At 32.9% G+C, this 57671-nt stretch carries 61 protein-coding genes and 1 other RNA gene (1 of these 62 only partly in view); 12 read left to right on the forward strand and 50 right to left on the reverse strand.

Features of this window, described 5'->3' with window-relative positions; translation table 11 throughout:
• From FS935_RS03280 to FS935_RS03295, 4 genes are all read right to left on the reverse strand, one after another.
• Positions 1–2005 carry the 5' portion of a dynamin family protein gene (locus FS935_RS03280; protein ID WP_146946086.1) on the reverse strand. Its footprint begins 1589 nt before the window's first position, so only the first 2005 of its 3594 coding nucleotides appear in the window; the start codon lies at positions 2003–2005; the stop codon falls past the left edge of the window.
• 416 nt (positions 2006–2421) lie between these two features.
• Positions 2422–2970 (reverse strand): isoprenylcysteine carboxyl methyltransferase family protein, encoded by a 549-nt coding sequence (locus tag FS935_RS03285; RefSeq protein WP_146946087.1) that lies wholly within the window; start codon positions 2968–2970, stop codon positions 2422–2424.
• A 7-nt stretch (positions 2971–2977) separates the two neighbouring features.
• Positions 2978–4072 (reverse strand): type III polyketide synthase, encoded by a 1095-nt coding sequence (locus FS935_RS03290; protein ID WP_146946088.1) that lies wholly within the window; start codon positions 4070–4072, stop codon positions 2978–2980.
• A gap of 285 nt (positions 4073–4357) precedes the next feature.
• Positions 4358–4903: a GNAT family N-acetyltransferase gene (locus FS935_RS03295; protein WP_439116617.1), complete on the reverse strand. Its 546-nt coding sequence runs from the start codon at positions 4901–4903 to the stop codon at positions 4358–4360.
• A 254-nt stretch (positions 4904–5157) separates the two neighbouring features.
• Between FS935_RS03295 and FS935_RS03300 the strand changes: the two genes are divergently transcribed.
• Entirely contained in the window at positions 5158–5598 is a 441-nt protein-coding gene (locus FS935_RS03300; RefSeq protein ID WP_146946089.1) for a chemotaxis protein CheX, read from the forward strand.
• A gap of 136 nt (positions 5599–5734) precedes the next feature.
• On the opposite strand, the gene FS935_RS03305 is transcribed toward FS935_RS03300, so the two are convergent.
• The gene (locus FS935_RS03305; RefSeq protein WP_146946090.1) at positions 5735–6142 is read right to left on the reverse strand and encodes a VWA-like domain-containing protein; all 408 of its coding nucleotides are present in this window, start codon (positions 6140–6142) and stop codon (positions 5735–5737) included.
• A 508-nt stretch (positions 6143–6650) separates the two neighbouring features.
• Between FS935_RS03305 and FS935_RS03310 the strand changes: the two genes are divergently transcribed.
• Positions 6651–7097, forward strand: coding sequence for an SHOCT domain-containing protein (locus FS935_RS03310; RefSeq protein WP_146946091.1), 447 nt, complete (start codon positions 6651–6653; stop codon positions 7095–7097).
• A gap of 102 nt (positions 7098–7199) precedes the next feature.
• On the opposite strand, the gene FS935_RS03315 is transcribed toward FS935_RS03310, so the two are convergent.
• The 12 genes from FS935_RS03315 to FS935_RS03370 form a co-directional block, all read right to left on the reverse strand.
• Entirely contained in the window at positions 7200–7409 is a 210-nt protein-coding gene (locus FS935_RS03315) for a hypothetical protein (RefSeq protein WP_146946092.1), read from the reverse strand.
• Positions 7410–7555: 146 nt separating this feature from the next.
• Positions 7556–9052, reverse strand: coding sequence for a carboxypeptidase M32 (locus tag FS935_RS03320; RefSeq protein ID WP_146946331.1), 1497 nt, complete (start codon positions 9050–9052; stop codon positions 7556–7558).
• A 163-nt stretch (positions 9053–9215) separates the two neighbouring features.
• Positions 9216–11138: an ATP-dependent DNA helicase gene (locus tag FS935_RS03325; RefSeq protein ID WP_146946093.1), complete on the reverse strand. Its 1923-nt coding sequence runs from the start codon at positions 11136–11138 to the stop codon at positions 9216–9218.
• 233 nt (positions 11139–11371) lie between these two features.
• Positions 11372–11566 (reverse strand): hypothetical protein, encoded by a 195-nt coding sequence (locus FS935_RS03330; protein ID WP_146946094.1) that lies wholly within the window; start codon positions 11564–11566, stop codon positions 11372–11374.
• A 151-nt stretch (positions 11567–11717) separates the two neighbouring features.
• Positions 11718–11903, reverse strand: a complete 186-nt coding sequence (locus FS935_RS03335; RefSeq protein ID WP_146946095.1) for a LolA-like protein — start codon at positions 11901–11903, stop codon at positions 11718–11720.
• 73 nt (positions 11904–11976) lie between these two features.
• The gene (locus FS935_RS03340; RefSeq protein WP_146946096.1) at positions 11977–13116 is read right to left on the reverse strand and encodes a THUMP domain-containing class I SAM-dependent RNA methyltransferase; all 1140 of its coding nucleotides are present in this window, start codon (positions 13114–13116) and stop codon (positions 11977–11979) included.
• 341 nt (positions 13117–13457) lie between these two features.
• An RNA gene (gene rnpB / locus FS935_RS03345) (RNase P RNA component class B) lies at positions 13458–13850 on the reverse strand.
• A 66-nt stretch (positions 13851–13916) separates the two neighbouring features.
• Entirely contained in the window at positions 13917–14216 is a 300-nt protein-coding gene (gene gpsB, locus FS935_RS03350) for a cell division regulator GpsB (RefSeq protein WP_146946097.1), read from the reverse strand.
• 171 nt (positions 14217–14387) lie between these two features.
• A complete protein-coding gene (locus FS935_RS03355; protein WP_146946098.1) occupies positions 14388–14948 on the reverse strand; it encodes an SLOG family protein in 561 nt (186 codons plus the stop codon).
• A gap of 115 nt (positions 14949–15063) precedes the next feature.
• Complete coding sequence (locus tag FS935_RS03360) at positions 15064–15342, reverse strand: spore coat protein (protein WP_146946099.1); 279 nt, start codon at positions 15340–15342, stop codon at positions 15064–15066.
• Positions 15343–15647: 305 nt separating this feature from the next.
• Positions 15648–16913, reverse strand: coding sequence for a ribonuclease H-like domain-containing protein (locus FS935_RS03365; RefSeq protein ID WP_146946332.1), 1266 nt, complete (start codon positions 16911–16913; stop codon positions 15648–15650).
• Positions 16897–19191, reverse strand: a complete 2295-nt coding sequence (locus FS935_RS03370) for a DEAD/DEAH box helicase (protein WP_146946100.1) — start codon at positions 19189–19191, stop codon at positions 16897–16899. The genes FS935_RS03365 and FS935_RS03370 overlap by 17 nt, the downstream gene beginning before the upstream one ends.
• A gap of 408 nt (positions 19192–19599) precedes the next feature.
• Here FS935_RS03370 and FS935_RS03375 point away from each other — a divergent pair, with 408 nt between their 5' ends.
• From FS935_RS03375 to FS935_RS23340, 5 genes are all read left to right on the forward strand, one after another.
• Positions 19600–20082 carry an Hsp20/alpha crystallin family protein gene (locus FS935_RS03375; RefSeq protein ID WP_146946101.1) on the forward strand — a complete coding sequence of 161 codons (483 nt, stop codon included), beginning with the start codon at positions 19600–19602 and terminating at the stop codon, positions 20080–20082.
• Between the two features lie 500 nt (positions 20083–20582).
• A complete protein-coding gene (locus tag FS935_RS03380) occupies positions 20583–20774 on the forward strand; it encodes a hypothetical protein (RefSeq protein WP_146946102.1) in 192 nt (63 codons plus the stop codon).
• A gap of 5 nt (positions 20775–20779) precedes the next feature.
• Entirely contained in the window at positions 20780–21028 is a 249-nt protein-coding gene (locus FS935_RS03385) for a sporulation protein (protein WP_146946103.1), read from the forward strand.
• 24 nt (positions 21029–21052) lie between these two features.
• Positions 21053–21316 (forward strand): Acb2/Tad1 domain-containing protein, encoded by a 264-nt coding sequence (locus tag FS935_RS03390; protein ID WP_146946104.1) that lies wholly within the window; start codon positions 21053–21055, stop codon positions 21314–21316.
• Positions 21297–21434, forward strand: a complete 138-nt coding sequence (locus tag FS935_RS23340) for a hypothetical protein (protein ID WP_158638520.1) — start codon at positions 21297–21299, stop codon at positions 21432–21434. The genes FS935_RS03390 and FS935_RS23340 overlap by 20 nt, the downstream gene beginning before the upstream one ends.
• A gap of 71 nt (positions 21435–21505) precedes the next feature.
• Here FS935_RS23340 and FS935_RS03395 read toward each other — a convergent pair whose 3' ends face one another.
• Positions 21506–21829 (reverse strand): YppG family protein, encoded by a 324-nt coding sequence (locus FS935_RS03395; protein ID WP_146946333.1) that lies wholly within the window; start codon positions 21827–21829, stop codon positions 21506–21508.
• 294 nt (positions 21830–22123) lie between these two features.
• Here FS935_RS03395 and FS935_RS23345 point away from each other — a divergent pair, with 294 nt between their 5' ends.
• A complete protein-coding gene (locus tag FS935_RS23345; protein WP_158638521.1) occupies positions 22124–22288 on the forward strand; it encodes a hypothetical protein in 165 nt (54 codons plus the stop codon).
• Positions 22289–22393: 105 nt separating this feature from the next.
• Here FS935_RS23345 and FS935_RS03400 read toward each other — a convergent pair whose 3' ends face one another.
• Together FS935_RS03400 and FS935_RS03405 are read right to left on the reverse strand one after the other, a co-directional pair.
• The gene (locus FS935_RS03400) at positions 22394–22756 is read right to left on the reverse strand and encodes a DUF1798 family protein (RefSeq protein WP_158638522.1); all 363 of its coding nucleotides are present in this window, start codon (positions 22754–22756) and stop codon (positions 22394–22396) included.
• Between the two features lie 57 nt (positions 22757–22813).
• Positions 22814–23074, reverse strand: a complete 261-nt coding sequence (locus tag FS935_RS03405; protein WP_146946106.1) for a hypothetical protein — start codon at positions 23072–23074, stop codon at positions 22814–22816.
• A 174-nt stretch (positions 23075–23248) separates the two neighbouring features.
• On the opposite strand from FS935_RS03405, the gene FS935_RS23730 reads away from it, so the two are divergent.
• On the forward strand, positions 23249–23347 hold the full coding sequence (locus tag FS935_RS23730) for a spore protein (protein WP_193559341.1): 99 nt from the start codon (positions 23249–23251) through the stop codon (positions 23345–23347).
• 70 nt (positions 23348–23417) lie between these two features.
• On the opposite strand, the gene FS935_RS03410 is transcribed toward FS935_RS23730, so the two are convergent.
• A complete protein-coding gene (locus FS935_RS03410; protein ID WP_146946107.1) occupies positions 23418–24395 on the reverse strand; it encodes a DUF2515 family protein in 978 nt (325 codons plus the stop codon).
• Positions 24396–24527: 132 nt separating this feature from the next.
• On the opposite strand from FS935_RS03410, the gene recU reads away from it, so the two are divergent.
• Positions 24528–25118: a Holliday junction resolvase RecU gene (gene recU / locus FS935_RS03415; RefSeq protein WP_275669565.1), complete on the forward strand. Its 591-nt coding sequence runs from the start codon at positions 24528–24530 to the stop codon at positions 25116–25118.
• Between the two features lie 205 nt (positions 25119–25323).
• Positions 25324–27966, forward strand: a complete 2643-nt coding sequence (locus FS935_RS03420; RefSeq protein ID WP_146946109.1) for a PBP1A family penicillin-binding protein — start codon at positions 25324–25326, stop codon at positions 27964–27966.
• Positions 27967–28016: 50 nt separating this feature from the next.
• Here FS935_RS03420 and FS935_RS03425 read toward each other — a convergent pair whose 3' ends face one another.
• The 17 genes from FS935_RS03425 to FS935_RS03505 all read right to left on the reverse strand — a co-directional run bounded on the left by FS935_RS03425 (position 28017) and on the right by FS935_RS03505 (position 44535).
• On the reverse strand, positions 28017–28541 hold the full coding sequence (locus tag FS935_RS03425; RefSeq protein ID WP_146946110.1) for a YpoC family protein: 525 nt from the start codon (positions 28539–28541) through the stop codon (positions 28017–28019).
• Positions 28531–29196, reverse strand: coding sequence for an endonuclease III (gene nth, locus FS935_RS03430; protein WP_146946111.1), 666 nt, complete (start codon positions 29194–29196; stop codon positions 28531–28533). Before nth ends, FS935_RS03425 begins: the two co-directional genes overlap by 11 nt.
• Positions 29197–29305: 109 nt before the next feature.
• Positions 29306–30013 (reverse strand): DnaD domain-containing protein, encoded by a 708-nt coding sequence (locus tag FS935_RS03435; protein ID WP_146946112.1) that lies wholly within the window; start codon positions 30011–30013, stop codon positions 29306–29308.
• Positions 30014–30287: 274 nt separating this feature from the next.
• Complete coding sequence (gene asnS / locus FS935_RS03440; RefSeq protein ID WP_146946113.1) at positions 30288–31580, reverse strand: asparagine--tRNA ligase; 1293 nt, start codon at positions 31578–31580, stop codon at positions 30288–30290.
• Positions 31581–31733: 153 nt separating this feature from the next.
• Positions 31734–32261, reverse strand: coding sequence for a cell wall elongation regulator TseB-like domain-containing protein (locus FS935_RS03445; protein WP_146946114.1), 528 nt, complete (start codon positions 32259–32261; stop codon positions 31734–31736).
• A gap of 13 nt (positions 32262–32274) precedes the next feature.
• The gene (locus FS935_RS03450; protein WP_146946115.1) at positions 32275–32445 is read right to left on the reverse strand and encodes a YpmA family protein; all 171 of its coding nucleotides are present in this window, start codon (positions 32443–32445) and stop codon (positions 32275–32277) included.
• Positions 32446–32637: 192 nt separating this feature from the next.
• A complete protein-coding gene (dinG, locus tag FS935_RS03455) occupies positions 32638–35454 on the reverse strand; it encodes an ATP-dependent DNA helicase DinG (protein WP_158638523.1) in 2817 nt (938 codons plus the stop codon).
• 462 nt (positions 35455–35916) lie between these two features.
• Complete coding sequence (gene panD, locus FS935_RS03460) at positions 35917–36300, reverse strand: aspartate 1-decarboxylase (RefSeq protein ID WP_146946117.1); 384 nt, start codon at positions 36298–36300, stop codon at positions 35917–35919.
• 159 nt (positions 36301–36459) lie between these two features.
• Complete coding sequence (panC, locus tag FS935_RS03465) at positions 36460–37305, reverse strand: pantoate--beta-alanine ligase (RefSeq protein WP_146946118.1); 846 nt, start codon at positions 37303–37305, stop codon at positions 36460–36462.
• Positions 37302–38141, reverse strand: coding sequence for a 3-methyl-2-oxobutanoate hydroxymethyltransferase (panB, locus tag FS935_RS03470; RefSeq protein WP_146946119.1), 840 nt, complete (start codon positions 38139–38141; stop codon positions 37302–37304). Before panB ends, panC begins: the two co-directional genes overlap by 4 nt.
• 555 nt (positions 38142–38696) lie before the next feature.
• Positions 38697–39677 carry a biotin--[acetyl-CoA-carboxylase] ligase gene (locus FS935_RS03475; protein ID WP_146946334.1) on the reverse strand — a complete coding sequence of 327 codons (981 nt, stop codon included), beginning with the start codon at positions 39675–39677 and terminating at the stop codon, positions 38697–38699.
• Positions 39647–40864, reverse strand: a complete 1218-nt coding sequence (locus FS935_RS03480; protein WP_146946120.1) for a CCA tRNA nucleotidyltransferase — start codon at positions 40862–40864, stop codon at positions 39647–39649. Before FS935_RS03480 ends, FS935_RS03475 begins: the two co-directional genes overlap by 31 nt.
• Before the next feature lie 12 nt (positions 40865–40876).
• Positions 40877–42004 (reverse strand): N-acetyl-alpha-D-glucosaminyl L-malate synthase BshA, encoded by a 1128-nt coding sequence (gene bshA / locus FS935_RS03485; RefSeq protein ID WP_146946121.1) that lies wholly within the window; start codon positions 42002–42004, stop codon positions 40877–40879.
• Positions 42001–42714 (reverse strand): bacillithiol biosynthesis deacetylase BshB1, encoded by a 714-nt coding sequence (bshB1, locus tag FS935_RS03490; RefSeq protein ID WP_146946122.1) that lies wholly within the window; start codon positions 42712–42714, stop codon positions 42001–42003. Before bshB1 ends, bshA begins: the two co-directional genes overlap by 4 nt.
• A gap of 97 nt (positions 42715–42811) precedes the next feature.
• Positions 42812–43222, reverse strand: coding sequence for a methylglyoxal synthase (gene mgsA / locus FS935_RS03495; protein ID WP_146946123.1), 411 nt, complete (start codon positions 43220–43222; stop codon positions 42812–42814).
• A 15-nt stretch (positions 43223–43237) separates the two neighbouring features.
• Positions 43238–44035: a 4-hydroxy-tetrahydrodipicolinate reductase gene (gene dapB / locus FS935_RS03500; protein ID WP_146946124.1), complete on the reverse strand. Its 798-nt coding sequence runs from the start codon at positions 44033–44035 to the stop codon at positions 43238–43240.
• Positions 44036–44220: 185 nt separating this feature from the next.
• Entirely contained in the window at positions 44221–44535 is a 315-nt protein-coding gene (locus FS935_RS03505) for a nucleotide pyrophosphohydrolase (protein ID WP_168714464.1), read from the reverse strand.
• A 164-nt stretch (positions 44536–44699) separates the two neighbouring features.
• Here FS935_RS03505 and FS935_RS03510 point away from each other — a divergent pair, with 164 nt between their 5' ends.
• On the forward strand, positions 44700–45572 hold the full coding sequence (locus FS935_RS03510; RefSeq protein ID WP_146946126.1) for a YitT family protein: 873 nt from the start codon (positions 44700–44702) through the stop codon (positions 45570–45572).
• 93 nt (positions 45573–45665) lie between these two features.
• Here FS935_RS03510 and ypjB read toward each other — a convergent pair whose 3' ends face one another.
• The 12 genes from ypjB to hisC all read right to left on the reverse strand — a co-directional run bounded on the left by ypjB (position 45666) and on the right by hisC (position 57607).
• On the reverse strand, positions 45666–46463 hold the full coding sequence (gene ypjB / locus FS935_RS03515) for a sporulation protein YpjB (protein ID WP_158638524.1): 798 nt from the start codon (positions 46461–46463) through the stop codon (positions 45666–45668).
• Between the two features lie 252 nt (positions 46464–46715).
• Positions 46716–47309 carry a lipoprotein heptaprenylglyceryl N-acetyltransferase LhaT gene (gene lhaT / locus FS935_RS03520; RefSeq protein WP_146946128.1) on the reverse strand — a complete coding sequence of 198 codons (594 nt, stop codon included), beginning with the start codon at positions 47307–47309 and terminating at the stop codon, positions 46716–46718.
• Between the two features lie 167 nt (positions 47310–47476).
• Positions 47477–48244, reverse strand: coding sequence for a menaquinol-cytochrome c reductase cytochrome b/c subunit (locus FS935_RS03525; RefSeq protein WP_146946129.1), 768 nt, complete (start codon positions 48242–48244; stop codon positions 47477–47479).
• Positions 48245–48316: 72 nt separating this feature from the next.
• The gene (gene qcrB / locus FS935_RS03530; RefSeq protein ID WP_146946130.1) at positions 48317–48991 is read right to left on the reverse strand and encodes a menaquinol-cytochrome c reductase cytochrome b subunit; all 675 of its coding nucleotides are present in this window, start codon (positions 48989–48991) and stop codon (positions 48317–48319) included.
• Positions 48992–48995: 4 nt separating this feature from the next.
• A complete protein-coding gene (locus tag FS935_RS03535) occupies positions 48996–49502 on the reverse strand; it encodes a Rieske (2Fe-2S) protein (RefSeq protein WP_146946131.1) in 507 nt (168 codons plus the stop codon).
• 144 nt (positions 49503–49646) lie between these two features.
• A complete protein-coding gene (locus tag FS935_RS03540; protein ID WP_146946132.1) occupies positions 49647–50099 on the reverse strand; it encodes a YpiF family protein in 453 nt (150 codons plus the stop codon).
• A 277-nt stretch (positions 50100–50376) separates the two neighbouring features.
• Positions 50377–50922 carry a ReoY family proteolytic degradation factor gene (locus FS935_RS03545; RefSeq protein ID WP_146946133.1) on the reverse strand — a complete coding sequence of 182 codons (546 nt, stop codon included), beginning with the start codon at positions 50920–50922 and terminating at the stop codon, positions 50377–50379.
• Positions 50923–51000: 78 nt separating this feature from the next.
• Complete coding sequence (locus FS935_RS03550) at positions 51001–52269, reverse strand: tetratricopeptide repeat protein (RefSeq protein WP_146946134.1); 1269 nt, start codon at positions 52267–52269, stop codon at positions 51001–51003.
• 222 nt (positions 52270–52491) lie between these two features.
• Entirely contained in the window at positions 52492–53409 is a 918-nt protein-coding gene (locus tag FS935_RS03555) for a hypothetical protein (protein WP_146946135.1), read from the reverse strand.
• A 327-nt stretch (positions 53410–53736) separates the two neighbouring features.
• On the reverse strand, positions 53737–55032 hold the full coding sequence (gene aroA / locus FS935_RS03560; protein ID WP_146946136.1) for a 3-phosphoshikimate 1-carboxyvinyltransferase: 1296 nt from the start codon (positions 55030–55032) through the stop codon (positions 53737–53739).
• A gap of 94 nt (positions 55033–55126) precedes the next feature.
• Positions 55127–56233 (reverse strand): prephenate dehydrogenase, encoded by a 1107-nt coding sequence (locus FS935_RS03565; RefSeq protein ID WP_146946137.1) that lies wholly within the window; start codon positions 56231–56233, stop codon positions 55127–55129.
• Between the two features lie 291 nt (positions 56234–56524).
• On the reverse strand, positions 56525–57607 hold the full coding sequence (gene hisC / locus FS935_RS03570) for a histidinol-phosphate transaminase (RefSeq protein WP_146946138.1): 1083 nt from the start codon (positions 57605–57607) through the stop codon (positions 56525–56527).
• Between the last annotated feature and the right edge of the window lie 64 nt (positions 57608–57671).

Below are 57671 nucleotides of genomic sequence, written 5' to 3' on the forward strand. Positions count from 1 at the left end.
TTTTTTGATTTGTTGTTGGTGAAATTTTATTTATAGTCGCTGTTGTAGGGTTTGGAGATGATGGTAAAAGTCGGCTACCAATTAAAGCGTTAGCAAATGATGATTTTCCTGCACTAAATGCTCCAAATAAGGCAACTGTAAATGTACGATCATTATAGCTCTTTACTTTATCTTCTATTGCATTTATAAATTGCTTAAATCCTTTGATATTTTCTAAATTCTTAAGAATTTTCTCTGTTTCAACTATAAATACATCTCTATTCTCAATGTGATCAGCTGATACCTTCGCTACTGAATTTCTCGTTTTCTCCTCTGTTATCATTTCCTTATTTTTTTGAAGTGTAATACTACTTCGAGTTGTTTTAGTAAATAGTTGATTATTTGTTAACCAATTTTCACTATCATTGGCTTCACCTTCTAATTTATTAACTAAAAGATGATTTAAATTTTTTTTGTAATTTTCTAATTGAATAAACTTCGCTAATATTTCTTCGTTCTGCTTTATTTCTTTTAAACAGATGTTAAGACGTTGATTAAAGTCGTCAAAAATGCTTTGTTTATCTTCTCTTATTTGATTAATAATCTTTTTGAAAATCATCATCACCTGAGACTTACTATGTTTTTTTATAAGCTCACTTACATCAGATGAATAAGTTAAAACATATTGATCATTAAACGATGCTCCTGACTTTAATGCTTCAAAAATTACATTATCTGTAATCGTAATTGAAAATGTTTGTGAATGATTAACAATCTCACTATTATGGATATCATATTTTTTAATAACTTCCTTAAGCAAAGGGGTAAAATGCCAGGTAATCTGCGTTTCAAGATTTTTCGATAAGCTAGCAAATAGTTCTTGCTTTCTATTATCACGTTCTTGTTCTGTTTTAGCTTTTGCAAAAAGAAAACCAACTTTAAATAAAGGATCAACCGCTTCAATATAAGCTACTGCTTTTTCCCTCGTCTCATAAGGAACTAAATTTGCACTTTTTAAAATCGATTCAACTTTTTCAGTTATTTCATTGTTAATTTCTTTTAGTTTATCTTCTTCAGATTGAATCGAGTCCTCTAATGCTTTCTTTTTATTAAGTTCATTACTCAATGAATTTTGTAGTTTTTCTTTATTTTCATTATTTATCTCTAGTTGTTCTTGATATTGTTCAATATGGTCTTCAATTATTTGTTCAACGGAGTTTTGAATATTTCTTTCGATATATTCCATCCTTTTATTAACAACTGTCTTTATAAGCTCTTTAATGTGGTCTAGTTCATTATATGGATGTTTATCGTTCTTTAAAGTTGTAAAAAAGACATCGTTTTCATGTAAACCTACCTCGGAAAATGATTCAGTAATTTGACTTTTAAAGTCCTTAAACGAAACTTCAGTTTCCTCATGCTTATCAATCTGATTAACAATCAAGAAAATCATTTTGTTACGTTCAATCATTTCTCCAACAAACGAGAGGTTCTCCTCGGATTGAACATGATTATAATCTGTCACATAAAAAACAACATCAGCAAGATGAACCATTGATTCTGTTGATAGCTTATGCGCAGCGTCTGTTGAATCAATACCAGGAGTATCCATGATCACTACGTTTTCTGCAAGGTTTTGATAAGGTTTTTTAATTGATATTCTCTCAATTTCATCACCTTGCTTACAATACTCTTTAATTTGATTAATTGAGTATTGACCAGTTAGCTCTATCTCTTCGTTTCTATTTGAAAATAATGATACATGTTCTTCACCTTTTTCCAGTAACACTAAATTAGCACTTGTGGGAATAGGGCTTGTTGGTAGTATTTGTTCATCTAACAATTTATTAATCATAGTCGATTTCCCAGCAGAAAAATGACCTGCAAAAGCTATGTATAACTTCTCATTGTATAGCTTATCAGCTACTTCCAATAGTTTTCGTGCATTTTCAGTATCCTTTGTATTTACATTGTCATAAATCTGTTTTATTTTTTGGATGAACTCATTTGTTAAAGCCGCTGTCATAATAATCCCCTTTGTTTATCTAATATAAATTAATTATATCTTATCGAATTAAATTAAATATTTCTATTTTAACTTATATTAAAGAAAAAACAAATGAATTATCTTCTTTTTTCCAGTTTTTGAGAGTGATTAGCTTAATTTGATATAATATCTTTGAATATTACATCAATCAATTTCGGATGAAAAATAAAAAAAAGCCCACATTCTATGTGGACTCAAATTATGCTTTTTGAGCATCAATATTTTTTAATATGTAACCAATCAAGAGACTGTACGTAATTACGGTACCACCCACAAATAACATTATCATATTCGTAGAAGACCTCCATTTTTAATGAGAAGTATTTTCAATGTAAATTCATTCTATCATCAATGATAATCATTTTCAATAGATATTTGAAAAGTCTGGCTATTCATTATCTTCTTGGCACAAATCTGGACTTTGAGTTAAAAGCTTCTTGATAATTAGTGTATTTTTTCAGTGCTTTTTCCTCTGTAGGAATTCTAACTGTCATCATGACAATATTTAATATTGTAAATATAAGAGCTGTTACATAAGCCTGAAATAATAGTGGAATGATTAAAATTTCCACTGCTACTATAATATAGTTCGGATGTTTTAAATACTGATATGGACCTTTGGAGACAACAATATCATTTGGAACAATAATAATCTTAGTATTCCAATAAGACCCTAAAGACATAAGTGCCCAATACCGAATCATTTGTGTGATGATTAGAATTGGGATCAGTAAATACCATAGAACAGAAATCTCCCGCTCAAACACCATAACTTCAAATAAAAGGGATAATAGAAATAATGTATGGAGAGCGACTATGAACCTGTAATGTTCACTTCCATGCTCAACCCCTCCTCTATCGATCATCCATTTTTCGTTTCTTCTGGCTATTGCTAACTCCGTAATTCTTTGTAATATAAGTAAAGAAAAAAATACATAAAACATTTACTATCTACCCCTTCCAAGAAACTAATAATAATTCAGAGCTGAATCCCGGTCCTAATGCACCAATTATCCCAAAATCTGAATTTTGACCTAGTTCTTGTATTAAGTATTCCTCCAGAACGTACATAACAGTTACTGATGACATATTGCCATGATTTTTAAGTACTTCCTTAGAAATATTTAGTTGTTCCTCAGTAAAACCTAACCCATCTATGTATGCATCAATAACTTTTTTTCCACCTGGATGTGCGATAAAGTGATTGATTTTGTTCAAAGTTAAATGATGCTCATTAAGAAACTCAATAATTTGTGGTTTTAACCATTTCTTAATAATTGCAGGAATATCCCTGGAAAAGATAACATACAATCCATTGTTCTTGATATCCCATCCCATAACATCCTCAGAATCTTTCATTAAAGTCGATCTAGTTCCAATAATTTCAGGTAAAGCTGCTAATTTAGATCTCTCTTTCCAGTTGAATGATTTTCCGGCAATACATGTGCATGCAACACCATCGGCAAATAAAGAAGTACCGATTAAATTGCTTTTACTATGATCATCATGTTGAAAAGTTAAACTGCAAAGCTCAACAGCAATCACTAATACAACTGAATCAGGATATGCCCTACAATACTCATAAGCTCTTGATAAACCACTGGCACCACCTGCACAACCTAAACCCCAAATCGGTATTCTTTTTGTTGTTTTCTTAAAGGGAAGCTGGTTCATAATTTTTGCATCAATACTAGGTGTAGAAAAACCAGTACTACTTATAAAAAAAATGGCATCTATTTCTTCAAAAGAAACAGGTCTACTTAATATTTGTTGATTGGAGAGGCAATTTTTAACTGCTTCTACGCTATAATTTACAGCTTTCTCAATATACAAATCATTTTTTTCTTCAAAGGAATGCTCCTTTTGATACCAAGTAAGTTCTTCTGCAAAATGTCTCTTTTCAATTTGACCGTTACTAAATACGGTTAATAAACGATCAATATCCTTAAAGGAATCACTAAAGATTTCCCTACAAAGTTCAACAGCTGTAGTTTGACTTATTTCATTTTCTGGTATTGCTTTACCAACTGATAAGATTGTCGCCATTTAGTTCACCTCAAATTCAATAAGGTTACTATTTCCAATGATATACAATATTATCCTGTAAAAAACAAAAAAAGCCTTCCCAAATTTTAGGGAAGACGTTTTAAAGGAGTTGTTGTTGTTGTTGTGCTCTCTTATTATATAATAAAAGATATTGTTTCTCATTGAGAATATATGGTATAAATGGTTTTTTTACTTATAGAGATTAAAACGAACAAATTCATTCCAAATCTTTGCCTAAAGCATTCAATACTAAACTTAAGAAATACTGTGTTCACTATAATGATTTTAAGAATTTAAAAAATAAGCCATGAAAATTTCGTCATCATATTTATTACCTATTTTCACTTGCTCTTTTTGTATACCTTCTGTAACAAAACCATATCTTTCATAAAGTTTTTGTGCTAATCCATTTGATGAAAACACAGTTAAACATAATTTGTGTAAGCCATTTACTCGACACCAGTTCAATGTATAGGTCATGATTTCGCTACCAATCCCTTTACCTTGTACGCGATCTATCAACCATGTTCTAAATAGCCCAGTATGACTCTTCATTTCTAGTTCGCCTCTTATAATTCTTGCAATACCTACAATTTCCTTTTCCTTTTCAACAACAATATACATGTTGTTAGCACGATGCATTTCTTTAATGAAATGCTGTTCTTCTTCAATGCTTCTTGGTTTTTCTTTTTGAATATATGTACCAGAATCGATAATTTTTTTTGCAGCAACTATAATTTGAGGTGCATCCTTCTCCATTGCTTTTCTAAGACAAAATTCCTCTCCATTTTTAGATGAAATGATTTTATATTCAGTTCTCTCGTTTATCAAAACATACACCTCTTTAGTAATATAGTCCTAATTAGTTCGAAAATAAGTACAGTGGTTGTAACTTTTATGTTAGTAACATCGTCTTCTTAATATAAGGTTATATAATCTAAAAAGATAATAAGCAAAATTAACTAGCTTTGATAATCTTACAAATTTCAACACAAATTTATTATTTTTGTGTAAAACGTACTTCTATTAATATGTTTTATGCTAATATAAAGTAACAACTATAGGCTGGAGGAACTAGGAAGAAGATGAATAAAGATGTGATAGATCAATTATTAGATGGAACAATGGCATCAATTAAAATGCTACTTACAATCCCCTATTCAATCGAAGATACAACAAATGTAATACCTAATGATCAGACTCTTCACTCTGTTCAAATTGACCTTAATGGTGAATTATCAGGTGCTATCCTCATCCAAGGACAAACAGGTGTATATAGTATGATCGGAGAAGGAATGTTTGGTATGCCTGTTACTGGTGAGTTATTAGAATCATTTATTGGTGAATTTGCTAATATGTTAACAGGAAATTTAGCTACACTTCTTTCAAACCAAGGTTTTACTACAGATATTTCCACTCCGAAGTTTCTTCCTGATATACAGAACGTTAAATACGGAACATTTGTTACAATACCTATAGAAATTACAGAGCATGGAAACCTTTCTATTTCTTTGTGTATAAATTAGCAAAAACGGCTGACTTTTTGTCAGCCTTTTATATTTTCCGTTATACTCGTCTATTTAGATGTACTATCTGTTATATGCTAAGCACCATATGAATTAGTTACCTTTAATAAGCGCTTCTCTTTAAAGAAGCCAACTTTTACGCCACACGAATCGTTTTACCAAAAGGTACTTTTGGAACAAATTCATCCGGCACTAACCAAAAGACTTCATTTGTTACATCTAGATCTTCATAAAAATATCCAGTAACATCCGTTATATAAAATAATGTATCAATTTCTTCCTTTTCTACCCATTCTAATACCTCTGTGTATGAGGACTTACCGTGGTTATAATATGTCATTTTATTTTCTTTGAGTGGTGAAATACTTCTTATCTTAAAATCAGCTTGTATCAAAAATGCATTTGGGGTTACTTCACTAAACAATTTTATAATGTTCTCAATTAACATCTTGTTTATTTCGTTTGTTGACGTATCAATTGCAAGAGCCACTTTTTTGTCCTTTCTTTCTATTAGCTTGGAAAGTAAAAGTTTTTGCCACTTCATTGTGCACAACTCCCCATTATATTTTAAAAGCATATCTATTTTGTGCAAATGCTACTTAAATATGACATTAAATATAATTAGGGTTTTGTTCAAATCACGATTCAGAATAAGCACCAGTTCCATTACAACTATGACAGTCAAGAATGGACTCATATGTAGGTATGTACACGCTGGATATAATTGTATTGTAGCCCCGTCCTCTACAGTCAGGACATTTACCTAATGATTCCATGTTTGTTCTAAATTGTTCTCTTTTTGATTTATTCCAGTCACTTAATGCTTGTAAGAAATTCAATACTTTCACACCTTTTTTTCTTACTATAAACAAATAAGGGGTTTTTAAACCTATTTTTTAGTAATTGAGTAATTACCAAATTCCAAGTATTATTAGTAGTAGGATTGTGAGATTTTTTTCCGACAAATTCTTTTGATATCCATTAACATCTAATTAATTTTTTTGTAAAATGAAGTAGTTTAATCTATTTGTTCACTAGAAGAGGGGATTATAATGGCAGAGTTAGCATTTAAAGAATATATCTTCAAAAAAGGTAATAAAGTTACAGTTTATCTCTATCAAAGTAGTATTGAACTAGTACAACAAGGCCTCTTAGGAAAGTTCAATAAAATAAATTTAATTCCATATAAAAACATCGTAACGATAACCTTAAAAAAACCTGGTTTTGCATCTAATGGAGAATTAGTAATCGATTGTGGATTAAATAATAATAAAAAGGAAAAACAAAAAAATACAATCGATTTCACAAAGCATGAACTTGACCAAATCATTGAGCTAAAAAAAACGATTGAAAATAAGATAAGCGATATTAAAGGTCAAAGAGTAGATTCAGCAATCGACAATTTCGAGAAACTAAAAAAACTTAAAGAATTATATGACTTAGATATACTGTCAGAAGAGGAATATGAGGATCAAAAAGAGATGTTATTAGAAAGATAAATTATACACATTTCAATGTGTTACTTTTCACAAAAAAAACTTAATAAACACAAAAAAAGGGTTTGGAATGAATGCATTCCAAACCCCTTTGTTCATTTATTTCTAATCTTCATTGTTCCCTTTTTCCCAATCAATATAACTACCAGTACTATTACAAGCATGGCATTCTAAAGAACTAGTTATATACATGCTAGATGGAATAATAAAGCCATGCCCACGGCATTCAGGACATTTGTTTTGTGTTTTCATTTTTTCTCTAAAGTTATTCTTCCTTTTATTTATCATATTACTAATTAACGATTTAAAATTCATATTTTAAATCACTCCTGAGAATTCTTTTTACATTATATTCAACTCTCAGGACAAGGTGCATAATAAATGAACAAATAAAGTGGCTAATGTATAAAACTAACTGATATAAAAAATATTTTTTTATCTGGAATCCTTATCTCTCGTCATTAGATATGATAAATATTTCGGTATTTCTCCTCAAGGTATTGAATTAAATAGTTAGCATTCAAGCTTTCACCTGTAACATCATTAAGGATTTCTAGAGGCTCTTTTGTTTTTCCAAACTTATGAATATTTTCTGTTAGCCATTCCTTAATTTTATTAAATTGACCGTTTCTTACTATTTCATCAAAATTAGGTAAATCCTTTAGCATTGCATGTTTAAACTGTGCTGCATACATATAGCCTAAAGCATATGATGGGAAGTAGCCGAAACTACCACCAGCCCAATGAACATCTTGTAATACACCTTGAGCGTCATTAGGAGGTGTTATGCCTAAATACTCTTTATATTTTTGATTCCATATTTGTGGCAACTCATCAACAGTTATTTCATCATTAAACAAAGCCTTCTCAATTTCATATCTAATCATTATATGTAGTGGATAAGTCAGTTCATCTGCTTCAATTCTAATTAGTGAAGGTTTTGACTCATTAATGGCATGATAAAAATCCTCTAAATTTACATTTGAAAACTGTTCTGTTGAGTGGGATTGTAATTGTTTATAATAAACTGCCCAAAATTCTTTATTTCGACCAACAAAGTTTTCATAAAATAAAGATTGTGACTCATGAATTCCCATAGATGTGCCACTACATAAAGGCGTGCCCTCGAGCTCCTCAGAAATATTCTGTTCATAAATAGCATGTCCACACTCGTGGATTGTTCCAAATATGGCGGTACGAAAATCTGATTCATCATACTTTGTTGTAACTCTGACATCTCCACGGTTTAATGTTATTTCAAAAGGATGAACAGTTTCGTCAAGTCTTCCTGCCTCAAAATCATAGCCGATTTCCTTGAGAATATATTCACTAAACTCCTTTTGACTTTGTTTAGAAAAATGTTTATTCAAAAACTCCGTTTTTGGTTGTTTAGGTGAATTTGCAAGTTCTCTTACCAATGGAACGATTTTTTCACGAACCTGTGCAAAAACTTCATCTAATATTTCTACAGTTATACCTGGTTCATACTCATTAAGGAGAGTATTATATTTATTTCCATTATGTCCCCAATAATCTATAAGCTTTTTATTATAATCTACTAGTTTCTGAAGATAAGGAGCAAATAGCTGATAATCTGATTTTGCCTTAGCTTCCTCCCATACTGCTTCTGCCTTTGAGCAAAGAATTACATATTCCTGATACTCTTTTGCTGGTATGACTTTATTTTTTTTGTATTCTTTTTTCAAAAAGCCGATTGCCTTTTGAGTGACAAAACTTAGTTCTTCATATACACCTTCTTGAGTAAGCGCTGTTAAATAATCATTCATTTGATCTGAAACCAGCATTTCAAAAGCTTCTGTAGATAACATCCCGATCACTTCAGAACGCTGCTCAATCCCTTTTTTCGGTGCACCTGTTCTCATATCCCAGTACATGACGTTAATGGCCTCATCATAAGCTTGCATTTTTTTTATGTATTCTAAAAAATCTTTCTCCATTTGCTTCAATCGTACCACTCCCTTTTGTTTATCACTCTTAAGATTATAGAGCCATATTCTTCGTGTCAAGAACAAACAACACACACAAGCCCCTTAACTCAAAGCATATGAAAATTTATAATGCTCATACGATAAAAAAATAGACAAGAAGCTATGCTCCTGTCTATCTAATAACTGATTTTACTGGTAATACAGATTGAATTTGTTCGATGTTAGCTTCATCATTTTGTGAAGTGAAAATAGTTATAAATCCGCGATCTTCACTTGTTCTAATTAAACGTCCAACACCTTGTCTTAAACGCAACAACATGTAAGGTAAATCAACATCATGAAACGGATCTATTTTATCAGAACGTTTCGCTTCAAAGACAGGATCCTCTGGAGGATATGGTAAAGACCAAATAATTACATTAGATAATGAAGAACCTGGTATATCTAAGCCTTCCCATAAATGAACTGCACAAAGAACCGAATTTTCATTTTGTTGAAACTCTTTTACTAATGAACTAATTTCTTTGTCACCTTCAAATAGCACAGGAAATTCAATAGTTATTGATTCCATTTTTGTTTTAAACCAACTTAATTCAGCCTTTGAATTAAAGAGAACAAGCCCTTTACCTTCTGTCTGAATAAGCTCTTCTATTGTTTTTGTAAATTTCACTGAGCTATCTTCTTCTTTTATAACCTGAAGTTGCATTTGTTCCTCATAGTCAAAAGGTGATTCAACAGATAATGATAGATAATCACCAATTCCTAAACTACTTGCTATGAAATCAAATGATTTATTTTCAGAAAGAGTAGCAGAAGAAAAGATAAACGGAATTTTAGCAGAAAACACTTTTTCTTTAAGAACTTCTTCTACCTTTCTAGGCATAATAACTAATGTATAATCAGAATCTTTTTCTTCGACCCAACTTACAGCGCTTTTGCTTTTTGTATATAAGGAGAGAGAAAATTCCATTTGATCAATATACTCTTCTACTATTTTTAATTCATAATCACCAATGGTATATAATTCACCTTCAAAAACAAGTGCTTCACTGATTTCCGCTAGCTTTCTTTGAAGAACGCTAGCATTTTTCTGTAATTTTTCTTTATTCGTAATAGCTAAACGATCAGATCCTTCAACATGACTTGTATATGTTTGAAGATCGTCAAAAAATTCATCATTAATTGCTAATGCATCCTCGACTAAATACGCAAGCTCTTCACGTATCTCATTTTGCAATAATCTTTCTAGAAAGTTTTGCAATGAACTCTGTTTTACTCGATATGTTAAAGCTTTTTGAGCAGCAAACTCCAATAAATGTCCTTCATCAAACACAACACTACTATATTCGGGTAGTAGTGGAATTTGACCTTCACGCTTACGGGAGTCAAACGTCCATACATGTTCCATAAAATAATCATGAGAACACACAATGATGTCAGTTGCTTTACGATAATGATCACGAGACAATGTTAAACCACAACGGTGTCTTTGATTGCAAGTGAAACAGTCTTGAAAGCTATCCCAACCAACACGTTCCCACTCTTCATCTGAAAAATGGCCAAATTCTTTTCGATCTCCATAAGGAGTAAAATGCTGCATTCCTGCTTTTTCATGAACAAAATCAGGTAATGATTCATAGAGATCTAAATATTTTTCTTCACCAGTTTTTTGAATTGTATCATCTAGTTTGTTTAAACATAAATATTGACTATGTGTTTTACTTAATCTTACATCCATATTCAAATCTAGAAATTTAGTTAATTTGGCGATATCGCCTTCCTGTTTTACTAATTGTTCAATTAATGTTTCATCTGCACATGCAATTATTGCAGGTTTACCAGTATATCTCGCATAAGATAATGCATAAAGCAAATAGACAATGGTTTTACCAGTACCTACTCCAGCTTCTGCAAACATAACCTTCTTTTCTTGATATGCTCTCTCTAATTGAAAAGCCATGAAGATTTGTTCATCTCTTAACTCAAAGCCTTGGTCTGGAAGGATATCATAAAAAACATCTCCAATCCAGTTATTTAAAGCTTGGTAAAAGCTCTCATCCTTTGATATAGCAAAAGGCAAACGTGATGTAACCATAGACGTTACCTCCATATTTTTCATTTTTACCGTAAATTTTAATTATCTTCTTTATATTAAAAAAAGTCAATTCATTTACACTTATAGATTTACGACATATTATTTATCTAATGCTTTGAAGGTCAGTTCTTATTTTGCTTCATTTAATTTTTAAACTCAACCTTATTAACCTATACCACTGATTCACCAAGGCAAAAAAAAAGAGCCTACTCTTAGTGAGTTACTCTAACTACCTAGTGATTAAACATTGTTTCTATGATTAACTGATGATCAATGGATGTTGCATGAGCCAACGACTCAATCATTTCTGCTTTTGCTTTATCAACCTGCAGTATGGCAGGATCATCAAAGTTAACTTGTGTTTCCAAAGACTTTTTAGTTGAATCTAAAGCTTTTGCAATCATTTCAAATTGGTCATTGTAATACAATTCCTTATTTCACACCTTTCACTATGTGTGATAATCATAATTTAAGTATGACCAAATTCTTTAACATATATTCAAGAAATGAAATGTGATCTCAGTTTTTTGCCACTTTTATAGCTATATATTCGACACTATAAAAAAACGAAGAGTAAAATCACCCTTCGTTTTCAACCGTCTTATATCCCATCCCGAGCAATTCATCTGTTAATGTTTCGGGTGTTACTATATAATAGGTTTTTCCCTCATCATTAGTAATAATAAACTCTGTTGGACTAGCATCAACTTTTGCTGCGTCCAGGGAGAAATATTTTGGTCCAAGCTGATCTGTTATTGATGACATAAACACACACTCCTTTTTTTGATTATATCAATTTTCTTATCCTTATAACAGAAAATATAATCATGAATTCTTCTTAATTTCTAGGAGGACGAACATTTGACCAGTATTGATAAAAATCTGTTTTAATAAAACCATTAAACAACTTCCGCTTCTTTGTAGCTGGTTTACCATATAACTCTTCAAAGCCTTCGTGAGATGTTAGCATATAAATACTCCATGTATCTAATGTAGAGAAAGCCTGTCCCATTTCTCTATACAATTGTTCTACTTCTCTTTTTTCTCCTAAACGCTCACCATAAGGAGGATTACCAACGATTACACCAAATTCCTTGGTTGTCGTGAAATCCTTTACTTGCATTTGCTTAAATTGAATAGATTCTGAAAGGCCTGCTTCTTCCGCATTTTCCTTTGCAATGTTTACCATTCGGTGATCTATATCTGAAGCTTGAATATCTAAAGGTTGATCATATTTAGCTTTATCTTCTACTTCCTGCCTAGCTAAATCCCACTTGTCTTTCCCAATCCAATCCCATGCTTCAGATGCAAAATCTCGATTAAAGCCAGGTGCAATATTTTGTCCGATCATAGCTGCCTCAAGTGGAATTGTTCCAGATCCACAAAATGGATCAACAAATGGACGATCAGGATTCCATTTTGTTAATAGAACAAGCGCTGCTGCAAGTGTTTCCTTAATAGGTGCTCCACCTTGATCCATTCTAAAGCCTCGTTTATGTAATCCAGCTCCACTTGCATCGATAGTAATCGTGGCAATGTCCTTTAGGAGAGCTACTTCAATTCGATAAAATGGGCCAGTTTCACTTAGCCAACCTTCAGTTTTATAATGTGACTTAATTTTTTCGACTACAGCCTTCTTCACTATAGCTTGGCAATCTGGCACACTATGTAATGTAGATTTTACTGATTTACCTATAACAGGAAATTCAGCATTAACAGGTAGATAATCACCCCAGTTTAGTGCCTTTGTTTTCTCAAATAATTCATCAAAGGTTTTTGCCTGAAACTCTCCAACTTTAATTTTTATACGATCAGCTGTTCTAAGCCATAAATTCGAGCGACAAATTGCCAATTCATCTGCTTCAAACATAACCTTGCCATTTTCAACCTGACAATCATATCCTAAGTCTTTTACCTCTTTACCTACTATTGCCTCTAACCCCATTGCCGATGTTGCAATCAAAGATAATTTTTTCATTATTCACCCTGCCTTACTATTTTTAATTCACAATGCTTATGTACGTATTTACCTCATTATATAAGATGCTATTCTGAAGATAATTTGCTATTATTTGCTGGTAGCAACTGTGATGATGCTGCGACTAAAATTAACAAAGTCCACGAAGGTTACCTATATAAATTATATCCAATAATTTTATATGTATAAAAGAAAAACATAGCTTATGATTATGAACAATTTATTATGTGGTAATATAACGTTTATTCTAACATCTAAAAGCAATTATTTCTAATCCTACAAAAAAAGGACTGATATAATCAGCCCTTTGTTAGTAATTATTTATTAACTAATTAATAACGTTCGATAAGCCATGTTTTGTTCCATCGTACTACAAGCGGCATAGCCTCGTACTCAGGTGGTAATCATCTATCTACAAAAGCTAAAAGCTCTTGTCCTTCTCTTCGTTCAATTCCTCCAAGAAGGTGCCCCTACCATAATTTGGGTTTCTCACTCGTGGGGTTTACCTCGTTCCACTCTTACGATTTCTCGCAAGACTCCGTCACTGTGGCACTTTCAAGGTATTCAAGCCATATCCAAAGGACTTAGGCTTTTTCCCTGCCGTCAGCCAAGCATTAAGCTTTAGCTGCCCTAGCTTATGAATTCGCTAGGCACGAACACTACGGGCATCTCAGCACCGTGCGAGCATGGACTTTCCTCTACAATCCTAAAGATTGCAGCGATCACCTGAACGTTATTAACAACAAGACTTAGTATACCTAAAAATTACTCATAAAACAAGAGGAAGATTTTAGGTTTAATTAATCATACAGTTTACTACCAAATACATGTTTCTCTAAATTAGATAACCTTTTTAAGATATCAAAATTTGTTGTATTTGTTTGAACTGGTGTTTGTTTTTTGTATGTATCATCCAGTTGTTTCTTCAAGCGCAAGTTTTCTTGTTGAAGATCTTCAATTTCTTGATGAAATGTTTCATAATCTTTAATAACAAGATCAAGAAATTTATCTACTTCTTCTTGTTTATAGCCTCTAACACCTGATTTAAACTCTTTTTCTAAAATCTCTTTAGCTGTTAATTTTACTTTATCTGAAAGCATATTATTCACCTCATTTAGCGAAGTCATCAACTTTTATTTTTTCAGAAAAATTACAAAATGTCAATTTTTCTTTTTTAGTTGTCTTCACATACTTTTTTCATTTTCAAATGTGCACACCATTTTGCTCATATTCTAGACAGCATATTACGGAGAAGCAGGTTTTGGTCATGATTACCATAAATCATTATTTTTCATATTTTCCTCTTCTACAACTACCTGTAAATCAGAAAAATTAATTGTTTCTATATAATAGTTGTTAACTTCTTGCTTTTTCTTTGCTACATCCATTAAAAATTTAGGAGAACCTTGTTTTTCATCATCATATACTAGTAATAATCCATCACTTTTATTAATAAGAAATTCGTTTTTTTGACGAAATTGTAAAGGACTTTCATACTCTCTCTTTGTTATACTTTCTACAAAATCAGCTTGAGATACGATAAACTCATAATATTCTCTGTTTATTTCGTTCCATTTGCTTTCTTGGTTTAGAAAAGGTGTTAAGATTGCCAGCTTTAGATCCGGACATTCGAGTTGTAAATCAAACACAACTTCTGCAGCCCATAATTCAACACCCATTTGACCACTAATGATAACCCATTCTAACCCTTCCTCAATTAAAGAATTTAGAGATTTTTGAATTGCTTTTTTTATATATGTTACAGCTTGATCATCATTTTTAAATATCCCTAACTCAAATGATTTATATCCTGATACCGTTACTACTTTCAAGTAAACCACCTTACCATTATACGAGCTATATTAATACATTATAACAAAAGAAGTAATGAAATTAAAAAAATAAGAAAGGAGCTGAAATATCAGCTCCTGCTCCCTACAATATGAATTATCCGAAAAATGGACCAGGGCTAAATCCTGGACGAGGAACTGGTGCTCCTTGACCAAAACCTGGAGTAGGACCATACACATTAAAATGTTGATGTGATACTTGATTCTCTACAGATTGTGTTTGCGGGAAATAGTGTTGGTGCTTAAAGAATTCATTATTTACAGTTGTTGTGTGTTGTGGATGAATGTGTGGTACGATCGTCTCAGAATAATTATGGTTAACACAGCATTTTGTAGGGTGTACTATTGGTGCCATTACATTAGGTCTGCAATGCATGTTACATTCTCCTTTCAATCTTTTATCTTATCTTACACTCATAGCCTATGATGAAAGGTACATACATGTACTAATGCAAAAACCTAATTTTTATAAAAAAGCATAAAAACTTTCCTTGAAGTTTGTAAAAATAAAGATTGTTAAAACAATTACAATGAAAAACAAGTATAAAATACCTTTGTACACAAAAACCTTCTCCTTCTTTAACATATTACAATCATTTATTTTACATGGTTCAACAAAAAGCTACAATTACTATTTAATAAATTCATACAATCTTAAGATTTAAACAAATATTGACGAAATCACTCACTTCCTGCGCTTGCCCGGGGAATATTTTTAGCGTATTTTATTTTTAACCTGTTTAGCCTTTTAGAAATTTCAGTATCATTCGTCTTTTTTGAGTCACCACATTCATTTATTAGCTTATATACCATTTCAGAATATAAAATCGCTTTTTTATAATTCTTCACTTTATGTTCATAATATTTCGCTAACTCAATTGCAGCTTTTTCTTGTGTTCCTGATCTATTCATAGAAATGATTTCTTCCCATACCATAACCGCAACATCCCAATTTTGCTGTCTCTTATAATGCATTGATAAAGCGAGTAAAGCTTGATCTTCCTTATTTGATTTCTTATTCAAAAGACTTTTATAAGCAGAGATAGCTGATTTGTTATCCCCTACATAATCTAGCCACCTCGCAATCTCATAATGCTCTTCACCGCTAGCTTTTTGATCTGTTTCTAAGATTATTAAAGATAAATGGATATAAAGTGTAATTAGTGATAATACATCAATCTCATTATGCTTTAACACTCCTGATATGATTTCAGGCTGCTGCTGCTTTACAAATTGAAAATAAATCATAGGAGCTAAATATCCTGGAACGTCATTTTCACGTTTAATGCCTAATATATCTGTTTCAACCTTTGATAAACGAACTGATTCTAATTCATTTTTCCACAGTCTCCTAGCTGCATGAAATAAATCAAAATGCCCAAATGCAGGTAAACTCGGAACAGAGTTTCGTATTAACGTATGACGTGTTTTTACCTGGGGCCAATCGAATGCTTTGCCATTATATGTGACTAGTGTTTTACTATTAATATCTTTTAAGAAACAATTATAAAGTGCTATTTCATTACCAGGCTGTGGTAATAAATACTGCCTGATCACAACACGATCATGAAACACCTGTGCTTGGCCAAGTAAAAAGATTGTATTACCTACTCCCCCACCTAACCCTGTAGTTTCAGTATCAAAGAAAAAAAGTTCACTAGACTTGTGACCTTTTGATGATAATGGATGAACAGAATCACTTTTATTCCAAAGTCCGACAATTTCATGAAAATCTCCGAGCTGGTAATGTCCGTGCTTAAAATTAAGAGGATAGATAACTTCTCTTATAAAACATGTTTGTCCTTCAAAATGACAAATCTCTATGTTATGTTCCTTCCATTTAAGATCATTCTGGCTAGAAGAATCTTTATTTTCTTGCTGTACAGGTAAATCATTCTCTCTGACAATGTTCTGCTTTAGCCTATTTAATTTATTTTTCAACGACATTTTTTGTTCCATCCTTTATATTGCTAAGTAGAAAATGGGTATCATTTTTTGCAGATTTGGAAACAATATCTGCTCCAATGCATGAGGGACAGCCTTCTGTACAAGGACAAAACTCTATTAACTGTAAAGCTTCATTAATTACATCATTAATTGTTTCATATATTCTTTTTGACAACCCTACTCCACCTGGATATCTATCGTATAAAAATATAGTTGGTTTTCCATTATGAACTGCTTTGATTTGCGCAATAACATGTAAATCAGATGGATCACACATTACCTTTAATGGTGCTACATGCTGTAAAACATGAGCAGCACCTATTATGGATTCCTCTACTCTTTTTATTGAAAGTCTTTCTACAACATTCTCATTAACACTAATCCATGCTGAGTTTGTATGAAGCTCTTCCTCAGGTAAATGAATTGGCCCTGAGCCTATATTTTCATGTGTATCAAATTTGATTTTCTTAAAAATCGTTGCCATTGCTTGTACAGTTACATCTCCATATCCAAACATAGCATTATGATCTTCTTTTAGCATATCTTCCTCTAGTACTTTTAGCTGTACGGCCAAATTCGCATCAGTAAAATAATCCACATCAACTTCTCGAACAAAAGCTTTTTTCTCTTCCCAATCAAGCTTTTCTACTTGATATTGTACCCCTTGATGTAAATATACCGCCTCATCGTGAAGTAAAGTCATGGCACTAAAACGATCCATTTCCCCTATCACTTTTACATTTGCTATGTCAGATTGATCAATGATCACGACATTTTCTTGTGATGCTGAACGAAGGCTAATATTATGAGCAGGGAAAGAATCGTTCATCCAATGATATGTTTCATTATTAAAATATAACACTCTCTCTTCAGCTAAAAACTGGAGGATATCTTCCAATTCTAATCCATCAAAAGTATCACCAACTTTAAAAGGAAGTTCAAATGCAGCACATTTCAAGTGATCAACCAAAACAACAAGGTTATCAGGATTGATAATGGCTGTTTCAGGATTTTGTTCAAAGAAATAACGGGGGTTTTGAATAATATATTGATCTAGTGGACTTGAGCTTGCTACCATTAAAATCACAGCTTCCCCTTGCCTTCTCCCGGCCCTACCAGCCTGTTGCCAAGCACTAGCGATTGTACCAGGATAACCTGTCATTATACATACCTGTAGGCTCCCAATATCTACACCAAGTTCAAGAGCATTCGTGCTGACAACACCTAAAACCTCTCCATTACGCAAGCCTTTTTCAATTTCTCTTCTTTGCTTTGGTAAATAGCCACCTCTATATCCTTGAATAGATTTTTTCACCAACTCATTTTTCACCAAGTCATGTAAATAGGTCAAAATAATCTCTACTCTCACTCGGCTTCTAGCAAATACGATTGTCTGTATTTTATTTTTTAAGAACTTACCTGCTAATTTTCTAACCTCTAATGTCGCACTTCTTCTAATGTTTAATGGTTTATTAACAATAGGAGGATTATAAAATATAAAATGCTTTTTGCTTGATGGCGCACCATTTTCATTAATCAATTTAACCTGTCTTCCGGTTAAGGTTTCGGCCAATTCCTTTGGATTTGCAATTGTTGCAGAAGTACAAATGAATTGTGGATCACTGCCATAAAACTCACAAATGCGTTTAAGTCTTCTTATAACATTAGAAACATGACTTCCAAAAATTCCTCTATAAATATGAAGCTCATCAATCACTATATATTTTAAGTTCTCAAACAAAGAAACCCATTTTGTATGATGAGGTAGTATTGCTGAATGGAGCATATCAGGATTTGTTATAACAATATGACCCGCTTTTCTTACCTTTTGACGGATGGCAGGTGATGTGTCACCGTCATACGTGTAAGAGTTTAAGGAGACTCCCATTTCAGAGATTATTTCATTCAATTCTGATTTCTGATCTTGTGCTAATGCTTTTGTAGGAAAAAGGTATAATGCACGACTCGTTTCATCTTGTAAGATCTTTTGTAAAACCGGTAAGTTATAACATAAAGTTTTGCCAGAAGCTGTAGGAGTAACTGCAACAAAATCGGAACCTGAATTTGCATATAAAAATGCTTCATTTTGATGTGAATATAGCTTTGATATCCCCCTATTTTCTAGTGCAATTTTCAATCTTGTGTCTAAATCTTTAGGCATTTCAACAGATTTCGCCTCTTTTGCTGGTATGGTATGCCAATGTACAATCTGATCGTTAAACTCCTTATCTTCCTTCAAAGATTCTAAAAGACTTGTTAATGTTTTTCTAAATTCCATGCTTTCACCTCATTATTTAAGGAACGTTACTGGAAAAATGTAGCTTTCTATCTTATATCCGGAGAAAAAAGTGTTTATCTCCTTAAAGGAATTATTTTATGAAATATTTACAATAAGAGATTTTATCTTCTCTATTTTACCGAATAAACGTTCGTAAATAAAGCATTTTGTTATTTGGCACTTTTTATAATAAACAATGTTCCTTTAATAGTATTGTTGTTAAAAAAACTGGTGATGGATACAGTCTTTTTGTTGCTAAAGGGATTCGACCTATGAAAAGAAAAGCTGGATTTAATTCATGTTTAAAGCTGTTGATTAATGTTTGTGAAATAACCTTTAACAATAACCATTTTTTAACTTCTCCATATAATAATTTGACTTTTATTACTAAAATAAGGAGGAGAAAGAATGAAGGAGAAAGACATATTTAAAAATAAAAATGAGGAACAAAAAATAGAGAGCTTAGACTTTTTTCAAATTGTTGATCAATTTTTTCGCTCAGAGCCTATAAAACAATTTATGAGTGAATTTGATTCCATAATGCAACAATCTTTACCTTTAAACTCGATAGCAGTTAACACTTTTGAAACAGATAAAACATGTGTAATCGAATTACAAATCCCACCAGTTAAGAAAGAGCAAATAAATTTAGAGCTATATGACCAATACCTAACGATTCAAATTACAAATCGTGAGGAAATTAAGGAATATAATGAAAATTCCTCAACATTCCGAAATTATACTTCGTTAGATAGCTTATCAAAAACAATCCTATTACCTTATCCTGTTAAAGAACATGAAATTAAAACAACATATAAAAAGGGATCACTTCTTGTTACTATCCCTAAAAAATCAAAAACAATTTTAATCCAAGATGATTCTAAATCATAATTCCCACCCAGATTGAACAAGAACATAAGAGGGACACATAATCCATGGGGAGGAAGCTGAGCCTCCTCAACTACGCCTGCTTAGGTCTCATAGTCTGCAAAATAAATCCAAAGCAAATAAAAACCCGAACTATTAGGCGAATGATTAATTGAAATATCACCTAATAATTCGGGTTTATCATTAGATTAAATACTTATGTCCCAGCCTCTTGGTTAACTATTTTTATGTGATTTACTACCGTACTTTGGATTTTCTTCTGGCGTTGGATCTTTAGCTAGATCTTTAGCTGAGTTTGTTATGTCACTTTTTTTTATATCATGTTTTTTTCGCACAGTTGTCCCTCCTTCTTTCTTCTATCTTTACATAAAAAATTTATATTTAATCTGTAAATGAATATGTAATTAATCTCTGTTTACACAAATTAATGAAATAAAAAAACCATAAATTGTTCTGCAAGAAATAACATCCTATTCAAACACTAAGAAATGGAGGTGTTTATAATGAAAAGTAACAACCAAAAAGAAAAGCTGCCAGATTTTAAGGAACTAACCGATCGATTAATTGCAGATCCATCACCATCACCAGGTCTTGTTATTAAAACAAACCTTGATAAAGATGATGTTACAGAAGACAACCCTTACATTACTAATCATGATGCTTCTAACGATTTAAAAAATTATTTTAAGGAATGATGATTATGGATTTCACTTTAGGATATCTAAAAGAAGCATTATCAAATTATGATAGAAGTTCTGTATGTCATCGAATTATGGAAAGATTAGAGAAAAAATCATATTCAAATGAACGTGATTTTGTTTTTACATTAGAAGACGATGAGGTTCAGTTTTTAAACAATGTATTACCTGATGAAATTAAATACGCATTTAATGAGCAGGATTTTATTAGAGGTAATCAATTAAATGAAGTTTACGAGTTGCTAATTTAATTAAAAACTCAAGTGGAGGTATTAATGAATAGGAATAGTAACCATTACATTAACATTAAATTTCAAACAGGAGCTATTGATCACGAAGGAGTAAATGGATGTCAAGTAGAAGACGTCATTAGCGTCCTTGTTGATAAGCTTAAATCACATCAAAATGGTGAGTTTGCATGTCCTGAAAACTCTATTGCCATTACAAATCTTCAAAGTGCTAATTATGCACTAAGAATTCGAAAAGAAAGACTAGAAAATAAAGAAAGAGAGCCTAGTCATGAAAGCTATGAGCACTAAACAATACTCAAACACAAATATAGAAGAAGTGAAACGTCTAAACGCAAATTCCGGGTTATCATATAATGAAGTGAAGCAGCAACTGGCAAAAGAATATATACGAAAGCAAAATAACTAGTATATGAATTATATCGTCTATGGGGGGAGAATATTTTCTCCCCGTTTGTTATTTAGAGCCACACTTTAGGTTTAAGGTTTAAATATAGATGTTACCCCTTTAAATAATCCTCCCATTTGGTTAACAGCATTCATCATTTGACCAGCAGTATCCATCATTTTATTAAAATCAAATTGACCGTCATTTTTTTTGAATTGTGAAAGAACATTTTGAAACCCTGACGACTGTTGTTTGAAATATGGCATTGGCTTTGGATAAGGTGTTGGAAAAGGAGTATTCATATTATGATATCCATTATAATTACCGGCAAATTGTTGTTGCTGATTTTGTTGATATGACTGCTGATACGGCTGCTGATATGAGTATGGCATTTGGTGAGTATTATAACCGTTCATATTAGGTGCTGAATTGAAAGGATATGGCTGTTGTTCAATTTCATTATAATTTGGGAATCCTTGATAATAATCTTCCCTTCTTCTTTGTGATCTTCTCACAAAATAAGGATAGTGTTGATTCAAAATTATTCCTCCTCTCAGCGTTGAACCTTCTTTTTAATATATTATGATGTATCCGCCCACTAGGTGAAGGAAATTCCCTATAACTTTTTTATTTGTAAAAATTTGAATTACATGATTGCTCTTAAGATTGCTCATATTAGGAGAGAATCAATAAAAAGGAGGTTTTTTCTTATGGCACGAGGAAAGCATTTTAATCATAAAGAAAAAGGTCATGCACCTACTATCTCTGAACAAGGTCAACCTGTACAAGGAAAAGAAACAGAACATCTTGGATACGCAATCGAACCCGTTGCGTCTGAGGGTGATCGTCCTGTTACGATTAAAGTTGAGGAGTAAATAAAGTCTAATTCAAAGAAGCTCTGTTTTCAATGAGAAAACAGAGCCTTCCAACCCATAACAATTAAACATAGCCAAAAATAAAAGACTAACTATTATAGCTAGTCATTGTGAGCATTCTATTTCACTAAGTATGCTACTCAATACATATTCAACTGAATTATAAAGATTATGAAATCTTTGTTTGTTTATATCTTTATAAAAAGATTGCAATACAATTTGTTCAATATTATCAATTGTTGAATCAATTTGTGCTGAATGAATATATTTAGGTTTATTCATTTTTACCCATTCTTCAGCTAAAGGTTTCCACATTTGCACTTTATCCAATGCTAATTCAAACATCGGTTTTACATCTTGATAAAATAACTCTTCCGTTTTTTCTGGTTTTTGATTAATAGATTCAAACCGTTTTTTACAATCGTCTAGAATTAGGAAAAGCTCTCTAGATGACATGATCAGGTTCATATTACTCACCTCTACCCTAATCATATCAAATTCCTTACCTACACGCACATATAGAGTTTAGGCATTTGTTGCCATTAACGAAAAGCTAGAAGATCGAATATTATTTCGATCATTCTTTTTATGTGATTGTTCCGTTTGGAGGCATAACATTATATCTGTTAGATGGTGATCAACTTGCTTCATGTCATCAATAAGCTTAGATTCTATATCATTATCTTTAGAGAGTTTTACATTTAGACTATCCTCAAGCTTCATCAATTCTTTTTCCAATTCTGCTAATTTCACTTCAATTTCATTTCTAGATATAATAGTATTCATAAATCTCCCTCCCCTTGATGCTAGTATTCGTCAACTATTCTTCACAACCTTCTTGATTGACAAAACTAGTTTCTATTCGTCAAAGAAAGTGAATTAACTTAATGTTCGACATCTAAAATCGACTGCATGGAATTTCGTATGATAGGTCAAAATAAGATTTAGGAGGTGCTTACAATGGCAAAAAAACCAAACGATAAACAACAAACATCTGAGGATAAAGCTCGTCTTCCAGGAGATAAAAAATTAGATGGACCAAACCGTCCATCTACTTAAGCAGAAATTGATTAACTGGTTCTGATAACATGAAAGGAAGCAAGGATAATTTTTTATCCTTGCTTTTTTTCTACCCATTTCGGTTATATTCTTTTAGAATCGTTAATAAATGCAGTTGGTCTTGCTTATGAGTAAACCAATCTGTTAATTCATATTTATTAGGAATCGTAATGTCCTTAAACCATTTTTTAGTATGTTGATGTTGAAACCAATCTTTTTTATTTTCGTCTAAAGAATGTGAAACCATTGGATATGCTGTACGTAATAAAGGTGTTTCTCTTTTTCTATTTCCAGACATAAAAATTTCATAATCATATCTAGTACCAGTATGTACAACTGTTTTCGCAAAATTGATAAATTCATCATACAAACCTGAATGGAACAAAAGCCATGAAAGGCGTTTGCCTAATTCAATACGTTTCGTTAATTGAGTAAATTGATTCACTGAAAAACCAAATAATTTGCCATTTAAGGTCGGAAAAACAACTGTACTGAAATGAAGTAATTCCTGTAAACGAAAATTCAATGATTTAAATACATGTTTTTTATAAAGCTTATGTTCTATAACTGGTTTATGTATAACATTTTGTTCATTTATAATTAATGCGTTCATCAAACGGTCTTTTCTACCTTTTTTCCAAAATAGCTCCCATTCCTTTACCATAAAGGTGGATACATTAAAGTGCTTTAATAAATGGAATAAAGGTTTATCTAATTTTTTTGAGAACTCATAAACTAATAATTGAGGAAATGCATCCTGAAAAATCATCCAGTTGGCTCGTTCAAATGTCATAAACAGCAGGCTCCTAATTTCTTCATTGAGAGCTTTTCGAAACCAAATGCCTTTTAAATCAGTCATACTCCAACCAGCGTTTCGTGATACCATACCAGCTAACAGGGCCCATTGTATTTCTTCTAAACGAAAATAATAATTTTCATAAGCTTTAGTTCTTGAGATATTGTCATAATTCATATTTCTTGTCTTATTTTCTATATATGTAATAATCTCTTTGTCTGGATATAAGTTCTTATTATCAAAAATATTCATCATTCCACCTCTATCAATATGGTTACCTAAGGACATGGAATGTACACATTAACAAAATTGAAACTTTTATATCATTACTTTTCGTTTATTTTTGGTATGATAGTTGTAGTTTTAAAAAGGAGGTACAGTATGATCTTTCGTTATCCTAACGGAAAGGCTTATGAGCCCAAAGAACAAGCACGAAAAAAACAACAGCCTTCTTTTACATATAGTAACCGTGGTATGTCACTTGAAGAGGACTTAAATGAAACAAATAAATACTACCTAGAGCACAAGCTTGCTGTTATCCATAAAAAGCCTACTCCTGTCCAAATTGTTAACGTTGATTACCCAAGACGAAGTGCTGCAGTCATAAAAGAAGCTTATTTCAAACAAAGCTCTACAACCGATTATAATGGTATATACCGAGCAAAATATATTGATTTCGAAGCAAAAGAGACAAAAAATAAGACCTCATTTCCTTTGCAAAATTTCCATGCTCATCAAATTGAGCATATGCAAAATGTAGTAAAGCAAGGCGGGGTATGCTTTGTCATTTTATCTGCGTTTAACGAGTTTTATTATGTAAAGGCTGAAGATCTTTTTATTTTTTGGCAACGTCAGCAAAATGGCGGTAGAAAATCAATAACAATTGAAGAAATAAATAAAGTAGGGTATAAAATTCCTATCGGATATCAAGCAAGGATTGACTATCTGAAGATTATCGATAAACTATACTTTTAAGATGCTTTAAATGTTTTTGTATTTTTGATCAAAAGTATACTTACCTTGTTGGTGAATTCCTCTCCTTTATGTTTGAAAGAAAGAGATAGTAAGATTTAATATATCTAATTGAAAAATTTAAGTTGTTATAGGTTTTAACAGGTTGAGAGGAATATTTTGAGGTCTCCTCGTATTTATAACCTATTATGAAAGGTTGATGATGTACATGGCTGAACAATATAAAAGTCGTGAAGAACGCAAAAAACGACAGGCAAATCAAACTTCAAAGAAAAATAAGAAAAAACAAAATAAATCAGGTCTTTGGAAAAAAATATTATTAAGTGTTCTTGCATTAGGAATTTTCGGAATGCTTGTTGGAGGTATCGCTTTTGCAGTAATTGTAGCTGATGCGCCACCACTTGATGAAAAGAAACTTAAAGATTCGTTTTCATCAAAGCTTTATGATATGAATGGTAAAGAAATTAGTGAATTTGGACAAGTAAAACGAACCTATGTACCTTATGACGAAATTCCAAAAGTGCTAGAAAATGCCGTTTTAGCAACTGAGGACGCAAGGTTTTATGAGCATAACGGTGTTGATTTTATCCGAATTGGAGGAGCATTTGTAGCCAATGTCCAAGAAGGATTTGGTGCTGAGGGTGGTAGTACTATTACACAGCAAGTAATAAAAAATTCCCTTTTAACTAGAGATAAGACAGTTACTCGTAAGGTTCAAGAATTATGGTTAGCTTTCCAATTAGAGCAAAAATACTCTAAACAGGAAATTCTAGAAATGTATTTAAATAAAATTTACTTCCCTGGTAATATATATGGAATTTCTCAAGCTGCTAAGTCATTTTATGATAAAGACTTAGAAGAGCTAGAGCTACACGAAGCAGCTATGATTGCGGGGATACCACAGAGTCCTAATAACTATAACCCTAGAACTCATCCAGAAAATGCCGAGAAGCGCAGAAATATTGTTTTAACATTAATGGCAAAGCATGGATTTATTTCTGAAGCAGAAGCTACAGAAGCAAAAAGTATCCCAGTACAATCAACTGTTGTAGAAGCTACTGAAAAAGCAAATCCGTACCATGCTTTTGTTGAAGAAGTCATAGAAGAAGTAAAGGAAAAAACAGATATCGATGCTGGTTCTGCCGGTTTAGAAATATATACAACATTAGATCCTGATGCACAAGATACAGTTGAAAATGTCTTAAATGGCGATGTTATGAATTTCCCTGATGATGACTTACAGGCTGGTATTTCCTTAATTGATACTCAAACTGGTGAAATTCGAGCTATTGGTGGAGGACGTAACCAACCTGTAGGTGGCTATAACTATGCTACAGATACAAGAAGACAGCCAGGTTCAACAATTAAGCCTGTTTTAGATTATGGTCCAGCTATTGAGCATTTAAAATGGTCTACTTATCATCAGCTAGAAGATGAGCCCTATACTTATAGTGATGGAAAAACACCTATAAATAACTGGGATCTTAGCTACAAAGGGTGGATGTCCATTCGCCAAGCTTTAGCAGACTCTAGAAATATACCAGCACTAAAAGCAATGCAAGAGGTAGGTCTTGATAAATCAAAAGAATTTGCAGAAGGCTTAGGTATCCCTTTAGATAATATATACGAATCTTATTCAATTGGTGGATTTGATAAAGGTGTCTCCCCACTTCAAATGGCTGGTGCATTTAGTGCGTTCGGAAATAATGGAATGTACATTGAACCCCATGCCGTTAAGAAGATTGTATTAAGTGATGGAACTGAAATAAGTCTTGAGCCTGAACCAAAAGCAGCAATGAGTGACTATACTGCATTTATGATTACAGATATGATGAAATCAGTAATCTCGTATGGTACTGGTCAATCGGTACAAATACCTGGTATTAATATTGCAGGTAAAACAGGTACAACTAATTTTACCGATGATGATAAAGCAAAATACAATATCCCATCTGGAGCAGCCAAAGATGCATGGTTTGTCGGATATAACCCTAATTACACAGCTGCTGTTTGGACCGGATATAATATTTCAAAAGACAGTGAAAAGGTATATCTAGATTCTTCAGATCAGAAACTTGCAAGAGCGATGTTTAAAGAAATCTTTTCACAAGTTGCTGCTGGAGATTCTTCCGACTTCGAACAACCTAATAGCGTTGTAAAGAAAGCAATAGAAAAAGGATCAAAGGATGCTGTATTGGCTAGTGAATATACTCCCTCTAATCGAATTACGTATGAGTATTTTGTTAAAGGATCCGAACCAACAAAAGTATCTAAAAAGTATGAAACTCTTGATAAGCCTTCAAACCTAAACATCAACTATGATCAAGTTACAAATTCTATAAGCATCAATTGGAATTACGACGAAAGCAAATTAGCTGACGTTACGTTTGAAGTAAGTCAATCGATTGATGAGGGTCCTTATCAAGTAGTTAATAAATCCAAGGATATGGGATATGAAATAGCGGATGTTATTCCTGGAGCTATATATGCTTTTAAAGTTGTTGCAGTTAGTGACAGTGACAATGAAAACCGTAGTAATGAAGCAGCCACGAAAGTTCAAGTACCTGAACCTGAGGTAGATGTACCAGAGCTTCCGATTGAGGAAGAGGAAGAAACACCAGATCAAGGTAATGGAAACGGGAATGGAAACGGGAATGGAAACGGGAATGGAAATGGGAATGGAAATGGGAATGGACAGAATGAAGATGAATCTGATGATGGCGATGAAAACGAAGATGATACAGAAGGTGAACAAGAGCAAACCCCACCTGATGTAGAAGCCACAACTCCTCCAAGTGAAAACAGTGGGAGAAAGAATAATGACGATTCAAACGATGATACAACAGAATGATAACTTTAAAAAAGAACCGTGGAATAATCCACGGTTCTTTTTTAGAGATTTTATAATAATTGTTTTAATGCAAGAGCCTTCACATAAATCTTCTCTAATTCTATAAATAACTGCTCTAATTGTATAAAAGCATGATATTGTGTTGGTTTTTTTAATATAAAAATTAATCGTTCTTCACAATTCACTGGTTTTCTCAGAAGCTTATCAATTTCCATACCTTTTATATCTAAACTTTTCACAGGTTGTTTATTTAGCCAAAATAAACAAATAATAAATAATGAAAGCAGTTTGATTAGTAAATCCTTATTAGGTTTTCTAGATCTAAACCCCTCTTTAATTTGATCAATCAAGCTACGTTGAACCTCAAATATCTCTTGTAGTACAAATGTCGGGGTTTCCCATGGTTTATATGATGAAGCTTGGTTTAAATTAAAAAAAATATCATAATAAAATGGTTCATCCTGAAGGACTTCAACTAATTGACTTGTTTCATTGAAGGTTATAAATCCTTCACACTCCTTATCAAAAGGAGGAAACAAAAACGCAGCAGGTATTTTCTGTAGCTTATTTGGCATTTACTACTTTCACCTTTTTCATACGTTTCTGACCTTCCCTACATAAGTGAAGTAGTGGGCAACTATCACAATTAGGTGATTGTGCTTTACAATGATATCTACCAAAAAAGATTAAGCGATGATGTGTATCAGACCACTCTTCCTTTGGAATTTTTCTCATAAGTGTTTTCTCAACTTCGAGAACAGAATCCTTCCATTTGCATATCGCTAGACGCTTACTAACTCTTTCAACATGTGTATCAACAGCAATTGCTGGAACGCCAAATGCTACTGACATTACTACATTAGCTGTTTTCCTACCAACACCAGCTAGTTTTGTAAGCTCTGTGTGGTCGTTTGGAACCACTCCATTATAATGTTCTAGCAATGTTTCACAAAGCTTTCGAATATTTTTGGCTTTGTTCCTAAATAAACCTATCGATTTTATATCATTTTGTAACTCCTCTAATGATACAGCCAAATAGTCTTCAGGTTTTTTATATTTTTGAAATAAATTCTTAGTTACCTTGTTTACTAAAGCATCGGTACATTGTGCAGATAAAGCTACAGCAATAACGAGTTCAAAAGGATTTTCGTGAACTAGTTCACAATGTGCATCTGGAAACATTTCAGTCATTGTGTCTAAGCACTCACGGATTTGGACTTTGGTTAACATTATTTTCACCTGCTTATCTAGTTAGACTGATTAACTAAATTTATTTATTATATTTACCTGTTTCAGGCTAAGGCTAAGGCCCTAATTTTTCAAATAAAAATTGTGCGGTTTAGCTTTCTAACCAGTTATAAAAAGGCACTTTTCGTTGATAATCTTCATTATTATCAGATTGCTTGTTATTGTTACTTCCTTGATTTTGACGAAACTTTTTTGAATGATTTCTTGCTTGATCAATCGTTCTAATACCGTTCTTTTTCCATTCAAATAATATTCTATCTATATAACGGAAATTTAATTTACCAGACATAACTGCTTCTCTCAACGCTGCTTTAATAATTACTGGATCATATTCATCTTGATCAATCCATATGGCCAACGATTCGCATTCAAAAGGAGACAGTGGTCGTCCAAACTCATTTTCGAAGACACTATACAAGCTCATATCTTCTTCATTATTTTGCTCCTGTTCTTTTTGCATATTTTCTTTCATCAAATAAGTATATAATTTATCCCAAAGTGGTTTAAAAGAATAGTATTCACAAAGCAACCTATTTTCTTCGCTTTCTTCTATTATTAAAAATCCTTTTTGAATTAAGGTTCTTAAAATGGATGTACATGTAGATGTAGAAATTGCCATATGATCGGATATTTCAGTAGGAGTTGGAAATTGATTTCCTGTTTGTTTGAATTTAATTACTTGGAGTATAACCATAAATTCTTCTTCATTAATACCTAATTTTGCGTAATAATTAAACAAAATCACTGGAATAGATACATGTCCAGTTTCTTGAAGATAAATAAATTGTTCTTTGTTCATAAAAACACCTCGCTTTTTAGTATACCATGATGAGCTATTTCTTTGTATTAAATAGATTTATGTTGTTATTGCCAATTTAAAGCTTATTTTTGAATTCCATTATTGGCATTTGCTTGTATCCGGGAAGAAATAAGTATCTTTTTACTTATCCCGCATGACTTCCATTTTTATATTAATCAACGTTGATCTTAGCCCTACCATTCGGGAAATAATCGAAAAACAGCCAAATAAAAAACCGACTCTTAAAATTTCAAGAGTCAGTCTTAGCTATAAGTTAAGGATAAAGTCTATTTAATAGACGTGGAAATGGAATTGTTTCTCTTACATGCTCAACGCCGCTTAACCATGCAACGGTTCGCTCAAGTCCTAAACCAAATCCAGAATGCGGGACTGAACCATATTTTCTAAGCTGTAAATACCAATCATAGGCAGCTTCATCTAGATTATGTTCACTCAATCGTTGCTTAAGTAGTTCAGCATCATGTATACGCTCTGAACCACCTATAATTTCCCCATAACCTTCTGGTGCAATTAAATCAGCACATAGAACAACATCTTCTCTATTTGCATCTGGTTGCATGTAGAAAGGTTTTAGACTAGTCGGATAATGCGTGATAAAAACCGGCATTTCATAGCTTTCCGCAATTGCTGTTTCATGAGGTGCACCGAAATCGTCTCCCCATTTTATTTCATCAAAGCCTTTTTCATGAAGGAATTTTATCGCATCATCATATGTGATACGTGGGAACGGAGCTTGAATTTTCTCCAATTTAGAAAGATCTCTACCTAATGTATTTAATTCTAATTTGCAGTTCTCCAAGACACTTTTAATGATATAAGAAACATACGTTTCTTGAACCTTTAAATTATCTTCAAATTCATAAAAAGCCATTTCCGGTTCAATCATCCAAAACTCAATTAAATGACGTCTTGTTTTTGATTTTTCTGCTCTAAAAGTTGGTCCAAATGAGAACACTTTCCCAAGTGCCATTGCTGCAGCTTCCATGTAAAGTTGTCCACTTTGAGAAAGATAAGCATCTTCATCAAAATATTTTGTGTGGAATAGCTCAGATGTCCCCTCTGGAGCACTACCAGTTAAAATAGGCGGATCCACCTTTACAAAGCCTTCTTTATTAAAAAATTCATAAGTTGAACGAATAATTTCATTTCTTATTTTCATAACGGCATGCTGACGTTTTGAACGTAACCAAAGGTGACGATGATCCATTAAAAATTCTGTACCATGCTCTTTCGGTGTAATAGGATAATCCACTGATTGGGATATAACACGAATATTTGTAATACCTAGCTCATACCCAAAAGGTGAACGCTCATCTTCTTTTACAATACCAGAAACATATACAGAAGTTTCTTGAGTAATTGATTTTGCTTGTAGAAATATTTCCTCTTCAACTTCAGCTTTAACAACTACACCTTGAATAAAACCCGTTCCATCTCTTAGTTGTAAAAAAGCAATTTTTCCACTTGATCTCTTATTTGCTAACCAAGCACCTATTGTTACTTCTTGTCCTACAAACTTACCTACTTCAGCTATCGTTGTTTTCACGTAATAATTCCCTCCAAAAAGCTACGATGTCTATCTAATTTATGTTTTATGTACGTTACATTATCCTATTATACTTATTTTAAAGTTGTGTAGCAATGAAGTGTACTAAAGCATAAAAATGTCAGACTTTTCTAATAGTGGTTATCCGATACATCACTTAAATTTATCATTTTTCACTGCCATATGTTTTACAATTTCTCCATTGCTAAAATGGACAAAATCAAATGTATAGCGATCAGATTGATCTTTGTACTTAACTTCCCATATAGGAATTTCTTCATCCATTCCAAGTTTAACATTAATAAGCTGTTTTACATTATATTCACTTTTCACTGCCTGGACTGCTTCTTCCTTAGTAATACCTGATGATTGCTTTTTAATGACAACCTCATCCAAATCACTTTTGTCCTTTATTTGTTCTTTAGATAGTGGTATCCATGCATATACAGGTTCTTTGTTTACATTTTTCCCTGAAATAATATGATACTTTATATTACCATTGTAAGTATCAATGGTATCTATTGATGTTAGTTTTCCTTTCTCTAATGCAATTTCTTTTGAATGTTGATGACCTTCATTATATTGACTTCTCGCTGTATTATAAATTGAAGCAAATAGCCAAATACTAGTAATGATAACAAGCAACATAAAGGTAAGTGCAATGATTGTTTTTTTTCCCATCTATGTCACTTCCTTACGTACGATAAATGGTAAATACGGCTTTTGTTTGATCTTCTTGGTCAAGTGCTAGTCCAAACATTAAATCTTCTCTTTTTAATGTACGATTTAACACATCCACAACCTTGTAGAGATCATCAGAATGATCAATCGTAACAGTTGATAAAATTTCAATTTTACTTTCCATGACAAATTCCTCCTACATCAAACAAATATTGTTACTTATATGTCTGTTCCTACTGGATACAATAACATTACAACAACATATCTATTGTTGTACCAGATCTATTATAACAGTTGAACACACACTTTAGCGCAAAATAAATTTCTCCTAACCCACACCATTTAACGGCCGATTCTGATGAATCGGCCAATTTTTTTAGTTAATCCATTCCTCAATTAAATGGGTGAGTTCGTGCATTGGTTTTTTCTCAATATCAAGATCTGGTAAAGATAGTAAAAACTGTTTTCCGTATTTCGTTGAAACGATACGATTATCTAAAATGAATAGTATTCCTTTGTCACTTTCATTTCTAATTAGCCGTCCAAATCCTTGTTTGAAACGTAATATTGCTTCTGGAAGTGAAAAATCATAAAAAGAATTCTTTCCTTGTTGTTCAAGTAATTTACTTTTTGCAGAAACAGTAGGTTCGTCAGGAGAAGCAAATGGTAATCTGACAATCATCAATGCCTTTAGGTCATCTCCTGGAAAATCTACACCTTCCCAGAAACTGTTTGTGCCAAGTAAAATTGCTCGTTCATATTGTCTAAAGTTTTTTGTGATCCGAGAAGGACTCCCACTTCCCGTGCCTTGCCCCATAATTACGAAATCCTCCAAAGTAATATCTTCTTTTAAAAGGTAGTATGTTTTTCTCAGCATCTCAAACGAGGTAAATAAGACAAGTATTTTCCCATCTGTAATTTGAGCGACACTCCCTATATTTGCTGCAATTGCTTCTGAGTAATCTTCAGTTGTAACTTCATTTACCATGGGCATATCACTTGGAATAAATAATTTCACCTGTTTCTTATATGGAAAAGAGGACTTAAGTTGAACTTCTTTAGGATATAAATCATTTAACCCAAGTGTTTCAATCATATATGAAAAAGAATTTTTAATTGTCAAAGTAGCAGACGTTAAAATGACACTTTGTTTCTGAGCAAAAAATTCATCAGCTAAATAATCTCCAACCTGTATAGGTTGTGCATAAACAGAAACTGCATTTTTTGCTCCTTTTGAATCAATTTCAATCCACTTAACAATTGATTCATCTTTCTCAAAAAACAGATATTCAATTGCGTCCTTATATTGTTTAATAAGTAACTGATGTTGACTAAATTCCTCTAGTATAAGATTATCTTTTATCGATAATTCTCCTTTATTAATACTTTCCAAGTGATTAAACCATTTTTGTAGTAGCATTTGATAATCATTCATCAAAAATTGAATTCTTTTTACAAGCTCAAGAAGCGAATTCCAACTACGATTATTTTCTAGATCAGGATCATATTTATAGGAAGAGCGGTTTAAAACAGGATCATTTCGTCTTTTGTATACATATGCGTGTAATCCAGAGAAAAATAGATGGCTCTCCTCTTGTAGTTGTAAAAATATACTATCTAATTTTTGAGGAATTGACATTTTCTCTTTTAAACATTTTTCTTGAAGTTGTTTAAATTTTTTAATTAAACCATTTGAAGTAGAAAGCCCTAAACGATTTAACATAGTATGTATATCTAAATAACTTAATCGTAATCCAAATTGTTCACTTGCTACGCGGTGCAAATGATGTGCTTCATCAATTATGATTTCATCGTACTTTGGTAAGGTTTGATCTTTTCTTTGAATGTCAGATAAAACCATTGCATGGTTAGTAATGATTACATTAGCTTCTTGAGCCTTTTTCTTTGCACGCTGGTAAAAGCAAAAAGAATAAAACGGGTTATTTTGAAAAGATGATCGATCAACATGTAGTTGCTCCCATAGCGCTCTACCACCTGAAGGAAGATTTAATTCATCTAAGTCTCCAGTTTCTGTTTCTGTTAACCAAATAAGTAATTGTGCCTTACTCAATATAAAATCATAATTATCCTCTTGTTCATGTAGTGATTGCTCAAACTTTTGTAAACATAGGTAATGACTTTGACCTTTTAAAATTGCAGCAGATATGTGAAAAGGCAGGACCTTTTGTAAAAAGGGAATATCTCGCTCAATCATTTGTGTTTGTAAAGTAGTTGTATACGTACTAACAACCACACTTTTATTTTCTTGTTTAGAAAACAGTAAAGCAGGGACTAAATAACCTATAGTTTTCCCACTACCTGTAGGAGCCTCTATTAAACTGTGCTGATGTGAAAAAAGAGCATGATCAACTTCACTCATCATTTTCATTTGTTCAGGGCGAACATGATAATCTTCAATAACATCTGTCATTTGACCATCATGATTCTCAAACAATGTTGCTATTTGTTCAAAGCTATATTTTGCTTCTGATTTTCCATAATCAAAACTGGTCTCTTCTATCTTCTTTATTGCTAAAGATCTCACTGTTTCAAGATCAGGTCTTTCAAATCCACTTAACTTAACTAATTTCTCAGTAATTATATTATCTAGCTCTTCCTCAAAATCACTAATAAAAGATCTAGATAGTTTTATTAACTGTTTAAGCGTAAGCAAAGGCAAGGATTTAATTTTATTGTATATGCGGATAAATAACAAAGCAGTTGCTTCTGCATCACTATCTGCTCGATGTGGATTTTCATGGATCATATTGAACTTTACACTGAGGTCAGATAATTTATAGCTATTTTCGGTTGGAAATACTAATCTAGCCAATTCAACTGTATCTAAAACTTGTCCAGAAAATTGGTAACCACATTTTTTCAGTTCTTCTTGTAAAAAAGACAAATCAAAATATACATTATGAGCTACAAAAAAAGAATCATCCAGTAGCTTTATAATCTCTTCAGCAATTTCTTCAAACGTTGGTGCATTTTCAACCATTGAATTAGTTATTCCGGTTAATTGTTCTATGAAAACCGGGATTTTTTGCAGTGGATTCACAAAGCTCATGTAACGATCAACTATTTGTCCATTTTCAATGACAACGGCAGCGATCTGTATTATCTTATCACCCTTTTTAGGTGCATTTCCTGTTGTTTCTAAATCTAATACAACGTATCGTTGTTCATTCATAAATAACACCTCAATCATTATCTAAAACAATTAATATTGAAGTTATTTGTATCTCCATGCTATTTTAGTACATATACGATCATTCTTTTATATGTTTCGTAGACATACCTTTATATAGTTAAGGATATGTCACATTATATTGATTTCCATTAAAGGCATTTCTTCCTTTAGGAATTATTATTCCCTCAGTATGAATGCCTACTCTCATGTTACACACCTAATGGGCAGCTAGAAGATCACCGCTTTTCTAGTATGGAGTACAATATCATATTTTCAAATAATTAACATCGTGGAATATTAACATAGAGCTTTAACATAACCTAATAAAAAAAGTTTAAACTTTCTTAATTTAACTATATCATATGACACAAAAAAAGGACTGACTATAAGTAAAGTATATCAGTCATGTTTTAAAAACAAACATCCCAATATACAATTAAAAGTCAGATCCTAATATATTGATCACATTATAGTTGCTGCTGGTTCGTGTCCAAGCATTTCAACTATATTATTTTTTTCGTCCATTATAGCAATTTTTGGTTTATGATTTGCTAGTTTATCTTCTGAAACTAGCGTGTAAGTTAAGATAATGACAACATCATTTTTTTGAACAAGTCGGGCTGCTGCACCATTTAAGCAAACAACTCCACTACCTCTTTCACCAGCTATAATATAGGTTTCAAAACGTGCACCATTATTATTATTAACTATTTGTACCTTTTCATTTGCTACCATTCCAACAGCATCTATTATATTCTCATCTATAGTAATACTTCCAACATAGTCTAGATTTGCTTCTGTTACACGAGCACGATGTATTTTAGCATTTAACATTGTACGAAACAATTTGCTCTCCCCCAAGTTCGTTCATCTATTTATACTTATTTAAGGCTATCTTCGTAAACTTTGTTGCTTTTCAAAACAGCTCTATGCAAAGTCCTAAGAGTTGGTCGGTCATTAGCAATATTTCTTTTAGAAAAGAGCCCTAATTAAAAAGTGACATTCTTAAACTTCCAACGTTATATTATCAATTAGCCTTGCATTTGTAAACTTAACAGCTAGTGCAATAATTATCTTACCAGAAATTACCGATATTTCTTTTAATTCAGGGTAAGAAAGCACTTCAACGTAATCTATTTTACCAGTAGTTTCATTTGTAAGTATCTGTGAAACCTTTTCTTTAATAGAATTAACATCTTTTTCTCCATCTTTAATTGCATTTGCTGCACTCAATAAACTTTTATATAACATTGGAGCTTCCTCTCGCTCAACATCATTAAGATAAACGTTTCTTGAACTTTTTGCAAGACCATCTTCTTCTCGAATTGTTGCAACAGGTACAATTTTTAATGGAAAATGAAATTCACTTATCAAACCTTCAATTACTGCAACCTGCTGGGCATCCTTCATCCCAAAATATGCTTTATCAGGGTTAATTAGATTAAACAGCTTAGTTAACACTGTTGCAACACCATTAAAATGTCCTTCTCTTGATTTGCCACACAACACGTCAACACGATCACTCACATTTACTGTATAAGAAGGAATGACTGGATACATTTCATTTACATGAGGAGTGAAAATCAAATCAACACCCGCTTCTAGTGCAAGTTGTTCATCTCTCTCCCTATCTCTAGGATAAGAATCAAAGTCTTCGGTTGGACCAAATTGTAGTGGATTAACAAAGATACTTAGTACAACAATATGATTTTCTTTTTTTGCTTCTTCAATTAGCTTTAAGTGACCTTCATGGAGAAACCCCATAGTTGGGACAAAACCAATCGTTTTACTGTCTTTTTTATATTTTTTTATCTCACGTCTTAACTCACTTTTTGTTTCAACTATTTTCACTTTACTATCCCTCCATATAGACTATGGAGCTCTTCTTTTTTCATATTAAACGAATGTTGTTCTTCAGGAAATGTTCTTGTTTTCACTTCATTAATATATTCACTAATAGCTATATCGATTGTCTCTGAAAGTGTAGCATATTTCTTAACAAACTTTGGAACATGTCCCAAACCATATCCTAATAGATCATGATAGACCAATACTTGACCATCTGTATGACAACCCGCACCAATCCCGATCGTTGGAATTGTTAATACATTCGTCAATTCCTCTGCTAATTGCTGTGGTACACATTCTAATACCAAAGCTATTGCACCAGCTTCTTGGCATTTTATTGCATCATCAATTAATTTTTTTGCTGCTTCAGCATTTTTTCCTTGTACTTTATAACCGCCCAGAACATTTACCAATTGAGGTGTTAAACCTAGATGTGCTATAACTGGAATACCACCAAAAGTAAGCGCTTCAATAACAGGAGTTACACCATCTGCACCTTCAACTTTTACTGCATCAGCTCCACCCTCTTGCATAATTCTTGCAGCATTTTTCATTGATTCTTCTTTAGATAAATGATAAGACATAAAAGGCATGTCAGTCACAACAAATGTATCTTTTGCACCGCGTTTGACAGCTTTTGTATGATGGATCATATCTTCTACTGTAACAGGTATAGTGGAGTCATAGCCAAGAACAACCATACCTAAAGAGTCACCAACTAAAATAATATCTACACCAGATTTCTCCGCTTGTTTCGCACTTGGGAAATCATAAGCAGTAATCATGCTAATTGGTTCTTTGTCTTTTTTCATTTTTATGAAATCAAGTCTTGTTTTCAAAATAATTCCCCTCCTAAATCTTACTAACCATTTTTACACTCTAATTAAGGCTGTTATCGTAAAGTTTGTTGCTTTTGAAATTCCAAGTAAACAACACTGTATCAAACATAGTGGCATCTTTTCTTCAAAGGTTAGTTACCTTATTATGCAATAAAACAATGATCCTACTGCATAATAAGGGTAAATAGCATTAATTTTTCAGAAAAGAGCCTTAATTAAAGAGCTTTCTACTAATAAGGTCGCCTTGTAAGAGAGGAGATGAAACACCAAAGAAACAGAATATATTTAATTAAAAAAACCCTCTTTTCGACAAAGAAAGAAGGATTTGTAGTATACACAAATATTGGTTTTCATCCCTCTGTCCTAGTCCTCCATGGATCAAGGCAGATATAAAATTTCAAGATTGTTTCCTCTTATATTACTTCAATGTAAAGACATTAACTAAATGATTCATAAGGTGTAGTTCTTTTAAAAGATACTACCCAAGGGAAGTATAGCAGAAAAATTTGTTATATGCCATAAGTAGTTATCACAACTTTTATAATCAAGCTTTCTTTATTGTGCGTCAATATCTGCTGAATAAATTTCTTTGATGGAGCCATCAGACAATTCAATCAACAAGACTCCTTGATCATTGATGCCAATTGCTTTCCCTTGAAAAGATCCATTCAGTGTTCTAGCTACTATTTCTTTATTTAAACTTATTGCATAAGATTCCCATAATAACTTAATCGGTTTAAATCCTTGCGTCAAATAAAGTAAATATAACTTTTCAAACTTTAAAAGCATTGTTTGAATAAGTAAAGCCCGTTCCCATATGATACCCGTTTCGATTTGAATCGAAGTTGCAATATTTTGCAACTCTTCTGGAAATTCTTCAAGTTTTTGGTTCACATTAATCCCAGTTCCAATAATGACTGAATGAACTTGGTCAGCTTCAGCTTGTAATTCAGTTAAAATCCCAACTACTTTTTTACCATTAATCAAAATATCATTCGGCCACTTAATATCTGGTTTTAGTTTAGTCTCTTCTTCTATTGCTTGAACAACAGCAACTGCTGTTAAAAGTGTTAATTGAGGTGTTGAATGAATTGGTATATTGGGACGAATAATCATACTCATCCAGATACCTGTCCCACTTGGAGAATACCATGACCTCGACATTCGGCCACGCCCGCTTGTTTGTTGATCTGCGACAACTATTGTTCCTTCTACTGCACCTTCTGTTGCTAAAGATTGTGCAATTTTTTGTGTTGAACCAACGATTTGTTCAAAATGAATATATCTACCCATCATCTTTGTTTTTAATCCTAATTGGATTTCGTTTTCACTAACTTTATCTGGTTTTTTTGTAATACGATATCCTTGTCTTCTTACCGCTTCAAGTTCGTAACCATCTTTTCTCAACTCTTCTACATGTTTCCATACAGCAGTTCTTGAACAACCAATAAGTTCACTAATTTTTTGGCCTGATATAAACTCCCCATCTGCTTCAGAAAAGGCTTTTAGTAACTTTGTTCGAAGTTCTGATTGCAACTTAACAGCCACTCCTTTATCGCCACCCTATTATTTTCGAGTTCATCCATTAGAATAGCTATTTCTATTGCATTTATTGCTTTTGTAACCCAAGGTCCCGGTTGTTTCTTCATAACTTCTATAATTTCTTTACCTGTTATATTCAAATCCTTTTTATCTTTAATTGGAAGGCTCTTATAAAGAGACTTAACTGTATTAAGATTGACTTCTAAAGTTCCGCCGTCACCAAGTAACGAATAGATTCTTTCTGCAGACAGTGCAGCATCAATCCCCGCCTCATATATCAATAATTTTGTCCAGGTTTGCCCATTTAATAATAACTGGAGATAATTCAGATTCTTTTCTACCGCTTTGATTAATTTTACAGGTAATTTCCAGCTTCTTAAAAATGCTTCTACTGAGATTGGTTTAATAAAGTAAGAAATAGTTGTCCAAAGTTCTTCTCTATTTGTAATAAGTGTAAAATCAAATACTAAAAGATTATTTAACTCATCCTGTTTGTGTACTAGACCGGGTAAAAAACTATACACTTCACACTCTAGTAATAGCTTTACAGCTTCTTGAAAGCTGTTACCGGAGAGAAGCTTCTCAATTTCAATTACTTTTCTTTCAGTTGAAATAGATTCTAATAAATGAGCATGATCTCTTATGGCTATTTGAGTAGTAAATGACAAAGAAAAACTTAATTGGCTTACAAACCTAACGGCTCTTAACATTCTTAAAGCATCCTCTGTAAACCTTTCAGATGCCTTTCCTACCGTTTGAATATGTTTATTATATAAGTCTTCTTTGCCATTAAAATAATCAATAATTTCACCATCAATATCCATCGCCATTGCATTAATCGTAAAATCTCTTCTTTTAAGATCTTCTTTAAGTGAAGAAATAAATGAAACTGACTTAGGTCTTCTAAAGTCTTCATATTCTGTTTCAGTGCGAAACGTTGTTACTTCATAAGGTGTTTCATTATGTAGTACTATAATCGTCCCATGTTCTGCCCCTACATCAATTGTTTTTCGAAAGAGCTTTTTTATTTCATTTGGTTTTGCAGAAGTAGCAATATCCACATCACCGATCTCTCTTTCAAGAAGAAGATCTCTTACAGATCCTCCAACATAAAATGCTTGATAACCTGAACTTATCAGTTTTTCAAGAATGGGCTTTGCCTCAATAAAGGAAGAATTCATATTAACTCCTTTTTATAACAGATCATAATAAATTGATTCATATTGAGATACGATTTCGTCTGAGTGGAATGTATGTTTCGCTAGGTATGTTGCATTTGTTGACATTGCCTTATGTAACTCGTTATTCGTAAGTATTTCGAGAGCCTTGAAAGCAATTGCTTCTATATCTCCTACTTCACAAATATAACCTGTCTCACCTTCTATTATTACTTCTGGAATACCACCAGCGTTTGTTCCAATACACGGAACACCACATGCCATAGCCTCTAATAAAACTAATCCAAAGCTCTCTTTTTCTGATAATAATAGCATTAAATCACTTAATGAATATAACACCTCTAAATTATCTTGTTTGCCTAAGAAAAGGACAGAATCTGATAACCCCAGCTCTCTTACAAGCTTAGTTACATATGACATCTCAGGTCCATCTCCAACTAGTAATAACTTTGATTTCAGTTTTCGCTGAATTTTTTGGAACGTATAGATAACATCCTGAACTCTTTTTACTTTCCGAAAATTAGAAACATGAATAATAACCTTATCATCTTTGTCAATGCCAAACTCTTCTTTAAGATTCACTGTATCTTTTTTATAATAAATACGGTCATCTACAAAGTTATATACGGTTGAAATCTCTTTATTCGGTTGAAATAATTCATTTGTTTGTTGAACTAAGGAATTTGAAACAGCAGTAACTTTATCAGATGATTCAATTCCGAATTTGATCAATTCTGATAAGGATTCATCATAACCTAGAACTGTTATGTCTGTACCATGAAGTGTTGTGACTATTTTAAGATCATTCCCTACCATTTGTTTTGCTAAAAAAGCACAAATTGCATGAGGAATTGCATAGTGTACATGAAGTAAATCAAGTTCTTCTCTTTTCGCAACCTCTGCCATTTTACTAGCTAATGCCAAATCATATGGTGGATACTTAAAAACTGAATACTGATTTACCTCAACTTCATGAAAAGTAATATTACAGTAAACTTTATTTAAACGGAAAGGTAAACTTGATGTGATAAAGTGAATTTCATGTCCTTTTTCAGCTAGTAATTTCCCAAGCTCTGTAGCAACAACCCCTGATCCACCTACAGATGGATAACAAGTTATACCTATTTTCAATTTTTTCTTCATACGTTCTCACCTATTAAATCCTCTGATAGCAAAATTGGTTTCTTTGTTTTAAATCCCTCTGCATACATTACACCAACCTCTTTGCCATAAAGTCGTTCTCTACTTTCAACTGCATCTATATAACCATTTGTTAGCGGTGTTTGGGTAGAGCCTTCTGCCATATCAAATTGACTTTTATATGCTTTTAAGCTATCAATTTTATTTTTGATTTCTTTACTGATATCAACAACAAAATCAGGCTTATGAAAGCCATTGATCATATAATAATGAAGATCCCTTACACGGTGAGCGGAATTGTTCCCTTCATCCTGAAAATTTCTAATACCGGCAGAAAACACAGCTTCTTCTACTAGCCTTGCGCAGTTCCCATGGTCAGGGTGCCGATCCTCAAAATAAGGAACAAAAACAATTTGAGGTTTATATTCTCTAATGACTGTGACAACCTCTTTAATCGATGATTCAGATAAGAATAATCCTCTGTCTGGTAAAGATAATTGAACTCTCTGTGAAACACCTAAAATACTTGCTGCTTGCTTTGCTTCTATTTGCCTGTTATCAACTGTTCCATTTGAAGATAATTCAGCCATAGTTAAGTCACATATTCCAATTTTTAACCCTTTTTTTGAAAACCTAGAAATTGTTCCTCCCATGCCAATTTCAACATCGTCAGGATGGGCACCAAAAGCTAAAATATCAAGTTGTTTACTCATTTCTCTCTCCCGTATCTATAGGGGAAAAACAGAAAATCTAGTAATAAAATTTTCAATTTCATTACTAGTTTCTCCAATCAACTACCCCTTATCGTTTTTACTTATTATCTTGTTCATGAACGACATCTCGCCAATGTAAATCACCACGGTCTAATCCTCTTACTAAAATTTCAGCTGTTCCCATATTAGTTGCTAAAGGAATAGAATATACATCACAAAGTCGAATAAGAGCCGTGATATCAGGCTCATGTGGTTGAGCTGTTAACGGATCTCTAAAAAAGAGAACCATATCCATTTTGTTTTGCGCAATTAATGCACCAATTTCCTGATCACCACCAAGTGGACCTGAGCGGAATCGGTGAATACTTAAACCTGTTGCTTCTTGAATTCGTAAGCCTGTTGTACCTGTTGCAAATAATTCGTGATCAGTAAAAATTGGTTGATATGCTGTTACAAATTGTACTAAATCTGTTTTCTTTTTATCATGGGCAATTAAGGCAATCTTCATATTTGAACTTCCCCTTTATTCAATAATATTTTCTAATCCATAAACGAGCAAATCAATTTTCATAACATTTTCAACAGCCAACTTAACACCTGACATGAAGGAAGCACGATTATACGAATCATGACGGAGTTTCAATGTTTGTCCATCACCACCAAATAATACCTCTTGATGTGCGATTAATCCTGGCAGACGAACACTATGTAAACGAATACCTTTAAAATTTGCTCCTCGAGCTCCCTCAAGGATTTCTGTTTCATTTGGATGTCCCTGTTGTTTTTCTTCTCTAACAGCAGAAATCATTTCAGCTGTTTTCAACCCAGTTCCTGAAGGTGCATCAAGCTTCTGGTCATGATGTTGTTCAATTATTTCAACATCTTGAAAATATTTAGCAGCCATTTGCGAGAATTTCATCATTAAGATGGCACCAATAGCAAAGTTAGGAGCGATAATTGCACCAATCCCCTTTTCAGTTGTTAACTCTTCAAGCTCAGCTAAATCACTTTCTGAAAAACCAGTTGTACCAACAACAGGTCGAACACCATTTTCTAAAGCTTTTTTTGTATGTACCTTTCCAATTTCAGGAGTTGTTAAGTCTATTAATACATCAGGATTTTTTTCAAAAAAGCATTTATCAATATCTGAATAAATTGGTACATCTACTTCAAAACCTGATAGCTCTTTCAGACTCATTCCATCATATTTATGATCAACAACTGCAACGAGAGAGAAATGTTCAGTTTCTTCAACTAACTTTACAGCTTCACTTCCCATTCTTCCTCTCGCACCTGCTATAACAATTTTAATTTGTTCCATTTTATTAACTCCTTTATCTTGCTTGGTTTAATTAGCTTTCAGTTTGGCTAATACATGCACTTCTGATAATATCTTTAATTTGTCACTATAATAGATCCTGATTGTTTATCATTGCAGGAGTCTAATCAATTATTTTCACCCAATTAAGAAAGTGGCATAAACTCAACTTGAGGAAAAATCATAGATTATTCTTTAATTCTTGTCCAACGGTCTTTGTCTCTTGTGTTGAATTTATCCATCACTAAATTATGTGATTCCTCGAGATCTATATTTAATGAATTTGCTAAACAAATTAACACAAACATAACATCACCAAGTTCCTCTTCAATTTTTTTTTCCTTTTCTGAAGACTTCTTTGGTTTTTCCCCATATGTATGATTAATTTCTCTAGCTAATTCTCCTACTTCTTCTGAAATTCTAGCCATCATGGCTAGAGGTGAAAAATATCCTTCTTTAAATTGACCTATGTATGTATCTACTTCTTTTTGAATGTCATTCATGCTTTTACTATCCAATGGTATCACCTCTTCTACTTTTCTATTTCATGTTAGCTAAAACAAGGTAATTTTACAATTATTTCGTCACGTTTTTATCAAAATTTGCACCTTGACTTTTTATCATCTATAATATTTAAGCTATGATTCAACATATGGGGGTATTTATTATGTTATCTGAAATTCGTTTTAAAAATATTCTTTTTATATTAATTGGTTCAGGTATCTTTGGGTTTGGCCTTGTTCATTTTAATATACAGAACAATTTAGCTGAGGGTGGCTTTACGGGTATTACACTGTTGCTATACTTTCTTTTTAGTATTGATCCATCAATATCAAATTTAGTACTTAACATTCCATTATTTATAATCGGCTGGCGTGTTTTAGGAAGAACCTCTTTCATCTATACAATCATTGGTACGGTGAGCCTTTCCTTTTATTTATGGATATTCCAGCAGTATCAAATAAGTATGCCACTAAAAGATGATCTAACACTTGCTGCCCTTTTTGCAGGTCTTTCGATTGGAATTGGATTGGGTATTATTTTTCGTTATGGAGGCACAACAGGTGGAGTCGATATCATCGCTAGGCTCTCACATCGTTATTTAGGTTGGAGTATGGGGAAAACAATGTTTCTATTTGACTTATGTGTTATAACGGTATCATGGATTACCTATTTATCCTACAAGGAAGCCATGTACACACTAGTTGCAGTTTTTGTAGGAGCACGTATAATTGATTTCATGCAAGAAGGAGCATATGCAGCAAAAGGAGCAACGATCATTTCGCGACATTCAGAAGATATTTCAAAAAAAATCATGGAAGAAATGGATCGAGGGGTAACCATTTTAAAAGGACAAGGCTCTTTTTCTAAGCAGGATCAAAATGTTTTATATTGTGTTGTTGGTAAAAACGAAATCGTTCGATTAAAAAATGTAATAACATCTATAGATCCACACGCATTTGTTGCTGTAAGTGATGTACACGATGTATTAGGTGAAGGATTTACATTAGATGAAAATAAGAAACCATTAACAAAGTAATTAACAGCATTACATAATTTAAGCTGATTAAATAATTTGCGCTAACTCGTCAAATCATTCAATCAGCTTTACTATTTAGGATACTAATTAATTTTATTCTTTTTCCGTTTCCCTCTTCGTTTCTTTTTTCTTTTCCTTTTCTCCAAGATACTTTTTCCACCCTGAATATGATAGTGCTAATAAAATAACACTTCCTGTCGATATCATAACCCATAATAGAGATGGATCTGCTTCATCCTCTTTTATTCTTTCGAAAATCGCCTTTAATTCTTCTTCCATAACATCCAGTTGCTTTGTACGACTTGTAACAGGAATATCTTCAAACAATTTATCTTCTACAACTGAGATATGAACATCCATTCTCTTAATTCTCTCATTATCTAAATCTACTTGAATACTAGGATATATGACTTCATATAAAGCTAAAAACTCATTAAAGTCATGTTGAAATGATTGTTTATCTCCCTCTTGGATATCACTTTTCATTTGTGAAAAGGTAGCCATAATCGAAGATTCCATCGCTCCCCATAACGGTTGATGCTCTGAGACCATTGCATCTACTACAAGTCTAAACTTTGTTAAAGTACGAACTTTTTCTTCGATGGTAATTTGATTATTTAATACTACTTCTTGTGCATTTTTATATGTACTAGTAATAGTCCGGTAATCGTCTAGAGAAATAAAATTTCGATCAATTGGAATCTCTTCAAACTTAACCGCAAAATAAGATAATAATTGGGCAGACTCGCTAAAGCGTTCTTGCTTTGCTAGTTGCAATGCTGTGTCAGAGATCTCATTTAGTGATTCCCAGTCATAGTTTTCTTCTGCAAATGCTGGTTTTATATGAATCACCAATATTCCTAATATGAGAGCGAATATTATTTTCTTCATCCTTGTCCCCCCTAGAGCTTCTATTAAAAACGTATGATAGTTTGGACAAGGATAGACCACTTTTTTTATTAAATTACTTGATTTATTAATCATGCGAAAATTAATTTTTTATCTGGAATCTACATTGTTCTGAGGTATATAGTAACCTCTAAAATCTATTATTTAAAGCAATGTGTAGTTGTTTTAGCGTGGATAGGAAATGCATATGAAGAATCTTTATGGTTTAAAAAAGCCTAGCAATATTAGCTAGACTTAAGGTAGTTGAAGTTTATTTGTTTTTTGTTTTAACACTAAGACGTACGCAATTAAAAGTGAAATAATACTTAACCAAAATGTCATATAACCTATTTCACTTATATAGTTCATTAAAAGGCTATATTTCGGCATCATTCCAAAAACATAGTCAATTACATCATTGTGAAGAGTCCAAATAGCTGCAATTAATAAATGCCTTAATTTAAATCGGTAATATGGGGAGTATAAAAGTCCTTGAATAGCCATACCAAAGTGAGACGCAATTAACATATACCCTTGCCAAGGTAATGTGCCATTGATTTGTAAAACTAGTAAGTTCATTATTACTGCCCAAATACCATATTTAAATAGTGTAACAATTGCTAATGCTTCGATAAGTGGCAAGTTTTTCCTCATAAGAAAGCCAATTATAACAATTAGAAAAAAAAGACTAGCTGTAGGACTATCTGGTACAAAAATATAAAAATGAGCTGGAGTTTCATTAAGTTGATCTCCGTACCAGTAATATCCATATACAGTTCCAAAGAAATTTATGAATAACATGACAATTAAAATAGGCTTCTGTCCTAATAGATATTGAAACATTTTCATTTTTTTCACACACCAGACTTTTCATATGTATTTTATGTAGGTTGATTTAGTGGGTCATAATATTCATTTTACCAAACAAAGCAATGTTTCCCCTGCCTAATAAGATTCCTTAACAACTATCTTGCAAAAAAAGAGTCTTACAAAAAAAAGCTGACAATTGTCAGCTTTTATTTCGAAGTAACACCAGAAATGAATTCAGATAATACTTTTAACTCTTCATCAGTGCCTTTAAACATACCAGCAGGCATATTCCCCTGACCATTCTTAGCAATGTCAGCAATTTTATCAGGCTCTAACCCATTATCAACAAGGGCTTTACCAGCTGCTCCACCTTCAAGATTATCACCGTGACAAGAAATACATCCTTGTTCTTGGTATATTGCATATCCTTCAGACTCTTTATCAATTTCAGCTTCTACTTGGATTTTCCCTTGCTCAGCAGCAGCTTCCCAGTCATGTGTAACAACTGATTCCCAAGTTAGATAAAAAGTTGCAGCAACACCTAATATCATCATACCAACAGCAATAGGGCGTTTAGCAGGACGACGTTCAGAACCGCGATCTAAAAATGGTGCCAGCATTAATGCACCGAATGCAAGTCCCGGAATAACAATTGCTCCCATAACTGTATAAGAACCAGCAGCAAATTCATATTTTAGTAATTGGTATAAAAATAAGAAATACCAGTCTGGTAGTGGAATATACCCAGCATCAGTAGGATCAGCCACACGCTCTAGTGGTGAAGGATGGGCTACTGTTAAACATAAAAATCCGATTAAAAAAACAGCACCTACTAACCATTCCTTTAGAAGGAAGTTTGGCCAGAATGCTTCTGTCTTCCCTGGGAATTCCGAGTAATCTTTCGGAATATTTGGCTTTCTCTCAGCAGGAACACGAGAGTCACCAACAAATTTCATACCTTTTCCGCGATGCATAATTTCCCCTCCTTACTAAGGTGGTTTACGAAACTAATAATAAGTTCATAAAAATTGATTTTCACTTAACTCTTATAGTGGACCAGAAATACCTTGTTTACGAATCATTACAAAGTGAGCTGCCATTAAACCGAATAATGCAGCAGGTAAGAAAAAGACATGGATTGCAAAGAATCTAGTAAGCGTTTGTGCACCTACGATTTCTGGATGTCCAGATAACAATGTCTTAATAGTAGGTCCAATGAATGGAACTGATTCCGCAATTTGCAATGTTACTTTAGTAGCAAACAAAGCTTTCATATCCCAAGGTAATAGATAACCAGTTAAACCTAAACCAAGCATAATGAAGAAAATTAGTACTCCCACAACCCAGTTTAACTCACGTGGCTTTTTATATGCACCTTGGAAGAATACACGCAATGTATGTAAAAACATCATAACGATAACTAAACTAGCTCCCCAGTGATGCATTCCTCGAACAATTTGACCGAAGGCTACTTCATTTTGCAAATAGAATACTGATTCCCAAGCATTCTTAATATCTGGTACATAGTACATTGTTAAAAACATACCAGAAAGAATTTGTATAACTGTAACAAAGAATGTTAATCCGCCGAAACAATAAACGAAAGCGGAAAAATGGTGTGCAGGGTTAACGTGTTCAGGAACTTCATGGTCAGCAATATCGCGCCACATCGGCGTAATATCTAAACGTTCATCAACCCAATCATAAATTTTGTTTAGCAATAGATTACGCCTCCCCTCGTGGTTTTGCTTTTCCTAAGAATAAATAGCCGTCCTTAACTGCATGTTGATATACATCAAGCGGTGCAATTGGAGGTGTTCCTTTAACATTAGTCCCATCTTTTTCGTATCTTCCATAGTGACATGGACAGAAAAATTGGTTCGGGTTAGCCGGATCATTATTCCACCCAACTGTACATCCAAGATGTTTACAGACTGGTGATAACGCAGTGATTTTGTCTCCACTTTTAAAAACCCAAGCTGATCTTGTTTCTTCTGATTCATACCAAGCGTCTTTTTGTTTGATTTTAAAGTCAAAGCGTTGAGGTTCTTCTGTTATTTCGTCAACACTAACTACTTGCACTAGGTCTGTTTCCTCTGCTGGTCGGAGCACAGGGTCAAGTGCGAAGCGAACCATAGGCATTAACATACCTGCAGCCATGAAACCGCCTACACCAGTAAGCGTGTAGTTTAAGAATTGACGTCTAGAAACTCGATGTTTTTTCTCGCTCATCATTTTCCCCCCTCTATCTTAAGCTCAGTCCGTTTAGGACATACGGAAATGATATATAAAACTAGGACATACTCATGATATATCAATCTTGGAGTGAGGTCAATAAAATCCTGATTTTGAATTCTGGAAATGAAAAGGTTTTTATTATTTATTCCAAGATTGTAATAAAATGTTCAAAATTTGTTCGACTTGATCTTGTAAAAGCTTTCGTTTCAATTGTTCGTCCATGTGCTCAAGGGGAACAGTAGGTAACCACATAACATGATCAGCTATCATATCAGACTTTTTTTCTTTAATCGATTCATCACTAGTAAGAAAAATGATATGCTTAAACTCTTTTTGTATCTCATTTTTCCAATCTTCCATCTTATTAATAACTTGATTGTCATTTTTTAAATATGAAAGCTCAGGAAAAAGAAAAACCCTTCCTTTTAACTGTCTTTCTAATTCTGTACTAACATAATGAATAAACTCTCCTTTAGCAACAGTACTTTTAAAATTAGTATCTAAAGATATAGGCATTAACGGCACAATAGCTGTATCTACATACTCCTTAGATTGACTATATTTATCTACATCACCTGAAACCCATTTCATTACTTCCACTCCCTATATAAATTACTAATAAATCCATTATATAGGTTGTTTGATTATTTGTTAAATATAACAAGTCTAAGCGTAACTTTACTAACAATAGACTATAGCTATATTTTATATTGTACACGAATTCTCTTTTAAAGGAGCAAGAAGCCACCTGAGCTTGTTTGAAAGCGAGCTTAGAAGGTTTTAAGACTAACTAGCCTTATAAATGCCAGAGGTCAATAATAAAGAGGCTGACATATAAGTCAGCCTCTTTATTAAATAACATTGCATACTAATTATTATTAAGCGTGATTAATTGTTCAGTTAACTTTTTAAAACTTTCTTTATCTTGCTTATCTAGCGCCTCATCGATTAACTGAAGAAGCTTTTCTTTTTGAAAGCTTTGAATGGAATGCTCTAGTACTTTTTCTGCTACTTCACGATCTTTTTCATTTTCATGAAGATGCTCTGGCATAAAAGGATTAGATTCGAGAACTGCTGCATATTGTGGTGATTGATAAGAAGACCTGAAATTTAATTGAATAAAGAGTTCCTCCTCTTTATTTAAACGGATGTCATGAAAAGATTTTTCTGCGTCTGTTGTCATAACATTCTCTTTATAAAAGCGAAACGGCACTTCTTCAACACAATGAGTAGACATAATAATTCCTCTCGGACAGTATTGTGCTTGTTCAACAAAGTGAACATTTTCCATCAAGGTATCATGACTCATTAAATAATTTAAGATCCACACACATTCTCTTCTTTTCAGTTGATAATGATTTAAGAACCACCTGATGAAATCTTTCTTTTCATGGACAGATACAGGGGCCACCATACAATTCCCTCCTCTGCAGTTCATTGTTTCTTACTTTGATAATTCCACAAAGTGAAAATGAAATCCTTCTTATATCACTTAAAACTCATCTTCTAATTGTAACAAAATCTCACATATTTCGACATTCGAAGGATCTTGCTTAATGATTTGTTCAAAGATACCCTTTGCTTCTTGCCTCTTTCCTTCTTCCAACAGGAAATATCCGTATTCATGTAGAAATTCTTGTTGTTCCTTGAAAAAATTATATGCAACATGGTAATGATTTAATGCCTGTGTATAATCTTCTTTTTGATGAAAAGCTCGTGCTAAGTTCCACTCAAACTGAGGATCTTCTTCACCATATTGTTTGCTAACACTGATTAAATCAATTACATCATCATATCTTTCTTGTTGTAAAAAGATATGTGTTAATGTAATTGCTGCCTCAATATGACCTGGATCAATTGCAAGAGATTCCCTAAGTAGCCCTTCTGCATCATCCATCTGCCCGAGCTTAATGGCTATTTTACCTCCAAATAGAAACAACTCTTTATTATACTCATCAACTTTAATTCCTTCTTGTACTGTACCTAGACTTTCTTCTAAAAGACCTTCATGCTCATATGACTTGGCCAAATACAAGTACAATGACGAGAATTGAGGGTCTGCTTCTTTTAGCTTTATAAACTGTTGAATAGCCGTTTTATAAAATCCACCTTGAAATGCTGTAAAACTGTAGCCAAAAAGACTATGAGCGTCTTCATGTTCTGTTATTCCTTGCTCATAATATTCCAACGCTTCTTCAAATTGACCAACTGCACTTAAACATTCAGCAAGTCTTAACTTAATATGTACACCAGAAATCAACTGATGTTCAACCACCGTATTTTGATAAAAAGGAATTGCATGCATGTACTTGCCCTGATGGAAATAAAATTCACCTAAAGCAAAATCAATAATCCGATCGTCGGGTAATAAATCCTTTGCTTCTTTTAATTTTTGCTCACTTACCTCAGCCAGTCCTTGCATCTGGTATAGATCTGCTAAAAGTAACAGTGCCTGAGGATATGCTTCATGATCTACAGTGATCATATTTAATAAATCTATCGCTTCTTCCTCTTTTTCCATATCTAAATTGATTTCAGCTAAAAACAATGTAATTTGTGTTTCATCAGGATAAAGGAAGTGTAATTCTTCAATCATATTATGAGCTTTGTCTATAATTCCCCATTGATAATATTGATCTGCTAAATGCAGTTTTTCTTCATCATGAAGAGTAGGTTCAATATTCTCTAGCAAGTTTAGTCCTGTTTCTGTATCACCCTTGTTTACAAGATTGATTGCTTCGTTTAGTACTGAGTTCAACATACATAATCCCTTTCTTATATAGAAAAATAGTTTGTTAATAGAACAGAGAATTTTTTATCATGTAGATTTTAAAAAATTCAAAAAGATCCTTACATAAAAGGTGCTATCTTAGAAGAAAAAATGCCATTAGACTTTATACCATGCATGATTTTCACTAGTTAGTCAAAACAAAAAGGTTTACTAAAACAGCTCTTAATGACATCTACTTTACTTTATCATACATCAAAGAGAGATTTGATGTGATATAAAACGACCTGAAATCGGAATAAAACATTCTTCCCCTATACCTGGATTAAATGTAATTTCTCCATTTATGTTTATTAACTTTCCTTGATGAATTGTAAACACAGGAAGTATGCTACTATTTATTATTGGCTGCCCGTCAGTATGGTATTTTATATCGTCTAGATTATACAAGTTATAATTAACTTGTCCACCTATTCTAATATCACCCTTTTCAGGATATATACCCATTGTCATTAACTCATTTCTTGTTAATGTTTCTCCATCTGTTAATTGATATGTCAAAGAAGAAATTCGATTTTCTTTCATATGCTTAAACCAATTTTTCAATATTTTTTGTTTTACATTACTTTTATACAGTCCTTCTTCTATGTAAGGAACCAGTGTAATTGGATTTGAAAACATTGCATCCCTTATCCAACCCCATGATTTCCTATCTAAACAATCATCCTCACATAGTTCAACAAATACAACTGATATATTATGCTGTCTTAACTTTCTAAGTAATGAGGGCTTTAAAAGTTTAAAAGGAATCTTTACACCTATATAATAATCAATAGGTGAATTAATCATTAGTTGTCTTCTTTGTTTTAGTTTAGGTAACAGATCTTGTTCTTTTTCCAATGAGGTTACTGTCAATAATGTTGTACAACCTTTTTTAACATATTTCTCGCTCATATGTTGTTTGAATTCTTGAAAATGAAGTAAAGATTGAAGAGAAAAATCAAGCATAACATATCCTGGGGTTAATAAATATGAACTCATATCCATTCTTATAAAACGGTAATTATTTAAAGATGACTTCATAAACTCTATTTTGTTTTCCTTTATTAATAACGAAGTCCTAGTTGTACCACTTGATTTTAACAGTGTTGCATGTTCAATGATATAACTCATTCCTCTTGCCCCCTTTCATCCTCTTAAAGACAAGCTATGAAAGAAGGTATTCATTTATGCTTAGTTTAGAACTCACATTAGAATATTTAGATCTTTTAATAGAAAGGCTATGTTAAAGGTTAATGTTGAATTTTTAGCACATTGTAGATTGGAGTGAAAGGCATGAGACTCCACAGCCACGTAGCTTACGAGGAGGCTCCCGGACCGCACGCGGAAAGCGAATGCCTGTAACGGAAATCAACAACAAAGTTTAACAGAGGCAATAGAAAACAGCCCAAGCATTAATCAGGATGACCCCATGAATAGTGCTTAGGCTGTAAAATAGTATTATTTAGAAAGTAAAGACAGATGTTCAAAGAAATTCGGATATGATACATCAATTGCTCCAGCATCTTCAAGTTGAACAGGTTCATTTGTTATACAAGAAGCTATAGCAAGCATCATACCTATTCGATGATCTCCATGACTAGATACAACAGCATTACCTACTAATGAAGTCTTACCTGTTATAATCATTCCATCGTCTGTTGCTTTTATAGCTGCTCCTATTTTAGTTAATTCTCCTACAACTGTATCAATACGATTTGTTTCTTTCACTTTAAGTTCACTTGCATCTTTTATAATTGTTTCACCTTCTGCTTGAGTTGCAAGTAAAGCAATTACAGGAATTTCATCTATTAGTTTTGGTATTAAATCTCCATCAATTGTTGTACCTTTTAAGGTTGATGTTTTAATAATGATATCTGCAATTGGTTCAAATGGCTGTTCATTATGTGGAATAATCTCAATTGAAGCTCCCATCATTTTTAACACATCGAGAATTCCAGTTCTAGTCGGATTTATTCCTACGTTTTTCAGAACTATTTCACTGTTTGGAACAATAGCTCCGGCAACAAGGAAAAATGCTGCTGATGAAATATCACCTGGTACAAATATATTTGTTGCTTGCAGGCTTTGTCCACCGACTATAGAAGCGGATTTTTCATCCTCTTGTACTTTAACCCCGAAAGCCCTCAGCATTCTCTCTGTATGATCTCTGGACTTATGGGGTTCAGTCACGATTGTTTCTTCACCACTTGTCTGCAAGCCGGCTAGTAAAATAGCGGATTTAACTTGTGCACTAGCAACAGGAGATTGATATTGTATCCCTTTCAAGTTCCCACCACGAATTGATATTGGCGTGTATTGTCCATTTTCCCTTCCGTCTATGTTAGCACCCATCATCTTTAATGGCTCTGTTACTCTAGACATAGGTCTTCTAGCTATAGATTCATCACCGATTATACAAGAATGAAATGATGTCCCTGCTAATATTCCCATCATTAACCTAGTAGTTGTTCCTGAATTACCAACATCTAAAATATCAGTTGGTTCTACTAAACCTGCTAAACCTTTACCATCAACCGAAACTTGTCCTTCTTCAATATTAATTGTTACACCCATTTTTCTAAAGCAGGAAACAGTACTTAAACAGTCCGCTCCCATTAAAAAGTTTGATATGAGTGTTTGACCATTTGCTATTGATCCGAACATCACAGCTCTATGAGAGATTGATTTATCACCTGGTATATCTATTTCCCCTACTAAACGCTCAACTTTTACTAAATTTTTGATCTCAGACATTTATTCCACCTCATTAATAATTTGGCATTAGTATGAATGACTAATTACTAAGCAATAATATTTATTTTTAAATTCTCCAAGTATTAAGCATAGCTTATATAATAAATGTTTCATAAGTAGAATATTTGCTAATACAATTTATAGCAAGCTCCCGATCATGCTCTGTTTGAAAACTTAGTCTCAAAACCCCATAAATTTCTTCACGCGTCTCGATAATTCGTATATTTGTTAAACTAATCTTTTCTTGAGCTAAGAAACCAGTAACCTCAGAAATAATCCCTGGATAATCAGGTACATCTACATATAAATCATAGAATGAAGGAATTGCTCCTTTTTGCTTTTCAGGAAGGCCGTCTCGATAATGCTTTGCATGTTCAAAATAATCATATAGATTTTCTGCCTCCTCATTTTCAACAAAGCCCTTTACACGTTCCATTTCTGAAATCCAATCATCAAATAAATGTAAAAGTGGACCTTTATTGTGAAGAAGGATATCACGCCACATATAGGGATTACTAGACGCGATTCTAGTAATATCTCGAAATCCTCCAGCGGCTAATCTTTTTACTAAAGGAAATTGTTCTTCATGATTTTTTGCTTGATATACTAAACTAGCAGCAACTATATGAGGAAAATGGCTAATAACACCAGTCACTCTATCATGCTCCTGTGGGGACATTTCAATAAAATTGGCTTTTGTGCCTTCAAGGATATTTTTTAGTTGCTCTAGATCCTCTAAAGTAACGTATTTTGAAGGAGTTAAAATATAAAACGCATTTTCAAATAAGTGCGGTTTTGCAGCTAAAATACCCGATTTATGTGATCCTGCCATCGGGTGTCCTCCAACAAACTTGATTCTACCATTCAAATATTTATTAGCACTTTCTACTATTTTCACTTTGGTGCTTCCAACATCAGTGATAATGACATTTTTTTTCAACTCTACATCTTTAAGATCTTTTATTATATTTATCGTTTGCTCTACTGGAGTTGAAATGAAAATGATATCCACAGAAGAAATGTCACTAGGGAAAATCTCATAAGAAACTTCGTCTATTGCTCCCAGCTTCTTTGCAAGAGCTGCTTGGTCATTATTTATATCGAACCCTATTATATGTATTGATGGATCATTATGCTTAATTGATAACGCAATAGAGCCCCCAATTAACCCAAGACCTATTAAATATATTTTCTTTGCCATATTTTTGATCACCTTTTTTGGCCTATATCTTAGAGGCTTATTCGTCATAACTACATAAAAAAATGAATTTTTAGTTTTTTTAAGAGAAAAAGAGAGATTAACCAAGCAAAATCATACCTTTACCTACTAATGTATAGTAGGCGAATGCTTGTATTCATCCCTCTTTTTCACAAGAACTTAACACTTTTATTGATTTGCTGCTCATAGAGAGTATATCCTATTTCATACACTTTTTGATAAGACACATGAATCAATATTACGAAATAATCATCTTGAATTATGATTACTAGCCTATTGAACAAAATCCTTTAAGATCTCAATAATTTCATTATTTTGAATCTCAGATCCTACTGTAATACGTAAATGTGTTGGAAAACCTAATGCATTACCAGAACGAACTATATAGCCTTTTTCAAGCAATGCTTGGAATACTTCATCAGAATCACGGTTAAAATCTATTAAAATAAAATTACCCTCAGATGGATAGTAATCTAAATTCAAGTTTTCACAAAACTCATAAAATTGCTTTAAGCCTTTTTTATTTTTCTCACGACAATCTGCTACAAAATCAGGATCATCTAAGGAAGCGATAGCAGCAGCCTGGGCTACCCTGCTTGTATTAAAGGGTTCACGTGCTGGTTCAATTTTACGAATCAGCTCTGCATTCGCAATTCCAAAACCAATTCGCAATGAAGCTAGTCCGTATGCTTTTGAAAATGTACGGAGAATCATTAGATTTGAATGCTCATTTAATAATGAGACTGTATCTGGATAATCTTCTGCCAAAACGTATTCATAATAAGCTTCATCCACAACAACTAAAACATGCTTTGGCACTTTAGTTAAAAAATTTAGTAAGTTATCACTTGTGACATACGTCCCTGTTGGATTATTTGGTGTACATACCCAAACAACAGTGGTGTTTTCATCAATCTTCCCAATCATTTCATCCAAATTATGATCACCGTTAACGAGTGGTACCTCTCGTACTTCAGCTCCTTCAATTACTGCATTGTGCTTATACTGCGGAAATGTAGGTGTTGCCATAACAGTATTTTTCTCAGGATTTAATAAAGCACGGCAAATAATTTGTACAACTTCATCCGAACCATTTCCGAATATTAATTCCTCTTCATTTACATTCACATGCTTTGCTACTCTTGTACGTAAACTAGCGCTGTATCCATCCGGATAAATAGCTAGTTGATCTAATTCATCCATTATGGCTTGTTTTGCTTTTGGCGAACAACCATAAGGATTTTCATTTGAAGCAAGTTTTACAACTTTTGTTAAATTGAATTGTTTTTTTACTTCTTCAATTGGTTTACCTGGCTGATACGGTTGTAGACCTAACAATTGTTTTTTTACTTGCAATTAAAACACCTCTCCTATATGAAAAGATCATACCTTACCTTTAACATAGCTCTTTCATTATTAT

This window comes from Metabacillus litoralis, from assembly GCF_007994985.1.
GTDB classification, from domain to species: Bacteria; Bacillota; Bacilli; order Bacillales; family Bacillaceae; genus Metabacillus; species Metabacillus litoralis.

Coding starts and splice junctions, on each gene's coding strand:
- mgsA (WP_146946123.1), bottom strand. CDS start 43,222: ATGAAGATTGCCTTAATTGCCCATGATAAAAAGAAAACAGATTTAGTA.
- FS935_RS23340 (WP_158638520.1), top strand. CDS start 21,297: ATGAAAGCTATGAGCACTAAACAATACTCAAACACAAATATAGAAGAA.
- FS935_RS03320 (WP_146946331.1), bottom strand. CDS start 9,052: ATGGAGAAAGATTTTTTAGAATACATAAAAAAAATGCAAGCTTATGAT.
- FS935_RS03555 (WP_146946135.1), bottom strand. CDS start 53,409: ATGAGTTATATCATTGAACATGCAACACTGTTAAAATCAAGTGGTACA.
- FS935_RS23730 (WP_193559341.1), top strand. CDS start 23,249: ATGGCAAAAAAACCAAACGATAAACAACAAACATCTGAGGATAAAGCT.
- FS935_RS03510 (WP_146946126.1), top strand. CDS start 44,700: ATGTTATCTGAAATTCGTTTTAAAAATATTCTTTTTATATTAATTGGT.
- gpsB (WP_146946097.1), bottom strand. CDS start 14,216: ATGCTTTCAGATAAAGTAAAATTAACAGCTAAAGAGATTTTAGAAAAA.
- FS935_RS03420 (WP_146946109.1), top strand. CDS start 25,324: ATGGCTGAACAATATAAAAGTCGTGAAGAACGCAAAAAACGACAGGCA.
- FS935_RS03425 (WP_146946110.1), bottom strand. CDS start 28,541: ATGCCAAATAAGCTACAGAAAATACCTGCTGCGTTTTTGTTTCCTCCT.
- bshA (WP_146946121.1), bottom strand. CDS start 42,004: ATGAAGAAAAAATTGAAAATAGGTATAACTTGTTATCCATCTGTAGGT.
- FS935_RS03540 (WP_146946132.1), bottom strand. CDS start 50,099: ATGAAATGGGTTTCAGGTGATGTAGATAAATATAGTCAATCTAAGGAG.
- dinG (WP_158638523.1), bottom strand. CDS start 35,454: ATGAATGAACAACGATACGTTGTATTAGATTTAGAAACAACAGGAAAT.
- FS935_RS03395 (WP_146946333.1), bottom strand. CDS start 21,829: ATGAACGGTTATAATACTCACCAAATGCCATACTCATATCAGCAGCCG.
- FS935_RS03335 (WP_146946095.1), bottom strand. CDS start 11,903: ATGTCATCAATAACAGATCAGCTTGGACCAAAATATTTCTCCCTGGAC.
- FS935_RS03385 (WP_146946103.1), top strand. CDS start 20,780: ATGGATTTCACTTTAGGATATCTAAAAGAAGCATTATCAAATTATGAT.
- FS935_RS03375 (WP_146946101.1), top strand. CDS start 19,600: ATGAAGGAGAAAGACATATTTAAAAATAAAAATGAGGAACAAAAAATA.
- FS935_RS03445 (WP_146946114.1), bottom strand. CDS start 32,261: ATGGGAAAAAAAACAATCATTGCACTTACCTTTATGTTGCTTGTTATC.
- FS935_RS03405 (WP_146946106.1), bottom strand. CDS start 23,074: ATGAATACTATTATATCTAGAAATGAAATTGAAGTGAAATTAGCAGAA.
- FS935_RS03285 (WP_146946087.1), bottom strand. CDS start 2,970: ATGTTTTATGTATTTTTTTCTTTACTTATATTACAAAGAATTACGGAG.
- FS935_RS03365 (WP_146946332.1), bottom strand. CDS start 16,913: ATGTCGTTGAAAAATAAATTAAATAGGCTAAAGCAGAACATTGTCAGA.
- ypjB (WP_158638524.1), bottom strand. CDS start 46,463: ATGAAGAAAATAATATTCGCTCTCATATTAGGAATATTGGTGATTCAT.
- FS935_RS03435 (WP_146946112.1), bottom strand. CDS start 30,013: ATGAACAAAGAACAATTTATTTATCTTCAAGAAACTGGACATGTATCT.
- FS935_RS03315 (WP_146946092.1), bottom strand. CDS start 7,409: ATGAATTTTAAATCGTTAATTAGTAATATGATAAATAAAAGGAAGAAT.
- FS935_RS03370 (WP_146946100.1), bottom strand. CDS start 19,191: ATGGAATTTAGAAAAACATTAACAAGTCTTTTAGAATCTTTGAAGGAA.
- FS935_RS03310 (WP_146946091.1), top strand. CDS start 6,651: ATGGCAGAGTTAGCATTTAAAGAATATATCTTCAAAAAAGGTAATAAA.
- FS935_RS03550 (WP_146946134.1), bottom strand. CDS start 52,269: ATGTTGAACTCAGTACTAAACGAAGCAATCAATCTTGTAAACAAGGGT.
- FS935_RS03565 (WP_146946137.1), bottom strand. CDS start 56,233: ATGGCAAAGAAAATATATTTAATAGGTCTTGGGTTAATTGGGGGCTCT.
- FS935_RS03525 (WP_146946129.1), bottom strand. CDS start 48,244: ATGCATCGCGGAAAAGGTATGAAATTTGTTGGTGACTCTCGTGTTCCT.
- FS935_RS03340 (WP_146946096.1), bottom strand. CDS start 13,116: ATGAAAAAATTATCTTTGATTGCAACATCGGCAATGGGGTTAGAGGCA.
- FS935_RS03325 (WP_146946093.1), bottom strand. CDS start 11,138: ATGGTTACATCACGTTTGCCTTTTGCTATATCAAAGGATGAGAGCTTT.
- FS935_RS03400 (WP_158638522.1), bottom strand. CDS start 22,756: ATGAACCTGATCATGTCATCTAGAGAGCTTTTCCTAATTCTAGACGAT.
- FS935_RS03535 (WP_146946131.1), bottom strand. CDS start 49,502: ATGAGCGAGAAAAAACATCGAGTTTCTAGACGTCAATTCTTAAACTAC.
- FS935_RS03305 (WP_146946090.1), bottom strand. CDS start 6,142: ATGAAGTGGCAAAAACTTTTACTTTCCAAGCTAATAGAAAGAAAGGAC.
- dapB (WP_146946124.1), bottom strand. CDS start 44,035: ATGGAACAAATTAAAATTGTTATAGCAGGTGCGAGAGGAAGAATGGGA.
- FS935_RS03390 (WP_146946104.1), top strand. CDS start 21,053: ATGAATAGGAATAGTAACCATTACATTAACATTAAATTTCAAACAGGA.
- FS935_RS03380 (WP_146946102.1), top strand. CDS start 20,583: ATGAAAAGTAACAACCAAAAAGAAAAGCTGCCAGATTTTAAGGAACTA.
- aroA (WP_146946136.1), bottom strand. CDS start 55,032: ATGTCTGAGATCAAAAATTTAGTAAAAGTTGAGCGTTTAGTAGGGGAA.
- FS935_RS03360 (WP_146946099.1), bottom strand. CDS start 15,342: ATGCATTGCAGACCTAATGTAATGGCACCAATAGTACACCCTACAAAA.
- bshB1 (WP_146946122.1), bottom strand. CDS start 42,714: ATGAGTAAACAACTTGATATTTTAGCTTTTGGTGCCCATCCTGACGAT.
- FS935_RS03480 (WP_146946120.1), bottom strand. CDS start 40,864: ATGAATTCTTCCTTTATTGAGGCAAAGCCCATTCTTGAAAAACTGATA.
- FS935_RS23345 (WP_158638521.1), top strand. CDS start 22,124: ATGGCACGAGGAAAGCATTTTAATCATAAAGAAAAAGGTCATGCACCT.
- FS935_RS03300 (WP_146946089.1), top strand. CDS start 5,158: ATGAATAAAGATGTGATAGATCAATTATTAGATGGAACAATGGCATCA.
- FS935_RS03410 (WP_146946107.1), bottom strand. CDS start 24,395: ATGAATATTTTTGATAATAAGAACTTATATCCAGACAAAGAGATTATT.
- nth (WP_146946111.1), bottom strand. CDS start 29,196: ATGTTAACCAAAGTCCAAATCCGTGAGTGCTTAGACACAATGACTGAA.
- lhaT (WP_146946128.1), bottom strand. CDS start 47,309: ATGAAAATGTTTCAATATCTATTAGGACAGAAGCCTATTTTAATTGTC.
- FS935_RS03450 (WP_146946115.1), bottom strand. CDS start 32,445: ATGGAAAGTAAAATTGAAATTTTATCAACTGTTACGATTGATCATTCT.
- FS935_RS03545 (WP_146946133.1), bottom strand. CDS start 50,922: ATGGTGGCCCCTGTATCTGTCCATGAAAAGAAAGATTTCATCAGGTGG.
- FS935_RS03290 (WP_146946088.1), bottom strand. CDS start 4,072: ATGGCGACAATCTTATCAGTTGGTAAAGCAATACCAGAAAATGAAATA.
- FS935_RS03505 (WP_168714464.1), bottom strand. CDS start 44,535: ATGAATGACATTCAAAAAGAAGTAGATACATACATAGGTCAATTTAAA.